The following is a 46,093-nucleotide window of genomic DNA, read 5'->3' as shown; positions in this document are numbered from 1 at the left end:
TACAACCGCTGGCGCCCACACAGCCACAACAAAGGACTCCCACCGACCACCGCAATGACCAATTTCAAGCCAAACCAGCAATCGCTGCCAACCGCTGCCTAACCAACAAGAAACCAGCCGACTGTCTCACATCCTTGACACACCTCACCCCTCCCACCCCAATCGAGTGAGCAGTTCATGCGCGACCCAGCGCTGTATCGCGCACCAACCGCTCAGTCGATGGTGGAGGGGGCCGGCTTTCGATGGTGGAGGGGGGATGGCTTTGGGTGGTGGAGCGGGGGAGCCAGGGACAGCGCCGGTTTACTCAGAAAAGGGCCATGGCTTGTGCGTACCATAGATGGGGTAGCCGTGCCCGTTAATGTTGAGCGAAAGACCCGGCAGTGGCAGGCGGCGGAACGGCCGAAGAGTGCAGCATTGAGCAGCCGCAGCAGAGGATCAGATGGACTACTACGCAATTAATGCGCTGCGTGAAAACCACGCCGGATGGTCCCTGCTTCGCGCCCAAAACGCTCCACTGGCGGTGTGCCTGTTCATGACGGCCTTCACCGGACCGAACCAGCGCAATATCGGACGCCAGCAGCTGATCGACATCCTCGATGACCTGCTGTTCGGCCTCCGGGATTCCTTCGGCGAGGACAGATTTCCCCGTCCGGCATCGGAGTACCTGGACGAGTGGGCAGCGCCGGAACGTGCCTGGCTGCGAAAGTACTATCTGCCCGGCCAGGATGAGCCCCGCTACGACCTCACCGCAGCATCGGAGGACGTGGTCCGGTGGGTGGAAAGCCTCCGCGGCCGCGACTTCGTGGCCACTCAATCCCGCCTCACCAGCATTTTCGCGGTGCTCAAGACCCTTGTCCAACAGTCGGAAACGGACCCCGAAGTGCGTCTTGCGGAACTGGCGCGCCAGCGCGACGGCATAGATGCCGAGATGGAACGGATCCGCACCGGCAACGTCCGGGTGATGAGCGCTCCTGAGGCGCTGGACCACTTCCAGCAGCTCACCACGCTGGCCAAGGACCTGCTCTCCGACTTCCGCGAGGTAGAGCAGAACTTCCGTCGGCTGGACCGCCAGGTCCGGGAACAGATTGCCACCTGGGACGGCAGCCAGGGCGAACTGCTGGCCTCCATTTTCGCCAATCAGCAGGACATCACCAGTTCGCTGCAGGGTCGGACGTTCCAGGGATTTTGGGACTACCTCATGTCGCCACAGCTGCGCACCGAACTGCGTGACCTGCTGGAGCGCGCCACGAAAATCGAGGCCCTGGCCAACGTGGAAAGCCTGCAGTCGGTCACCACGCTGCATCAGGATTGGCTGCCGGCCGTTGAACAAACCCAAGGAACCGTCCGGCAGTTGTCACAGCAGATGCGGCGCCTTTTGGACGACAAGGTGTTCTTGGAAAACAAGCGGATCATGCAGCTGGTCCGCAGTGTCGAATCCGGCGCCTTGGGCCTGCGCGGGCAGGTACCACCGGGCATCTTCGCCGAAATCGCGGCGCCCACAGTGGACGTGTCGTTGCCCTTCGAGCGCCCACTGTATGAACCGAGCCGGCGCACCGTGGTGGACGACGACGTCGTCACGGCGGACGACGGCGACGTGGACGCGGGCGCGCTGTTCAACCAATTCCATGTGGATCCGGACCGGCTCAAAGCCAATATCGACGCTGTCCTCGCCGATGCCGGACAGGCCACCCTCGCGGAGATCACGGCCGCACATCCGCTGTCCCAGGGACTTGCCGAAATCGTGGCCTACTACCAACTGGCAACGGAATCGGACTGGGCCAGCATCGACCCGTCCGTCCTGCAGCAATTGTCCTGGACCCTGCCGGACGGAAGCCTGCGGGAAGCCACTGTTGATCAGATTCTGTTTGGAAGGCCCGCATGACGGACGTTGACGCTTCGGTTACCCGGACGCCGGAGGAACTTCCCGCCGTCGTCACCCGCCTGTTTAAGGGTGTGGTCTACGCCGAAGGGGACGAAAAGCTCTGGCAGTCACTGCTGGGACTGGTCTCCCAAGTCCGGGACTACGTTGCGGTGCTGGGTTTAGACCTGATCCTGGATGAGTCGGAGGGGTACGCCTTCCTCAAGTCGCGCGAAGATGCGGACGGCACCCTTCCCCGGCTGATCCCGCGACGCCAGCTGACCTTCAACGTCAGCCTGCTGCTGGCGCTGCTGCGTGGGCGGATGCTCGAATTCGACACGAACAGCAGCGAACTCCGGCTCATCATGACCGAGCAGGACATTGCGGACATGGTCTCGGTCTTCCTCCCGGAGTCGAGCAACGAGGCCCGAGTCCTGGATCAATTGGGTGCCAATATCAAGAAGGTCCTCGAGCTGGGGTTCCTGCGGAAATTGCGCGGACAGCCCGGCACGTACGAGGTGGCTCGCATCCTCAAGGCCTACGTTGACGCACAATGGCTGGAAGAATTTGATGCCCGGTTGGCCGACTACCGAACATCACTCGGCGGTGCCGGCACGAACGACGACGACGCAAGGCCGGCAGTTGCCCACAACAGCACCGGGCCGGCAGTTACCCCGCACACAGCTGGCGCCACAGAGGCGGAGGACCGATGAGTATCGAATTGCAGGACAGTCTTTTCAGCCTTGAGGAGCCCGAAGACAAGGCTCTGGAGGACGACGGCGGCCAGCCGGGATTCCGGCTGCACCGGTTGGAGCTGCTGAACTGGGGCACCTTCCATGAAGGTGTCCGGGTTTTCCGGCTGGACGGCGCCAACAGTCTGCTGACCGGCGATATTGGCTCAGGTAAATCGACGGTGGTGGACGCCATCACCACGTTGCTGCTGCCAGCAAACCGGATTGAGTACAACAAGGCCGCGGGCGCGCAGAAGAAGGAACGCAGTTTGATGTCCTACGTCCGGGGCTTCCACAAAAGCACCCGAAGCCTTGGCGGGGAACATTCCAAGCCGGTGGCCCTGCGTGGCACCGATGCGCTGTCGGTTGTGTTGGGCGTGTTCCACAACGCTGTCCTGGACAAATCGGTCACCCTGGCAATCACCCTGTGGGCAACGCAGGAGGCAGGCCAGCCGAACCGCTTCTACTCCCTCGCCGAAGCGGACCAGTCAATCGCGGCGGACTTTTCCCATTTCGGCAAGGATCCGGCCAAGCTGAAGAAGAAGCTGCGGGCCCAGGGCGTAGCCGTCCATGACTCCTTCGACCCCTACGCCGCGGCATTCAAGCGGCAGTTCGGCATCGGCGGGAACCAGGCCATGGACCTGTTCCACCGCACCGTGTCCATGAAGCAGGTGGAGAACATCACCTCCTTCGTGCGCACCAACATGTTGGAGGACGACGACGTCGCCACCAGGATCGGTAACCTCATCCACCACTTCGACGACCTCAAAAAAGCCCACGATGCGGTGTTGCGGGCTAAAGACCAGATCACGCTCCTGACGCCCATTCGGGACGGCGCGGCGCAGTACGCCCGGCTCAGCGCGGACGACGAGCGGGCCCGCGCGCAGCGGGACCAGCTGCATCCCTGGTTCACGGACAGGCGGCTGGAGCTTAGCCTTGAACACCAGGCGGAGCTGGAACGGACCGGCCAACGACTGGAAGAGGACAGCGAAGCACTCGCCGCCGAAGTCACCACGCAGCGGCACGAACTTTCCGAAATCCAGGAGGATATCCGCAGCAACGGCGGTGGCCGGCTGGCGGCCATCGATGCCGAGTCAGACCGGCTGACGGCAGAATCCCGAACCCAGCGCCAGCGCTTCGAAACCTACTCCACGGCCGCGGTGGAACTTGGCCTGCCGACCGCCGAAAACCGCGTTGCTTTCGACGCGAACCGCGCCCGGCTCGATGAAGTGGAAGCGGGCCTGGCTGGCCAGTCGGCAAGCCTGCACGGCCGCCGCACCGACCTGACCGTTACGTGGGCGGAGCTGACCGGGCACGCCGCGGACTTGCGGGCTGATCTGACCAGCCTGCAATCCCGTCCAAACCTGCTGCCGCGCCCTCAACTGGAGCTACGCCGTCGGCTGTGTGACGGCACCGGCATAACCGAAAGCGCCCTCCCTTACGCCGGCGAACTTCTGCGCGTCCGTGACGGCGAAGCACCGTGGGAAGGCGCGGCCGAACGCACCTTGCACGGCTTTGCCCTGTCTCTGCTCGTCCCGGACGAGCACTACGCAGCAGTCAGCAACTGGGTGGACGGCAACAACCTCCGCGGCCGTCTGGTCTACCTGCGGATCGGCGGTGCGTACGCGCCGAAAACTGCCGCCGCGGGTACCCTGGCTGCCAAGATCGCCATCAAGGCCGGCACTCCATTCCGCGACTTTCTGCTGGACGAACTGGCCGGCCGCTTCGACTACTTCTGCGCGGACAGCATGGAGGACTTCCGCCGGCATCCCAAGGCACTCACGGCCAACGGCCAGCTCAAGGGCGGCCGCGGCCGACATGAGAAGGATGACCGCCGGGACCTTACGGACCGCAAAAGCTACGTACTCGGCTGGGACAACCACGATAAGATCAGCCGCTTCCATGCCGAGCTGGAGAACGTCAACGGCCAACTGGCCAGCACCGAGGCACAGCTCGCCAAAGTGGACGCGTCGTTGGGCAAGCTGGGGCGGTCCAACCAGCAACTCGGGAGCCTGCGCTCCGTGGCGGATTTCGCCGAGATCGGCTGGCAGCTCACCGCCCGCCACATCGAGGAGCTGAAGAAGGAAAAACTTGAGCTCGAATCCGCCAGCGACATTCTGGCGCAGCTGACCGCCCGCGAATCGGAGCTGAAAACCCGGCTGACACGGCTGGATGAACGCGTCGGAAAGATCCAACAACGCCTCGGTGCCAACGACAAGGACGGCAAGGACATCGCCGAGGCGATTGAGGAATGCCGCACCATGCTGACCGGAACGCCAGTGACGGACGACGGCGGCGTGCTGGCTGCCGTCGCAAAGCTCGCCTCGGCGGAACTCGCCGGTAAACCACTGACGTATAAAAACACCGGTACCGTGGAAAGTGCCGTGCGCTCCCGGCTGACCGAAACCATCGACGCCCTGGCCAAGCGCATTGCCCGGGCCGCTGAAAGCACGGTGCGGCAGATGGCCGATTTCCGTAACAAGTACCCGAACGAAACCACCGAAATCGATGCATCGCTGGAATCTGCCAGCGAATTCAACAGGCTCCTGGACCAGCTGGTCAGCAACGACTTGCCTCGCTTCGAGGCGCACTTCAAGGAGTCACTGAACCAGAACACCATCCACGAAGTCGTAGCTTTCAACGCGTTCCTGGACAGCCGCCGGCAGGACATTGTGAACCGGATTGGGGAGATCAACCTCTCCCTGGCTGGCATCGACTATAACCCCGGCCGTCATATCCAACTGGAGCACCAAAACACCACCGATTTGGACGTCCGCCAGTTCGGCATGGACCTGAGAGCCTGTTCCGAAGGCACCATTGGCGATGAGGACCAATACTCCGAAAAGAAATACCTCCAGGTGGAGCGGTTGATCGAACGCTTCCGCGGTCGTGACGGCTTCACCACCTTGGACGAACGGTGGACGACTAAAGTCACCGACGTACGCAACTGGTTCACCTTCTCCGCCTCGGAAAAATGGACCGAAACCGGCGAGGAATACGAGCACTTCACCGATTCCGGCGGAAAGTCAGGCGGCCAGAAGGAGAAACTGGCCTACACCATCCTCGCCGCCGCCTTGGCCTTCCAATTTGGATTGGGCGCGGGCAAAGACGCAGCACGCGGGGTTGGACGCCCCGGAGCGAAGGGCCGCAGCTTCCGATTCGTCGTCATTGATGAAGCCTTCGGCCGCGGATCGGACGAATCCGCCCGGTACGGCCTTGAGCTCTTCCAGCGGATGAAACTGCAGCTGCTCATCGTCACCCCGCTGCAGAAGATCCACGTCATTGAGCCCTTTGTCTCCCACGTCGGATTCGTCGCCAATCCCAACGGCAACGACTCCCAGCTGCGCAACATGACCATCCAGGAATACCGTGCCGAACGGGACAAGCGTGCCGGCTGACCCACATTCCTGGACCACTCTGGCCCAACTGCGCAGACTCTCCAAAGCATCCTGGGACAAGGGTCAACTGCTGCGCGAACTCGTGACGCCCACCGAGACCTATCCCCGTCGTCGCCCGCTGAAACGGCCAACGGCGGCGGAACTACGCAACGACTACGCCGCCGCCCACAGCTGGGCCGCCGAGCTTTTCGCCGCCGCCGGCAAGTACACCCTGGAAACCGCCGACGTTGGACGCACCACCATCGGCTCCAACCGGCTCCCCTCCGCCGCGGTCTTCGCCACCGTGGAAGATGAGATCGCCTTCGCCGGCAAAAGTGCAGAAGCCGCGCGGTTCCAGAACCTGGCCGCGCGACTCGGGGAGCTCGATGCCGCGCTGGGAAGCTGGATCGCGAGACGGCCATTGCAGCTGCTGGACCTCGGCGACGCCGCACCCATCGCCGCACAAGCCGCTATGTGGCTGCGCGACAACCCGGCACCCGGCATCTACGTCCGCCAGTTGAGCCTGCCCGGCGTGCATACTAAGTTCGTCGAAACGCACCGCCGGACCATCGACGAAATGGCTGACGCACTGCAGCTGACCGCCCCGATCGACGCCGCCCCAGGGATTGACGAACGCGAAGCAGCGAAAGGCCGGCACGCAAGGGCGCACGACATGACGCCCCCGGACGCAGCAGACCATAACGCAACGGCGCACGGCATCACACCCCGGGACGCGGCCCGCAAGGACACGACGGCGCAAGGCGTACCAAACCGGGATGCAGCTGGCCGGAATTCGACGGCGAGTCAGGATGTAGGTGTGCCCGGTCAGGAGCTGACGAGTCCGAACGAAACGGACCAAGAGCTGACTGCCCAGGACCTGACCAGCGAGCCTACCGGAGCCGCACTGCTTGGCGATGCCGACGAACGGACACCTGCCGCACGCTTCGCCGCCCGCCATGGATTCCTGCACCCACCCGAACAAATCCGCTTCCGCATCCTGGACCCGGACATTGTCGCCCTCGGCAACGCCCGGGACATTTCCGTTACGGCAGAAGCCTTCGGCTCCCTCTCGCTGCCAATAAAGACCGTGATTACCACCGAAAACTTGATCAACTTCCTTACACTGCCCGAACGCCCCCGAACACTGGCCCTCTTCGGCCGCGGCTACGGCTTCTCGGCACTGCGGGAAGCCGCGTGGCTTCGGAACTGCAACATTATCTACTGGGGTGACCTGGATACCCACGGATTTCGGATCCTGGACCAGTTGCGGGCCGTGCATCCCCACGTGACCAGCATCCTGATGGACCAGCAAACCCTGCTCTCGCACCGCGATGCCTGGGTCCGTGAACCCTCGCCTTCACGGGCGCCCCTGACCAGACTGACCGCGGCCGAATCCGCCCTCTACAACGCCTTAGGCAATGACGAGTTCGGCCCAGCCGTGCGGCTGGAACAAGAGCTCATTCGCTGGGATTGGGCGCTCCACGCACTGCCGCCACAGCCCTGATGCCGCTGGAGCTCAAGGCTCCAGCAGCGAAGCGAGAACCTATATCTGTGTTGCAAGCCTGTCCAAGGTACCGGTTCATTGGAGCGCCCCAGAGCTCGAAGGTGGCCAGCGAAGATCGCCGGAACGGCCGGAATGAGCCCGCAAAGCGCCCCAGCGAAGATCGCCGGAACGGCCGGAATGAGCCCGCAAAGCGCCCCAGCGAAGATCGCCGGAACGGCCAAAATGAGCCCGAAGGCTGTCATTGCTGATCGCAACGACAATCACACCTGAACTCTTAGAAGGCTTCGCTGTACCCGGCCCAGTCAGGGCGCGAGTTCGAGGCGTGTTTGTGGCCGAAAGTAGGTGTTGCGGAGCGGTTTTTGCTGCGGATCCACATCCGGCGGAGGGATGAACCAGGGCGCGCCGGTGGTGATGTCAATCCGCCAATTTTCTTGGTGGATCAGGTGGTGGTGGTGCGAGCAAAGCATGCAGCCGTTGTTGGTGCTGCTGCGGCCGTTGTTTTGCCAGTAGTCCACGTGGTGCGCCTCGGTCCACCCCACGGGCATGGAGCAGCTGGGGAAGGAGCATCCGCCGTCACGGGCAGCAAGGGCCAGTCGTTGTTCCTTACTGAAGAGCCGGGCACTGCGTCCCAAATCCAGAATCCGGCCCTCGCCATTAAGCACGACGGGGATTAGCTCGGCGTCGCAGGCGAGTTGACGGAGGGTGGAGACGGCAGCGGGACCGGTGAATGCGAAAGATCCCTGTGCCCAGCCCCGTTCAAGGCGGCCGAGCAGTTGGTTGTAGTCAATGGTGACCAGGATTTGGGGCCGGATACCTCCGGAGCGGGGCAGGTTCCCGGTGGCCAGTGCACCCTTACAGGCGCCGATCAGGGCGTCGAGCATCCGCTGCGGGCGGGTCCTGTCGTCGGCCGCTCGTTCTTCGTCGGTCTGGGTGCGGGGATTCGTGCCGGTGTTCATCACGGTGGTCAGGACCTCGAACTGGGCCTGGGTGGCGAAGATTTCCAGATGTTCGAGCCCGCGTTTGGTCCCGTGCTGGTGGACACCCTGGCGGGCTTTAAGTTCTTCCTCACTGGGCGGGTTCCCGTCCTGATCAATGAGGTATTCGAGGTGTTTAGCGGCCATGGTCACCCGGCCCGGATCCTGCAGGGGCGCTGCCGCGGCCAATACGGATTCCATGCCGGCGAGCTGGGACGGAGTGGCTTTGATGCGGACCCGGTCCAGTGCGCTGGCGGCAGCCGCGAGAGTTTCGGTCGACGCCAGCCCAGCCGCTGCCACCACGGCCAGGGAAGGGTAGCGCGGTTCCACTCTTTGCCCCGTGAGCGAGCAGCAGGCCAGGAGGTCCCGGCCCAGGACGAGACGGCGGTTGGCCTCAAAGCGGGAGATCCTCAGCCGGTCCACCAGATACTCCTGCGTGTTGCGGTACCCGGATTTTTGTCCCTCCGACACATCCCAGCAGAACACGGTATCCGTGTCACCGGTGCGGGCCAAGTTTTGGCTGTCAATGGCGTGCACAGCAATAACCTGTCCAAACTGAAGGGCCCGCGAGGCCCGCTCAAGCAGGTCCGCCCGTTCCAGCAGTTCAGCCTTGTCCAACCCAGCAGCGGAATCTGTGAAACCGAGGTTGAAGACCTCCAAGGCGGCAACGGCATCGGCCAGCAGAGCCGCACCATCCTTGCCCTGCAGCTCCGCAAATCCCGTACCACCGATTCCCACAACAACGCTACGCCGGGCCCGCAGCCAACATCAGACCCCATGCCCGCTATGTGCGGTCCCACCGACCCCTACCCACCTGTGCAGGACAAGTCAGCGCTCGGGCAAGCTTGCGTAAGGCGGTGGCGCCCACACTCGCCAGGGCTTCGCAGCTTATCGCGACTTGCGCTGGCGTTCCTTAGCCGTTTTGACCTCGCCCGGTTCTCTGAGCTCTCCCAGTTCCTTGGACAGTTTTTCGTTGATTGCTTCGAGGCGAAGGACCATACGAATACCCGCGAGGTTCAGCCCTTCACCTAGGAGCCGATCGACTCTTCGCAACGTCACCAAGTCCTCATCGCTGTACTTACGGGTTCCACCGGACGTACGGCTTGGCTCCACTAAACCTTTGCGTTCGTAGAGACGAAGATTCTGCTGACCCGTCCCTACGAGCTCGGCTGCTACAGAAATGGCATACACGCCTCGCCGCGGATCTGGTACCTGGATCATCAATTCAGGCCCTCCAAATATTTTTGTGGCTTCACTTGCACTTAGTCTGGCACGGGTGGTATCAAAAATCTATATCCGCTACCACAGGTAGCTGGATATCCAGAAATGAATACACCATCAGGTTGAGGGAGTGAGGAAAACTATGTTGATGCTTACGGACCCGTTCCGCGAACTCGACAGGATTGCTCAGCAGGTGCTGGGCACACCTGCACGGCCAGCCGCGATGCCGATGGACGCCTGGCGGGAAAGAAACACCTTCGTCGTGGCGTTTGATCTGCCCGGAGTGGACGTCGATTCGGTGGACCTGGATGTGGAGCGCAACGTCTTGACCGTCCGTGCGGAACGGAAGGATCCGACGGGTGAAGGCACTGAATTGATCGCATCTGAGCGTCCGCGCGGAGTCTTCAGCCGGCAGCTGATTCTGGGTGACACCCTGGACGCCGAGAATATCAAGGCGGGCTATGACACTGGGGTCTTGACTCTGCGGATCCCCGTGGCTGAACGTGCCAAGCCGCGGAAGATCGAGATTGAACGGTCCGAGGAGCAGCAAGAGATCAACGCCTGAGACGTGGGTGGTTCCCGGTCTCAAGAAGGCCGGGAACCACCCACACCACTGCCGGGCTTCGACGACGGATGGTCCACTGAAAGAAGGTGACGGTGGCGGACGATTCCAGGGGAGATCTGTATGAGGTGCTGAATGTCCAGCCCGACGCTTCTACCCGCGAGATCACGCACGTCTACCAGGCACTCGTTCGCGCGCATCATCCCGATGTCCAGCCGGCGACGCTTGGGGTGGAGCGCGCCGAAGGTGAAGCGGCGCTGGCTGTCATCATGGAGGCCTAAGAGGTTCTGCGTGACCCGTTCCGCCGCGGGGAATATGACAGGCAGCGGGAATGCGCGATTGCTCGGGCGCTGCGTATCCGGACGCGCCCCGTGCCTTCTTCCGAGCCTCTGATAAGAATCGGCCCGGTCTTTTGGGAACCAGACGGCCGAGCCGGGTAACCGGCGGGAACCAGACGGTCCAGCCGGGTAGCGAACCGGGTAACCGACACCCGGAAACGCAAGGCACTGACCTAAGGCTGGGTGGCGGTTACGCGAACAACTGACTACTTTTGAAAAGGAGTCCCCTGATGTCTGCATGGCGCAGTTACGAGGCCCATCTGATTCCGGCATTTCACGAGCGTTTTGAGGAACGGTGGGGGAAAGGGTCCGCTCCGTTCCTCGATCCAGCCGCGCAGAACCAACCCATGCCGCGGGCGCAGTGGATCAATGCCGATACCGGAGCCGCTCTCGCTGTCGTTCCCATCTGGTCAGACGACGAGGAGCACCGGTCGTTCGGCGTTTTCTACCTCCCACCCGCCGGCGACATCTGGGTCCTTCGCCCCGGCTACCCCGGGTACTTGGAAGGCAAGGGCGCAGGGAAGGAGCGGGAGGTCGCCCTGCGCAATGATGGCTTCAAGAAGGCCGTGGCCCATGCCGAAGAGTTCATCTACGGGGTCCAGGAGTAGGCCGCAGCACAGACAGGCTCCCAACACTTAGGCCAAAGGCAATCCGTGTCTGTCCGCTTCACCGCGCCGCGACCGACGTCGTCGTCGTCCTTCCGTCGTCGCCAACGCGGGCGACCGCCGTCGTCGTGCTTCCGTCGTCGGTAACGCGTAAACGCAGAAAGGGTCCGGCCGAGGCCGAACCCTCCCTGCCGTGATGGCAGCGTTGCCGCCCGCTTTGTCCCTACGCGTCGACGACGATGGCCGTGATGACGGGCTTGCGGCGGTAGGTCCGCTGCATCCAGCGCTCAACTGTCGCTTCGATCAGGCTCTCCACCTGCGCCACCGTGTGCTTGCGGGGCAGCGTACTCAGGGCCTTCTCCACCGCCTGAATGGCCGCGGAGAAGTTATCCGGCTCGTGGACAAAACCACGGACGAAGAACTCAGGGTCTTCGGCGAGCTTTCCGGTGTCCGGGTCGACGATGGCCAGCACCGTGATGAGCCCCTCCTCGCCAAGCCGACGGCGGTCTTCCAGGGACTCCTCGGTGGCCCCGCCGACGGTCTGACCGTCCACGAAGACAAAGCCCGCGGAGACCTTTCCGGTGATGACGGCCTTGCCGTTCTGCAGGTCCACGACCGAACCGTCCTCGCCGATGATCACGCGGTTCGCCTCGACACCGGTCTTGATGGCGATGTCGCCGTTGGCGATGAGGTGGCGGAATTCGCCGTGCACCGGCATCACATTGCGCGGCTTGACCACGTTGTAGCAGTACGCGAGTTCGCCGGCGCTGGCGTGCCCGGAAACGTGGACCTTGGCGTTGCCCTTGTGCACCACGTTGGCGCCGAGCTTGGTGAGCGCGTTGATGAGCCGGTAGATGGCACTCTCATTGCCGGGAATCAGCGAGCTGGCCAGCAGGACGGTGTCGCCGTCGCCCACCTCAATCTCGTGCTCGCGGTTCGCGATCCGGGCCAGCGCGGCCATCGGTTCACCCTGCGAGCCGGTGCAGATCAACACGACCTTGGCATCGGGCATTTTCTGCGCGGCCTTGAAATCAATCAGGATGCCGCGCGGGATGGTGAGGTATCCCAGTTCGCGGGCGATGCCCATGTTCCGGACCATGGACCGGCCCACAAAAGCGACCTTGCGTCCATGCCGGTGCGCCGCGTCCATGACCTGCTGAATGCGGTGCACGTGGCTGGCGAAGCTGGAAACGATGATGCGCTTCTTGGAGGTGCGGAAGACGGTGTCGATGGCCGGGGCCAGATCCTCCTCCGAAATGGTGAAGCCAGGAACCTCGGCGTTGGTGGAGTCCGTCAGGAACAGGTCCACGCCCTCCTTGCCGAGCCGGGCGAAACCGGCCAGGTCGGTGATCCGCCCGTCCAGCGGGAACTGGTCCATCTTGAAGTCGCCGGTGTGCAGGGCCGTACCGGCGCTGGTTTTGATGGCCACGGCCAGCCCGTCCGGGATGGAGTGGTTGACGGCGAAGAATTCAGTGTCGAAGGGGCCGAATTTCTGCTGACTGCCTTCCTGCACCTGGACCACCCGGGGGCTGATGCCGTGTTCCTTGAGTTTCGCTTTGATGAAAGCCAAGGTCAGCTTCGAGCCGACGACGGGAATGTCACGTCGTTCGCGCAGCAGGTACGGGACACCGCCGATGTGGTCCTCATGGCCATGTGTCAGGACCAGGGCGACGACGTCGTTCAGCCGGTCGCGGATGGACGTGAAGTCCGGAAGGATGACGTCGACGCCGGGCTGGTGCTCCTCCGGGAAGAGGACGCCGCAGTCCACAATCAGGAGCTTGCCGCCGAATTCGAAGACCGTCATGTTGCGGCCGATTTCCCCCAGCCCGCCCAGCGCAATCACCCGCATGGCGCCCTTGGCGAGTGTGGGTGGGGCGGACGTGATGTGCTCGGGCTGCTTCAAATGATTCACTTTCGTTCGTGGAAGCCGGCTGGTCCAGCCGGGACATTCTGTGCCGGTCTACCCAAAAAAACTTTGGGGCCGGCGGTCAAGCAAAAATTTGGGACCGGCGGCTCATTCCTTAAGCAAGGTGCGCCGGCGGTTCTTGGGTTTGTTTCCACTGCGTTGTGGAGGGCCCGCAGCTTCAAGTTTCCCATAAGCCGGCCATCCTTTCCAACGGCCGCTTAGAGGGCGGAAGCTATCCGACGTCGCCGCCTGCAAAAACCTGCGGCGGAGGGGGAAGCCGTCCGGGGTTTCGAGCAAGGCATCGTGAACACCCATCGAAGAGTCCAGACCCTAAGCATCGGCGCCGCCGGTGTGGAGCTACTGCGCCTGCTGAAAAAGGGCGTGCAGGGTCCGGTGTCGGCTGGAGCGCACGTGCTGCTCAGCAGCCCGGGCCGCGAGTTCCGTATCCCCGGAAGCGATAGCATCGAGCAGTTGTTCGTGCTCGCTGCAGAGCAGTTCCAGGTCGTCCGTTTGGCGAAACAGCCATTGCAGCCGTCCGTGGAGTGGTTCCAGGATATTGCGGAGCAGTTCGTTGTGTGCCATCCGAGGGATCTCGTCGTGGAACCTGCCGTTGGCTTCACGGGCAGCACCGGCATCCTGACGACCCGTGGCATCCTTCGCCTCCTCCAGGAGCCGCTTCAGGGCCAGCAGATCCGTATCCGTGGCACGCTGAGCGGCCAGCCGGCAGCTCATCGCCTCCAGCGCTTCTCGTACGTCGAAGAGTTCCTCCACATCGGCGCGGGTCAGTTCCCGGACTACCAGGCCGCGGGTAGAGCGTTCGGCTACCAACCCTTCCTCACGAAGCATGCGGAGCGCTTCCCTAACCGGAAGCCGCGAGACATCGAACTCGTCTGCCAGGTCGCGCTCAATCAGTCGGCCACCTGGCGCGTACTGGCCACTATAAATCCGCTGCCGGATCTTGTCCCGGACTATTTCACGCAGGGGCTGATCGCGTAGTGTTCCTTCGCTCAGTGATGGCAAAGCTGTCCCGTCCTGACGTACTAATTTCTTGAAGAGTCCTTTACTCTTCATGTTAGCCATCCCAGGCGTAACCGAGCTCCGGTCGCGCCGGCGCGGAGCGGGCGCGCTCATGCCAGCAAGCGTCCCCACCGCGGCTCCAGCCCGGCTGCCCCTGCCAGGGTGAGGCACTTCCACAGCGTCACGGCCACGGAGTCCAGGACCGGCACACCATATTCACGCTCCACCTCCTCCACCACGGGTGCCCCGTAGAGGTTGGTGCACAGGTAGATCAGTGCCTCCGGGCGCTCGCCCGGACGTTCCAGCAGGTCCTTCGACGGTTCTAGCAGCTCGGACGGATCCACCCGGGCAAACGATTCATTGATGCTCAGACCCAGGTGCCGCTCGCTGGTTACCGAAATGCCTTCGCCCCGGTAGATCCTGACCACTGCATCGTTGACATCCTGCGTATAGGGGGTAACGAGCCCAATCCGGGAGATCCCGAAGGCCTGGAAGGCATCCAAGTAGGCCAAGGTGGACGTCGTCGCGGGTATGCCCGTTGCTTCGGTGATCTGCCGGACCGTTTCCCGATCGTGGTCCACCCCGAGCCAGGAACCAGCCGTGCCGTTCCAGGCCACCACATCCACTTCGGCGGTCTTGAGCAGCTCGGCCGCGTCCAGCATAGTGCGGAAGTCGAACTGTTTGTCCGAACCGGAATCGAGCGCGATGCGGGTGACGGCAATTCGGGTGGAATGGACCGTGACATCGGTCCGGTCGCCCAGGATCCGGTAGGTCTGCGGTTCCAGGCAGGTGTTGGAGGAGGGCACGATCATGCCGATGCGGACGGGGCGAGAGGACATTAGAGTGCCTTTCCGTCCAGGGCGGCCTTATTGTTGGCGTCGCGGCATTGCAGGAAGCGGCCGGTGGGACCCGGATCGCTGAACCGGTCCTCGTGGAGCACCACGCGGCCGCCCATGACCACGGTGGAGGGCCAACCGGCCAGTTCCATGCCGTCAAAGGGAGAAAAGTCGGTGCCCATGTGCAGGGCCCGTCCGTCCACCACGCGCCTTTCGTCGGGATCGAAGATGACCAGGTCGGCGTCGTAGCCGGGTGCGATGATGCCCTTGCCGGTCAGCCTGTTGATCCGCGCGGGTCCGGTGGCGAACAGCTCAACGAACTGCTGGACGGGCATACCCTGCTCTATCACCAAGGTGGTGAAGGCCACCGGCATCCGGGTCTCAATGCCGGGCAGCCCATGCGGCATGAACCGCACGTCATCGCTTCGGGACCGCTTCTGTTCCAGGTTGTAGCAGGAATGGTCGGAAGATATGGTGTGCACTTCTCCGGCCCGGACGCGCTCCAACAAGGCCTCCACGGCCTCGCGGCTGCGGATGGGCGGGCAGCAGGCATACTTTTCCGGGAACTCGGAGGCGTAAACGTCCTCATCCAGGGTGAGGTAGTGCGGGCAGGTCTCGGAATAGGCCTCCAGCCCGCGGGACCGGGCGTTCTGGACCAAAGCGACGGCCTCGGGAATGGTCTGGTGGACAAAGTAGACGGCGGAGCCGGTGTATTCGGCCATGGCGAGGACCTCGGCGACGGAGGTCGCTTCGGCCAGTTCGGGGCGGGTGTGGTGCAGATGTTCCAGCGGGACCGCGCCGCGGGTGCCGTGCTGTTCCACGGCGTCCTGCTTCAGCCCCTGTTGCGCCAGGCAGTCGACAATGATCGAATCGTGTTCGGCGTGGATGTACGTCAGTCCGTCCAACCGCGCCATTTCCCGCATCACCTTCACTATGGTGTCCCCATTGGCCATCGTGGAGCCGCGGTTGGTGGTGTACATCTTCACCGACCGGATGCCATGCTCAGCCAAACGCTCCAGCTGGGCCGGAACCGTGTCGTCCCAGTCGATCACTGCTCCGTGCAGGGCCACATCGCAGCGGGACACACGGGCCAGCCGCATCTTGTTCTCCGCCGCCTCAAGGGGAGTTTCGCTCGAGTCCGCCGGAATGCCAAAGTCCATGATCGTCGTCGTCCCTCCCCACAGCGCGGCGACACTGGCGGTCTCATAGGTATCCAGGGACTTATATGCGCCGGTCATCTGTTCCACGTGGACGTGTGAGTCCACGCCCCCCGGGATCACGGTGCGGCCGCCTGCATCAAGGCTGCGGGCGGCGTCGGGCAGCAGACCCGGGGAGGTCCCGGCGCCGTAGATGGCGGCGATGCGACCGTCCCGGACGGCGATGTGCCCCTCAATGGTGCTGTCCGCGTTAACGATGGTGGCGTTGGTGATAAGCAGATCCACGGTCATGGTTCTAGTTGCCCTTCTGGCTCGTCAGGAAGCCCCGGTCCAGGGTGCGGGTGATGTCGGGCGAGAGACCTGCGTTGCTCTTCTGCGGTGGCCGGGCATAGCTGCCTTTTCGGTGGATTCCGCCGTTGAGGCCGACTAATAGTTCGCACTGTTTAACGCCGGCGGAGATCCCGTCGACGACGGGGACGGGAATCTCGGCACCGATCTCCCGGGCCAGGCCGGCCAGCGGGGCACCGGCCAGGATGACGACGTCGGCCCCGTCATGGTCCACGACGTCGTGGGCCAGCTGCAGGAGCTTGTCCCTGAATTCGTCCTGGACGGAGCCGATGCTGCCCAGGGAATCCTGCAGCGAACGGATCGAGGCAAGACTGGCCCCCATGCCGTTGCGCTCCACGCACTCCCGGTACCAGGCTTTGATCCGCTGCGAAATCGCGACGATGGAGAACCGGCTGCCCTGCAGCGCCGCGGTGTAGATGGCCGCCTCGGTGATGCCGACGACGGGAATGTCCACGAGCTCTTTCAGCGCCGGCATTCCCGGGTCCCCAAAAGCTGCGACGACGACGCCATCGACCTTCCCCTCTTCCTCGGCGATGATCTGCGCCACCGCTGTGCCGGCCAGCAGCGCTTCAACGCGCGTTTCGATGTACTCCACGCCAAACGCGGCGGTGCGGATGATGATCTCGGTACCCGACGAGGCCGCGCGTTCGGCCTCGGCCAGGATGAGCGCGGAGACGCTTTCGCTGATGTTGGGGTTGATGACCAGAATCTTCATGGCAAAGCCTTGTCTGCAAAAGAAGGGGATTTCGGGAGGACGGTTGATCGGACCGGTGAATCAGACCGGCAGCCGGCGGCTGTAGTCCATGGTCAGAACGGAGACGGCCATGATGACGGCCGAGCCCACGAAGTAGAGCAGAGCCCAGGTGTAGCCGCCGGTGGCTCCGACAATCAGGCCCACGGCGATGGGGGTGATGAATCCGTTGACGTTTCCGCTGAGGTTCATCGCTCCGCCCAGGATTCCGGCGTTGGTCCGGCCGCCCAGGAGCGCGGGGATGCTCCAGAACAGGCCCACCCAGCGCAGGAAGAACAGTACGGCGGAGAGCAGGAAGACGGCGGTCAGGGGATCGGATACGAGGGTGACGCCGATCAGGCCAAGGACAACGATCAGGCTGGAGATACCCAGCAGGGTCCGCATCACCAGGTTGGCGGAGGCGCCCTTGGTCTGCCACCAATCGGCGAGGAAGCCGCCGAGGAGTTCGCCGACAAAGCCGGCGCCGAAGATCGCGAAGGTGCCCCAGCCGACCGCTGCCAGATTGAAGTGCTTCGCCTGGGAGAGGTACAGCGGTCCCCAAGTCAGCAGGCCGTAGAAGACGCCGTTGAAGCCAAACCAGCCGAAGCACATGGACCAGAAGGAGCGGAATTTCAGGTAGGGGAGCAGCCCACGGCGTCCGGCACCCTTGGAGGCTTCGGCCTTGGCATCCTCTTCGGCATGGCTGGCCTCAATGTAGGCGAGCTCGGCCTCGTTGGTGCCCTTGTGCAGGCGGGGATTGTCGCGGATGTACCACCAGGCCAGGAAGCCGAAAGCTGCGGTGGCGATGCCGACGGCGATGAACGCACCGCGCCAGCCGCCGGTTGCCGCGATCAGGCCGGCGATGACCAGACCGCCGATGCCGGCACCCAGCGGAGCGCCGGCGTCCAGGATGGTTGCCCCGCGACCGCGCTCCTTCCGCGGCATCCACGTCGCATTGAGCTTGCCGCCGGAGGGCATGATGCCAGCCTCGGTGACGCCGATAGCGGCGCGGGCGGTGAAGAGGCTCGCAAAGTTCCAGGCCAACCCGCAGGCTGCGGTGGCCAGACCCCAGCCGACGCAGGAGACCGTGACCATCTTGCGCGCCCCAAAGCGGTCAATCAGCCAGCCAGCCGGGACCTGCATCAACGCGTAGGCGAAAAAGAAGGCGGAGAGCAGGACGCCGATGACTTCCGGCGAGAGGTGGAATTCCTTCTGGATCAGCGGCATGGCCACGGAAATTGAGCCGCGGTCCACGTAGTTGAGCGTGACAAGAAGCAGGAGCAGGATGAAGAGCTTCCAGCGCACTTTCGTAGGCTTGCGTTTGATCAGCGGGCCGTCAGCGGGCGGCCGTTCGGCCTCGATCTGGACGGTAGGTTCGTTGGTGGTCATTGGAGTAATCCTTTGCATGGACGGGCAGCGCGGAGAACGGGTGCCGTCGGCCTCGACGGTGAGGTAATACTTTGGGATCCCAAAACTCAGAGTAGAACGTGGCTTGCGTCACTGTCAATCAAAATCGAAGGAGAGTTTTTAGAGAACTCGCTTTCGCGACCCTAAATCCGGCGCACAGCAGACCATCTGCGAGCAAAACCGGGCAGCCTACCCATCCCGTGGGCGTCACTATGACGGACGTCAGGCGAACCGAAGAGGATATCTTGGTATCCCATACGGATCCAGCTGCTGGCGTAACTTTCGGTCGGCCCAATTCTCAGGTGGACGTACGTGCCATACTGATGCGACATTAACGTCATCCTCCCCCGGCACTGCCGGACCGCAATCGAAGGACCCGGCCCATGAAATTCGCCCGTATCGGAGCCCTCGGCGCCGAAGTGCCCGTCCTGGTCCAGGAGGATCGACTCTTTTCGCTCCAGCACCTTACGGCAGATATCGACGGCGCCTTCCTCAGCGGCGGGGGCCCGGCCAAGGCCGCGGCGGCCTTGGCCGCCGGCGGCTTACCGGAAATTCCGGGCGAAGGGATCCGGTACGGCGCCCCCATCTCCCGCCCGTCCGCCGTCGTCGGCATTGGCCAGAACTATGCGGCCCATGCTGCCGAATCCGGCTCCCTGCCACCGGAGCAACCCATCATTTTCCTCAAGGCGCCGAACACTGTCTCGGGCCCGGACGATGCCGTCACTATCCCAAGGGGATCAACCAAGACCGACTGGGAAGTGGAGCTCGGAGTGGTCATCGGGAAGAGAGCGTCCTATCTTCAGTCGAAGGAAGCCGCCAGAGACTACATCGCCGGCTTCGTGACCGTGAACGACCTCTCCGAACGCGACTTCCAGCTCAACGTCTCCGGCGGCCAATGGTCCAAGGGCAAGAGTTCGGCCGGTTTTTGTCCCACCGGTCCCTACCTCGTGACCGCAGACGAAGTGGACTACGGCAATCTGCGGCTCCGCAGCTGGGTCAATGGCGAACCCCGCCAGGAATCTTCGACGGCAGGAATGGTTTTCGATGTCGAAACCCTGGTCTGGGACCTCAGCCAGTACCTGGTCCTGGAGCCGGGCGACCTTATCTGCACCGGAACCCCGGCCGGCGTGGCCCTCTCCGGACGCTTCCCGTACCTGAAGGCCGGCGACGTGGTGGAAATAGAGGTCGAAGGACTGGGCCGCCAACGCCAGGAGTTCCGGCCCTGACAGGTCAAAGAACAACCAGGCCTGCCCTAGCTGACCGTCATCTCGAGGTGAAGTGGGGCGCAGAAAGCAAAGCCCAGCCAGGCGCCGCCCGCTCGATGGAAGCGCCGGAGCAGGAGGACCTTGCGTCCACTGACCTTCACCAGATCCGATTTTGGCGTGCTGATTCCCGCTTTTCAGCTCCACGTCTCCTGCCGCATTCAGCAGCATTGCCAGGCTCACGAGGGGCGGGACCTTGCTTGGTGATGGTGACAGCCATCCGCCGTGTCCGCTGTGCCGAAACCGAAGTGCCCCTTGCCGAAGGTCGTCGCGGACGCTGGGTATAGCCAACTTCGCCAAAAGACCGCTTAGCACCCCCGGCTGCCTTGACCCCCGAAGTCGCGCAAGGCACGCCGAACCGCCAACGGTGTGGCGATTGTGGTGGCTATGTTCTTCACCTTCCTGCCAACTCCCACGGTAGCCTGCTTGGTATACGGATCTGTTTACGGATCAAGAAACGAGTTAGCGGTCTATTTCGGGACCGTTAGCAGCAGAATGATCGTGCACGACGACACGACGCCCCGCCCGTCGACACCACGGCGATCAGCTCAGCAAGCCCGGCACGGCAGAATGGACGCATGACCACCACAACGTTCGGGCTCATTCGCCATGGCCAAACGAACTGGAACGCTGAGCGGCGGCTGCAGGGGATTACCGATATTCCACTGAATGACGTCGGCCGCCGCCAGGCCAGGGACGCCGTCGAGGTTCTGCTGGCGTACGAATGGGACGTCGTCGTCTCCTCGCCACTGTCGCGCGCGGCGGAAACAGCTGACGTGATTGCCGCCGGCTTGGGGCTGCCCGTCGTCAGGCGCGTTCCCGAACTCCGCGAGCGCGACTTTGGCCCGGCCGAAGGCATGCGGTCGGGACCCGAGCTCGAGGAACTTCGAATCCGGGGCGGTTTCCGCGGAGCCGAAGCAGAAGGCGAAGCCGCCACCCGTGGTTTGGCCGCCTTGGAAGTGCTCGCCAAAGACTTCGCCGGTGCACGGATCGTCGTCATCACCCACGGAACGTTGATCCGCGTCAGTCTCAGCCAGGCGCTGGAGCGCAAGATCGAAACCATCAGCAACGCTTCCCTGAACGTCGTTCACCACTCCCCCGGCGCCTGGGAGCTCAAGTTCCTGAACGGCTCATTCGTCGAACCCGCAGAGCCGACGCCCGGGCCATGATCAATCCAGCATCCGGTGGCCCCTCACGCAATACCGCCAAGGTGAAGCGGCGCGGTTATTTCCGCTCCAGTGGTGCCGTCGAGGGGGGCAGCTGGTGTAGCGTGCCGATATGGCTATCGCAGGATTTCCAGGTTTCGTGATTGACTGCCCCGACCCGGAAGCGCTCGCGGCCTTCTACGGCGGGCTGCTCGACTGGCAGAGCAAGCCCGACGGCGACTGGGCGGAGATCCGCTCTGCGGACGGCAGTAACTGCATCTCCTTTCAGCAGGTGGCGGACTACCGTGCGCCGGAATGGCCCGGGCAGACGGTACCCCAGCAGATGCATCTGGACCTGATGGTTGAGGATCTCGATGCAGGCGAGGCCACGGCGATCGAGCTGGGCGCCATCAAGGCGGAGATCCAGCCCGGCACGACCTTCCGGGTTTTCCTCGACCCAGCGGGCCATCCCTTCTGCCTCTGCGTGGGTTAACGCGCGCGGACCCTTTGCCTCGCTCGAAGTAAGGCAAAGGGTCCGTAAGCATCCGACGGCGGCTGACCTGCTTCCGCACAATCGTCACCTTAGTCCGCGGCTGACCTACTTCCGCACGAGCGTCACCTTCGTGCGCGGCTGACCTACTTCCGCACGAGCGTCACCCAAGTGAAGCCGCCGGGTGCCACGGTGACGCGCCCCGAATGATCGGCGCCGTTGTTGGAATGCCCGGCTGCAACCGGGCGGCCGGAGGAGTCGAAGGCCTCCTGCTGGAGTTTAAAGCCCTTCGGCAGGTCCACTTTCCGAACGGTGGTGCGGGTGTCGGCGGAGACGTAGAGGGTGGAGTTCCCGCCGGATCCGCTGACGGAGACGGAGGAGATCTCCGGCTGCAGCAGCAGGGCGTCGATCGCGGCCGGTCCATTGCTGCGTCCGACGACGGCGGCAGCAGTTCGCGTGCTCGGGTCGCCGGTGCTAGCCGAGGCAGAATTCCCCTCGGTGGTCCCCGCTACGGCCCGGTGTCCGTGGCGGGAGCCGGGACCGAACGCGGGCAGCGGGCGGTCCAGCGCGAAGGGATAGAGAATCCCCGGGGTGGGAGTGACGCCCTGGTCGCCGGCGCCGCCGTTGGGCGTGCCGCCCAACCGGATCGTGCCGAACGTCCAGGCAGTACGGCCGGCCGGCGCAACACTCTGGTTGACGATCGGGTAGACCTTCCGGGGCTGGTTGGCCGCAGGTACCGGGATGGCGACGGAACCGCCCGCATCGAGGGCCACGTAGGCGCCGCCGGAGAGATTGGCCTCGCCGGTCCAGGCGCCGCCGGCCGGTTTGACCACGCTGCCGCCGGTCACGGTGCCGGATTCGGCTTCCACTACGGACAGCCCGACGGTCGAGACGGTGTGCGTGATGCCCAATGCCTTGGCCTTGAGTGCCGGGTTGGCATCCAGCGCCAACATGGTGAGCAGTGTGTGGATGGTGGATTCGGCCCCGGAGTTGGGGTTGATCCGGCCGTCCGTTTCGATGCCATCGATGGCGGTCCCGGTAGCGGGGTTGTAGGTGGGAACACCGGCACGGTTGGCGCCGAAGAACCAGCCGGCCGCAACCGCCGCGACGTCCAGCAATCCGGGGGCATGAGCAGCCTTGGCGGTGGCCACGAGCGACTCCACCCGTGAGTCCGCACCGTAGGCAATCTGCGCTTCGCCGGGCACCGGGCTCCAGGCGTTGTCCGGTCCACCGGCGGCGAGCAACTGCGGAGTGAACCGCGCGGAGTCCTTGACGGCCGCGGTGAGCAGGTCCGGCCGGTGCAGCACGGTCGCAGCAGTGGCGACGGCGGCCGGAGCCATCCCACCCCACGCGTGCCAGAGGCTGCGGGTCGTCACCGAGGGCATGATCGCACCGAAGGGCCACTGCCGGGTGGAGCCGGCGGACATGTCGGCGATGCCCTCGGTCAATTGGCGCAGCGCGGTGCCCACGGCGCCGTCGTCGGGTGCGGCCTTGGCGTAGGCGGCCAGGCCCAGCACGGCCTCGGCGGAGGCATCTGCGCCGCCAGTGATCAGCCAAGCCGGTACCTTCACGCCGTCGGCCACGTCGAACTGGCCGTACTTGGCCAGCGACTGCCGGTTCAACGCGTCAATGGACAGGTGCATCCGGTCGGCTAGGAACGCGGCGAACTGCGGGTCCGTGGACTGAAAGGCGGCGTAGCCCTCGCCCAGTGCCCAGAGTGTACGCGCCAGCCAGTAGGATTCGGCCGAGTCGGAGGGATCCGGCAGTTCCTTCGGGATGGCGCTGGGGTTCAGCGTGCCGTCGGCCTGCTGCCAGAGCACCACATTGCCGGCGTTGGGCCCGCTGGAGGTCTGCAGATACGTCAGCGCGCGCAGCGTCTGGAACGCGTGCTCGCGGCTGGCGGCGTCCCCGGTCTGGCGCCAGTGCCGCAGGTAGACGACGGCGGTGCGGGCAATGTCGTCCGCGTTGAAGGCACCCTGGCTCCAGGTCCCGGTGGCCGGATCCTGCGTGCCGCCGCCCACCCGGGTGTAGCTGCCGTCCGCATTCTTGTTCGCGTAGGTCCACGGCGCCTGCGCCGTCGGCTGCTGGTCCAGCTGGTAGGTGGTGTGTCCGGCCACGGGCTTCAAAGGCACGGTGTCCAGCAGGAAGTTCAGGTGGGACAGGTTTGTCAGTGGAGCGGACGACGACGGCGCCGGCACCACGGGCGCGCCGGTCGCCTTTGCCGCGGCGGGGGTTGCGGCGGTGGCGGTTCCGACGTGCGCCCCGAGCGCGCCAGTTGCCTTGGCCGCAGCAGGGGCTGCGGCGGTGGCCGTTCCCGCCCCGACCAGCAGCATCGACATGGCGGCAACAACGGCCACCGGTTTGGATATCAGCCTCGAACGAACATCTTCATGCGTCATGTCTGGCTCCTGGTCAGGATGGAAAGGAAGAAAATATGGATAGTGGCCGGGACGGGTTAGATCCCATGGTGGCCGAGCAGGTTAGGTCCTGCCCGGCCGGGCGGGCTGGATTTGCCCGGCCGGGCGGGGTTAGATCCGGTCCAGCCGGGCGACGCCGATTTTGGAGTCCGCCATGCCGTAGAACACGAACAGCTGGGGCCGGCCACCTCTTCTATGGCGGTGGGGAACACGACGTTGGGCACGATGCCGGACATCTCGTCCTCGGTCTCCGGCGCCAGCAGCGGCTTGTCGCTGCGGGCTATCACCTTGGATGGGTCCTCCGCGTCCAGGATCATCGCGGCCGCGGCGTAATTGACCTTCTGCTGCTGCGCGAAGTCAGACTTCGCCATTTCGCCGGAGACGCCGTGGTGGATCAGCAGCCAGCCCTCCTCCACCCGGATCGGCGCCGGGCCTGCACCGATCTTCAGTTCCTCGAAGGCAAACTCGCTCAGGGCCACCAGCCGGTGCTTGGACATGTGCACCAGGTTCCGGAAGTCGCGTTCCACCTCGGCCACCGGAACGTAGGAGATCCAGATGCCTGGGCGGTTGTCGGTGATTCCGGCGGGCAGGTGCTCGCCTTCTCCGTCGCGGACCCAACCCAGGTCCCACATCGGCCGGTGCAGCATCGCGTAGGAGGGCACGCCGTCGGGATCATTGACCGGCTCCGGGAAGAAGACCGCGTCCTTGTTCGGGAACAGGTTCAGGTCCAAGGACAGGTCGGCCTGGTATTCGAAGAAGCACGGGCCCAACCGGTGCCAGGAGCGCAGGTCCTCCGAGTAGGCGAAGGCCAGCCTGGGTCCCAGCGGGCCGTAGGCCACATAGGTCATCAGGTGTTTGTTCAACGCCGGCACCCAGGTGGTGCGGGGATCCTCGGTGCCGGCATTCTGCAGGCCGCGTTCCCAGCCCTCGTCCGGACCCAGAACCATACCCTCGCGCTGCACCGAGGTGGGGACGCCGTCGTCGTCCAGCAGGACTTTGGCCAGCCCGACGCGGGAAATGTTGCCCGTGGCGACCAGCCGGGGCAGCAGGTAGAGCTCGCCGTCAGGCGTGCGTCCGCTGGCCGGATTGAGCACGCCCTCGGCCTCGAAGTCGTTGCCTGCCTCCGGCGTCATGATCACGCCGGCACGCGTGAGCTTGAACGGGACGGTGGGCAGTGCGGATAGTGAGGAAGTCATAGGTGATTAGCCCTTTACGCTTGATCCGATATTGGTGGAAATGAATTGGCGCTGGAAGAAAATGAACAGCGCGACGGCGGGCGCCGCGAGCACGCACGCACCAGCCAAGATGGCCCCGAACGGGTTGGACGCGGTGGCCGCGATATTGGAAATGTAGTTGGCCAGCGAGACGGCCAGCGGCTGCAGCGACTGATCCTTGGTGACCAGGAATGGCCAGAGGAACTCGTTCCAGGGGCCGATGAAGGTCAACAGAATGGCCGTAACAATCGCCGGGCGCACCAGTGGAATGGCGATCTGCCACAGAATCCGGAATTCGCTGGCCCCGTCGATCCGCGCCGCCTCGAACAGGGTGGAGGGCAGTTGCATGAAGTACTGCCGGAACACGAACACTGCGGTGGAATTGATCGCGAACGGCAGGATCATGCCCAGGTAGTTATCCCCCAGGCCGTAGTTGCGCACGATCATGACATAGAGCGGAATCAGCAGCAGCTGGAACGGAATCATCTGCACCAGCAGCATCATCGCGAACACGACGCCGCGGCCGCGGAACTGCATCTGCGCCAGCGCATAACCGACCAGAAGGCCGAAAACCACCGTGGCCAGAATGACCCCGCCGGTGAAGATGCCCGAATTCAGCAGCCCCTTGAACAGGTTGATGGAGCCGTTGATGTTCACGTAGTTCTCGCCCGTGATGTTGGCCGGGCTCGGGAAAGCGCCGCCCACGGAGGTGTCCGGGGTAGTCTGCAGTGAGCCGATCAGCATGTAATAGAACGGGAAGAGGAACACGAAGGCGCCGATGGCGAGCAGCACGAAGCTGCCCACGCTCAGGTTTCGGCGCTTCTCAACGGCACCCTCGCCGTCGGCCGTCTTTGCGCGGGTTCTCCCCGCGCGGGCGTTGGTCGCAGTCATCTCATTCCTCCCCTGCTCGGCCGCCGACGAGGCGGTTCTGGATCAGGGCGATCAGCAGCACGCCAATCACCAGCACCACGCCCAGCGCGGCCGCCACATCGGGATTGCCCTGCAGAATGCCCTTTTGGTACATCAGGAACACCGGTGAAGTGGAAGCCCCATCCGGTCCGCCACCGCCGGTGAGCAGGTACGGCTCGGTGAAAAGGTTGGCCCCGGTGATCGTGGCCAACAGGGTCACCAGCACACTGGCCGGCCGCACGCCCGGAACCGTGATGTTCCAGAACTGCACCCACTTGTTGCCGCCATCCACCGACGCCGACTCGTACAGCTCCTCGGGTATGTTCTGCAGCGCGGCCAGGTACAACAGGATGAAAAAACCGAGCTGCTTCCAGGTTACGTACAGCGCTACGGTGGGCATCGCCAGCCAAGAGTTCACCAGCCAGGACGGGTTGGGAGCCAGCGGCCCCAACAGGGAGTTGACTAGTCCGTTCTGCTGGAACAGAAACAGCCAGACACCGATCACGGCCACGCTGGCGGTCACATACGGCACGTAGTAGCTGACCCGGAAGAACGTCTTGGCCCGGATCACGCGGTTCAGCGCGTTGGCCAGCACCAGCGACAACACCACGGTCAGCGGCACGTTGATCACCATGAACACCAAAATGTTCAAAAAGGACCGCTGCACCGCCGGATCGGAGAGCACCGTAACGTAGTTATCCAGCCCCACGAACGGCCGGTCCACCTGCACGCCGGGGGCGGTGAAGAAGAACTTGTGGAACGAGATCCACACCGCGTAGCCCAGCGGATACGCCAGCACGGCCAGGATGAAGAGGACGTACGGAGCGCTGAAGAGCAGGCCGAGCGGCTGTTTACCGAGCGGCCGGAACTTCTGTTTGATTTCAGGGCTGCCGCGTTTGCGGCGCAGCCTTGGGCCGGCCGACGACGGCGTCCCCGCCTCGGCGGGTGCCGCCGGGACGGCAGCCACCCGGCGGAGCGGGCCGTTGGCGGAATGCAGGGTCATGGCGGAACCGCCTGCTACTTCTGCGAGGCGAGCGAGTCGATCTTGTCCGCCGCGGCCTTGAACGCGTCGTCAATGCTTTGGTTGGCGAAGATTACCGACTTATTCCAGGCATCGCGGAAGGTCTGCCAGATCTGCACCGAATTGGTCACGTTGGGCACCTCGACCGTGCGGCTGGCCTGATCCGCGAACTGCTTGTAGAGCGGGTTTTTGGTGAAGTAGTCCGCGTAGGTGGTGGTCAGATCTTTGCGCATCGGCATCTGCCCGGTCTCGGCGAGCAGTTTGCCGTCCTCATCCTTGCTGGTGGCGAACTTCAGCACCTCCCACGCAGTTCCCTGGTTCTTGCAGGCCGAGTAGATGGCGACGTTCTTGGCGTCGGAGAAGGTGTAGGACTTATCCTGCGGCTGCGCCCCCGGGACCGGGACCACGCCGAAGTCCACCTTGCCCTTGTAGGAAGCGATAGCCCACGGGCCGGCAAGAGACATGGCAGCCTTACCCTCGGCAAAGGAGTCACCCTGGTAAACCTCTTTGGAGGCCAGATTCTCCTTGTACAAGGTGGCGAACATATTGGCTACCTGCTTGCCCTGCTCGGTGTCGAAGGTGGCCTTGCCGTCCTGCACCAACTGCTTGCCCTGCGTGTTGGCGGCGTAGAACGGGTAGAAATCGAACCACGACTGGAAATAGTCACTCGCCGGGGACGGCCAGATGGCCTTGGGCGCTGCGCCCGACTTCACGATGGTGCGGGCTGTATCGACGAGTTCCGATTCCGTCCCGAGCTTGGGCTTCTCCGGGTCCAGGCCGGCCTTCTTGAAAATGGCCTTGTTGTAGAACAGCACCACCGGGTTGGACTTCCACGGCAGCTGGTAGATCTTGCCGTCCGCGGACTTGTACTGGTTAGCCAGGTCCCCGGTGCGGTCCGCAATGTACTGCGCGCCATCCGGGAAGGAATCCAGCGCCACCAATCCACCCTGCTTCTGGAACTGCGGCACCGCCACCGGCGCGGTGTTGAAGACCAGGCACGGTGCGGTGCCGGCCGTGATCGCGGCACCGATGGTCTCCTCGGAGCTCTTGCCTGCGGGGATCTCCTGTGCATCGATCTTCTGGTCCGGGTGGGCCGCATTCCAGGCCGCCACCATCTCCTTACCCCACTTCACCTCGAACTGATTGTTCGAGTACCAGATCTTGATCGGGCCCTTAGCCGTGATGGCGTCGGAGGCCGACTTGCTGCCGCCCCCGCCACCACAGGCCGCCAGAGTCGAGCCCAACACCAGAATGGTGGCCATCGACAGTACCCGGGCCGTGGTTTTCGTGCGCTTCATTGCGTCTCCTGCGTAGGTGGAATTACTTCGGTTATTCGGTTGCTTGCGTACTCAAGGGGCTTACGTGTTCGGGATGCGTGTGCTGCGTCGTCCACTCGTTTGGTGGCTTCTTCGACCCGTCGTTCGTGGGGCTGCGCGGGCGATCACGGCTGGCGCGCCGGTCCGGTGGAGGCCCGCAGCACAAGCTGCGGCGGACTCAAAACCAAATCGCCGCCGTCGTGCGATCCGTCCAGCAGACCCAACAGCACCCGCGCCGCCTGCCTCCCCCACTGCAGCGGATCCGCCGCGATGGTGGTCAGCGGCGGGTTCAGATAGCGGGCAAACTCGGCATTGTCGTAGCCGGTGATGGACAGATCTCCTGGCACGCTGACACCGTGCGTCTGCGCAAAGGACAGTCCCGCGGTGGCCATGAGATCGTTCGCGTAGACGATGGCGGTGGGCCGGTCTTCCCGTGCCAACAGTTTCTCCGTTGCCGTCTGGCCGCCGGCCGCGGTGAAATCTGCCTCGATGAACAGATCCGCCCCCAGCCCCGCAGCCCCGAGCGCCTCCGCCCAGGCCCGGCGGCGGCTGCGGCCATGGATGTAAGCCTGGGCTCCGCCCACATGCGCGATCCGTGTATGGCCCAGCTGAATCAGATGCTCGACGGCGGCCGTGATGCCGTCCGAATCATCCATGCAGACCGCGGGGAACGGCGAGGGCGCATCCGGCCGGTTCAGCGTCACCGCCGGGAGTTTGAGCTCCCTCAGCAGGGCCAGCCGCGAATCATCGTGCCGCACATCGGTCAGGATCACCCCATCCACCCGGCCATCCGCCAGCTTGCGGTAGCTGCGCTCCTCCGCCCCCCGAGCCGTGGCCACGCTGAGCACCAGGGTGTACTCGTGTTCTGCCAGTGTGGTCTCAATACCGGCGATGAACGCCGGGAAAAATGGGTCCGTGCCCAGCAGCTTCGCATCGCGGGCAATGACCAGCCCCAGCGCGTATGCCTTGGACGACTTCAACCCCCTGGCCCGCAGACTCGGTGTCCAGCCCAGCGCTTTCGCCGCCGCGAGGATCCGCTGGCGCGTATCCTCGCCCACGCCCGTTTGGCCGTTGAGCGCAAGAGACACCGCACCCTTGCTCACCCCCGCCGCGCTTGCGACGTCGCTGATCGTGACTGCCATAACTTCCCTGCCCCCGGTGCGGCCGGTGGGTGACGTGTGTCACTAAACCGGTTTAGTTCTTACTACTAAACCGGTTTAGTGAGGAGTTGTCAAGAATTATTTGCAGTTCCGCCGTCCAGGCTCGCAAGCGCGGACTCCAACTTGGGCGCTTCAACGTTGGGCCGCCCGCGCCGGGACCGCGCTAAGACCTACGAAGTCCCGGGACCCTGGTGGAGATCTAAGCCCACCTGTTTCCACACTCCTCGTTTCGGCACGCCCATTTCGCCTCACCCGCCTCCCATTGCCCCGTGACGGGATTTATCCGCGGACCAAGCAGCCTGATGCACCCGACATAGGCGGTCTTGGGCTGCTGCTCCTCCGCGCCGAACGGCATCATTCCATAGACAATGCGCCAGGACTCGTGGCCGCAGACCGGGCACTTGCGCGTCCTGACGCGGGGCGTTTGAGGAGCGGGACCCGCAGTGTTCGTCATGGTCGAAAACTACGGCCAGACTCCGACAAAAGGCAAAGTTACAAAATTGGCAAACATCGCGTGTATTCCATCCATACCGTGAGCGAACCTACAGGTACGCCGCCTCGCGCGCCTTGATGAGCGCCACCACGGTGTCGTTCACCGGGGTGGGAACACCGAGGTCCTTCCCCCGCGCGGAGATGGCGCCATTGATGGCGTCGACTTCGCCGCGTCGGCGCAGTGAAGCGTCGATGAGCATAGAGGGACGGGCATGCGGAATCTTGCCGCCCAGGGTGCGTACGTGCTCGATGGGGTCGCCGACGTCGAGGGTGACGTCCGCGGCCTGGGCCACAGCCACGGCTTCGCGGGAGCATGCCGAGGCCACCTGCCAGGCGTTCTGGTCCGCGATCACGCCGCCAATGGTCAGTTCGGTCAGGACGCAGGTACCGGAAAAGGCCACGTTCATGATGAGCTTTTCCCACACCATCTGTCCGATGTCGTCGAAGAGCCTGACCTGGAATCCAGCCGAGGTCCAGACCTCTGCTGACGCGGCCAGATCCGCGCGGGGCAGGGTCGAGTAGCTGCCGAAGCGGACCATCTCCATGCCGTTATGGTGCGCGGTTCCCGGGGTGGGCACGGAGGCTCCGAAGCCGCCGACCACTCCGACGGCCAACCGGTCGGCGCCGAGCACGGATGCCACCCGGTCCGCGGAGCCAAGTCCGTTCTGGATGGTCTGCACCACGGTGCGCGGGCCGATGAGGGAACGGGCGGACAGTGCTGCGGCTTCGACGTCGAAGGCCTTGGTCGCAATGATGACCAGGTCCGAGCGACCGATGCAGTCCGTCGTCGTCGTCATCGATGCGAGCCGCACCGTGCGGTCGCCGCTGGCGCCATGGACGCGCAGGCCGTTTTCGGTGACGGCCGCGGCATGGTCGGGCCAGAGCGTGACGCCATGGACCTCATGTCCTGCGTCCCGCATTAGCCCGGCGTAAACGGAGCCCATGGCCCCGGCACCGATGATTGTCACCTTTGACATCGAACAGCCTCTTTCGGTTGGTTAACGCACTGGCTCGGGTTTGCTCTGAGCGTCGGGGACCAAAACCGTGGCCGGCTCGGGGGGCCGGTCCGTCACCGGACCGGGGGCAGCAGGATGGGTGGAGCGGGTAATACCCGCTGAGCGCTCCATCCGCTGAATGGTTTCGGCCTGCGCATGCCCGATGTGGTCCCGCAGTGCCTGAGCAGCGCCGACCGGGTCCCGCCGGTGCAGCGCATCGACGATCTGGTGGTGATCCGCGGCGGACCGGTCATGATGACTGATCACGTTCATCGATTGATAGGGAATACTCTGCCAGAGCCTGTCGATGAAGCCGAGCAGCATTCCCGCGCTGGACACGCGGTAGATCCGCTGGTGCAGTGCCGCGTTGAGCTCCGGCAGCTCGCTGTACCGTCCCTCGGCAGAGGCACGGTCAAATTCGGCGAGGGCGGCATCGATCTCGGCAAGATCCTGGTCGGTGACCTCCGCCGCAGCCAATTGGATGGCGTACGGCTCCAGCAGCAGCCGAAGCTGGAAGACCTCCTCGGCGCGGGCCGGCGAGTACTCGGTGATCCACGTTCCGCGATTCGTGTCCTGATGCACCAGTCCCTGCATGGCCAGCAGCCGCAGGGCTTCCCGGACCGGGGTCAGGCTCATGCCGAGCTCCGAGGCGAGGGTTGTCAGCGTCACCCGCTGTCCCGGGGCCAGCCTCTGGTCAAGGATCGCCTCGCGCAGCGCATCGTATGCGGCCTCGCTTTTGGTGCGGACGATCATCGGTTTTAGCGCCATGACAACATCCTAGGTCCCCGAAAGACTCAATTTGGTTTCTCTGATAAAAAATCATTGACATTTTATAAAACATCGACAAGTCTTCCCTGTAGATCATCTTCCAATGACGGCAGGCGATGTGGGGGCATCAGATTCATGACAAGCACCTGGACCACTCGGGCAGTCCGCCCGCCACGATCCGCCGGGACTAAAACGCCGGCGCTGGCTTCGGCAATCTGCCTAAGCAGTCGACGTCGTCGGCCGGAACGCCGCGGGGCCAGCCTCCGCCCGGCAACCCGGCGCCGCCGGCCCTCCGCCGAAAACCGTACAAACCGGACCAGCCCGACCGCACCTCCCGCAGGCACCGTTAAAACAATCACCTCGAAAGGCGAACTGATGATGGACGAATCACGTAAGCGAAGCATCCCGGCCATGAAGGCGGCATTCGACAGGCGCGTCTTTCTGCGCGGAACGCTGTTGGCGGGAACCTCGTTGGCCGGCATGGGCGCCTTAAGCGCCTGCGGGGGCGCCTCCGGATCCTCCGACGCCAAGAAGACGGTCCACGTGGAGGGCCGTCCCTCCTACTACCCCTCAGACTACGACTCGATGGTCGAGGGATCGAAGGCGGAAAAGAAGCTCACCATCTACTCGAACATGGCCGAGTACAACTGGAAGCCGATCTCCGACGCCTTCACCAAGCTGTACCCCTGGCTGACCGTATCGACGAACAACCTCGACAGTGCCGAGGTCTTCCAGAAGTACTACAGCGAGTCCGCCAGCGGCACCTCGCCGGCGGCGCTGATGGTCTCCGGTGATCCCACCAGCTGGATAGATTTCATCAAGAAGGGGTCCGCCTCGGACTACAAGTCCCCGGAAACGGACAAGCTTCCCGATTTCGGCCAACCGAAGCCCGGGCTTTACACCTTCTCCGCCGACCCCATTCTGATGGGCTACAACAAGACACTTCTTAAGAAGGAGCAGTACCCCACCGGCCTGGCCTCGCTGGTCAAGCTGGTAGAGAGCGATCCGGAAAAGTTCAAGAACAAAATCACCACCTATGACGTGGAGAACAGCTTCGGCTACGCCATCGAATACAGCTGGGCCAATGCCCGTCCGGATTCGTGGGACACGCTGGACAAGCTGCTGCCCTTCGTCCGTGCGGAGCAGTCCTCCGGCCCGATGGTGGAGAAGATCAACTCCGGGGAGTACCTGGCCGGCTTCTTCCTCTCCTCCACCGTGGTGATTCCGCAGGCCGAAAAGACCGGCGCCATCCTTGGCTGGGGCTACATCGACGACGGGATGCCGATGTTCCTGCGCGGGATGGCGATCCCGAAGACCTCCCCCACACCTAACTCCGCCAAGCTCATGCTGGACTTCCTGCTCTCGCACAGCGGCCAGATCGCGGTGTACCAGGGCGGATTCACGCCGTACCGCACCGACGTCACGGATGCGGAGGCACCGCGCAACTACAACGCCATCGTCAAGAAGGTGGGCGGCGAGGACAAGATCGTCACAGTGGGCTACGATCCGATCACCAATGCGCAGGCCAAGGACTTCAAGGCCAAGTGGAATTCCGGCATGGGGAAATAGCATGCGGCCTTCCATGCTGCGGGCCGCCGCCCCCGGGAAACGGGGGCGGCGGGCGTGACCACCGAGACAAAAGCACGGCCGAGCCGCGCCGACGAGCTGCCGGCACCGAAATACCGGCGGCTGTTCGGACACGGCAAAGCGACATGGATCCAGTACGCCATCTTCATCGCCGCCATTGCCCTGGTCCTGGCGCCGCTGCTGCCCACCCTGTACCAGTCGCTGATCGACCGCCCGCTCTACGACGACGGCGGTCTGCTGACGCCGGCCAATTACGTCAAGCTGTTCACCACGGCCGGCTTTGGCAAAGTGGTGCTGGACAGTCTGTACTTCGCCGCCCTGACCACCGTCATCGCCGTCGTGCTCTCGCTGCTGCTCGCCGTGCTGGTGGTCCGGGTCCGGATGCCCGGTGGCCGGGCGCTGGGATCGCTGCTGCTGTGGCCGATCTACATCTCCCCGCTGGTGATGGCCTTCGGCTTCATCCTGATGTATGGACCGGCCGGCTTCGTCAGCGTTGCCGTCCAAAACGTGCTGGGCGTGGTGCCGTGGAACCTGTACTCGATCCCGGGGATGGCCTTTGCCGAGGCCGTCACGCTGGTGCCGATCGGGTTCCTGTACTGCTCCGGCGCGCTCAAGCTCGCGGACCCCTCGCTGGAGGCCGCGGCGCGGACCTGTGGCGCCCGGCCGCTGCGCATTCTGTGGTCGGTGGTGCTGCCGATGGTGCGCCCGGCAATCCTGTATTCGGCCCTGCTGATCTTCAGCACCTCTATCGAGGAGCTGAGCATTCCGCTGCTGCTCGGCCGCCCGGCGGGCATCAACCTGTTCTCCAGCTTCATTTACATCAACGGGCTGGCGCAGGCCAACCCCGATTACGGCCTGGTCGGTGCTGCGTCGGTGGTGACGCTGGGCGTGATGGCCATCCTGATTGTCATCCAGGGCATCTCGCTGCGCAACGCGCGCCGCTTCGTCGCCGTCCGCGGCAAGGCTTCCCGTCCCCGGCTGCTTGAGCTCGGCCGCCTGCGCTGGGTGGGCTTCGTGATCGCCGTGCTGTACATCATTTTCGGACCACTTCTGCCCATCCTGGGGCTGCTGCTGCGGGCCTTCACCCAGCTGCTGACCCCGCTGGTGAACCCGCTGACACTGCTGACGCTGGACAACTTCACCCTGATCTTCGATTATCCGGCGTACACGGCGTCCATCCGGAACTCGCTGTTCATTGCCCTGATCGGCGCGGTTGTCACCACCTTGTTCGTCTCGGTGGTGGTACTGGTGGCCCGGCGCTCGACCTTCCGGTTCAACAAGGTGCTCGAGTTTGGGACCCTGACTCCGCAGGTCATTCCCGGGCTGATCATCGGCATCGGCTTCTTCTGGGCCTTTGCTCTGATCGGGCCGCTGAACGCGGTGAACGGCACGCTGCTGGCGCTGATCATAGCGTTCGGTACCCGATCCATGCCGGCGGCCTTTGGCGCCATCGCCCCGCTGGTGATGCAGATCGGGGAGGAGCTCGACGACGCCGCCCGCACCTTGGGTGCCGACTGGTGGCGGACCTTCAGCCGGATCCTGTTCAAGCTGATCGTCCCGGCCATGTTCTCCGCCCTGGTGCTGCTGTTCGTGCAAATGTTCAAGGAGTACACCCCGGCGGTGTTCCTGGCCAACGCCGACTCCCAGGTCATCGGTACCACCACCCTGCAGCTGTGGCTCAACGGCAACAGCGGAGCGGTGGCTGCCCTGTCATGCATCCAGATTGCGATCACCGCGGTCTTCGTCATCATCGCTGGAAAGGTTCTCAAGGTGCGTTCGTATGCCTGATCTGATCGTTGAAGGATTATCCGTCGAATTCAATGGCCAAACCGCCGTCGACGACGTCACGTTCACCGTCAACGACGGGGAGTTCTTTACGCTGCTGGGCCCCAGCGGCTGCGGGAAGACGACGACGTTGTCCACCATCGCGGGGCTGGAGACACCCTCGAAGGGGGTCATCCGGGTTGGTCCGGAGGTCTTTGTCGATGCGGCCAAGCACCGCTTCCTCACCCCGGAGGAACGCAACCTCGGCATGGTGTTCCAGTCCTACGCCCTCTGGCCGCACATGACGGTCGAGGACAATCTGGCGATGCCGCTGAAAATCCGCAAGGTGTCCAAGGCCGAGCAGACCAGGCGGATCGGCAGTGCGCTGGACCAGGTGGGGCTGCTGCCCTACCGCAAGCGTTACCCGCACGAACTCTCCGGCGGGCAGCAGCAGCGCGTCGCGCTGGCCCGGGCATTGGTGTATTCGCCGAGCGTCCTGCTGCTGGATGAGCCGTTGTCCAACCTGGACGCGAAGCTTCGGGACCGTGCCCGCGCCTGGCTGAAGGACCTGCAGCAGAGCGTCGGCATCACCACGATCTACGTCACCCACGACCAGTTGGAGGCCCTCTCCCTCTCGGACCGGCTGGCCGTGATGGGTGAAGGGAAGATGCTGCAGGTGGACACCCCGAATGAGATTTATGACCACCCGAACTGTCTGGCCGTAGCGGATTTCATTGGCAGATGCAGTTTCTTCCGCGCGAAAGTGCTGGAGACCGGCACGGGAACCTTGGTGGTGGACCTGGTCGACGGCGAGGGCACGCTGCGGATCAAATCGCCGACGGCGTTCGCGGCCGGAACGCACGTTACCGTCGGCGTCCGGTCCGAGCTGGTGAAAGTGACCCAACCGCGCGACGACGTTCCCGCGATCTCCGTCAACGCCATTCCCGCGGAGCTGAAGAAGGCGTCTTACGTCGGGGCGCGCTACGAGTTCGAGCTGATGGCAGCCGGCCAGCTCATCTTCGCCGAGGGTGAGCACAAGCTCGACGAACAGCAGGTGTGGCTGATCGTTCCGGAGGAGGGGTTGTTCGTCTTTGCCGAGGAGATCCCGGCCTCACGGTTGGCCAGCGACGCCGAGGCCGTGCTGTGACCGGCCCGCTGGCCGGCATCCGCGTGCTGGACCTGTCCAGGCTGGTCGCCGGAAACCAACTGACCATGCTGCTGGGAGATTTCGGCGCCGACGTGATCAAGGTGGAGCAACCCGGCCACGGCGACACACTGCGCAACTGGGTGGTGCACGGCAGCGAGGTGTATTGGAAGGTTTACGGTCGCAACAAGCGCAGCATCGCCCTGGATTTGAAGAACGAACAGGCCAGGGAGCTGCTGCTGCGCCTGGCCGCGGAATCCGACGTGCTGGTGGAAAGTTTCCGGCCGGGCAACCTGGAGCGGCTGGGCCTGTCCCCGCAGATTCTGCACGAACGTAACCCCAAACTCGTGCTGGTGCGCATCTCCGGCTGGGGACAGACCGGCTCGATGTCGCAGGAACCGGGTTTCGGCACCCTGATCGAAGCGATGTCCGGGCTGGCCGCGATGAACGGCTTTCCGGACCGGGAACCAGTGCTGCCGCCAGGCGCGCTGGCGGACATGGTGGCCGGAACCTACGGCGCCTTCTCCGTGCTGGCGGCCGTGCGGCACGCCGAGGCGGGCGGACCCGGCCAGGTCATCGACCTGTCGCTGTTCGAACCGCTGTTTTCGGTGCTCGGTCCACAGGCCGGAACCTACCGGCTTACCGGCGATGCGCCGCAGCGCAGCGGAAGCCGGTCGTCGTCGTCCGCCCCCCGCAATGTCTACTCCACCGCCGACGGACACTGGCTGGCCCTCTCCGGCTCCACCCAAATGATGACCGAACGCATCTTCCGCACCATCGGCCGGCCCGAACTGGTGGACGACCCCCGCTTCCTGAACAACACCACCCGGCTGGCCCACGTACAGGAGCTGGACACCATCCTCGGGGACTACTTCGGCGCCCGCAGCCTGGATGACAACCTCTCTGCGATGCGCGCCGCGGGTGTGACGGTTGCCCCGGTGATGGACATTGGGGACCTGATGGAGAGCGAGTATTTCAAGACCCGGGGCGTGGTGGTGGACGGCCCGGACCCGGACGGCAAGCGCTCCGTCCCCATGCACGCCGTGGTGCCGCGCCTCGGGGAAACCCCGGGCGGCATCAATTCCGCCGCTCCCGGACTGGGACAGCACAGCAAGGAAATCCTGCAGGAACTGCTGCCGAACGAGCAGTGGGAAGAGCTGCAAACACAAGGAGTATTCGGATGAATGCCACGTCAACTGCGGACACTATCAACTGGCGGTCCCTGCTCTATGTGCCCGTCACCTCGCAGCGGTTCGTGGACAAAGCCCACACCCGCGGCGCCGACGCCATCCAGCTGGACATCGAGGACAGCATTCCGCCCGGCGAAAAGGACGAGGCCCGGCGGATGCTGCCCGCGGCCATCGACTTGGTGGCGGGCCGCGGGATAGACGTGGTGGTGCGGATCAACCGGCCGTGGCGGATCGCTGTGCGCGACCTTGAAGTTGCCGTTCGACCCGGTGTGCGCGCCCTTGCCCTGCCGAAAATAGCCAGTGCGGACCACGTGCGGATGATCGACGAAGTGGTGACCGAAGTCGAGGCCGCCGCCGGGATGGCCGCCGGCTCGGTGCGGTTCATCGCAATGGTGGAGACAGCGGCAGGATTTTGGCGGCTGCAGGAGATCGCAGCTGCCTCACCCCGAATCGTGGCCCTGACGCTGGGCTCGGAGGACTTCGCCGCCTCCAGCGGGATCCCGCCGGAACCACAGCTGCAACTGGTGGCCAACCAGATGACCGTGCTGGCCGCCCGCGCCGCCGGGGTGCTGCCGCTGGGACTGGTGGGCTCGATTGCCAACTATCGGGACCAGAGCGCCTTTCGGAACGTGGTCACAGCGTCACGGCAGCAGGGATTCGTCGGCGCCAGCTGCATCCATCCCAGCCAGGTGCCTATCGTCAATGAGGGCTTCTCGCCAAGTGCCGAAGAGGTAGACCGGGCGCAGCGGATGCTGTCGGACTTCGACGCGGCTGTTGCGGCCGGGATCGGAGCCGTCGAATTCGACGGCCAGATGGTGGACGAACCCATCGTCGAACGCTCCCGGGCCATCCTGCGCTCCCACGCCGCAGCCCAGCGGGCATCATGACCTTGCTGCCGGAGATCCTGGAAGACGAGGCCGACGGCGAAACGCTGGACTGTTACAACCGGTTGAAGGCGGCGCTGCCCGCGCGAACGGTCAACCTGATTTACCGTCACCTCGCGACCATACCGGGTGCTCTGCCGTGGGCCACCTCGATCGTCGAAGAGCTGGCGCCAACGGATTTCCTGGATCGGGCGGCCCAATCCCTCGCGCTCACCCCTGGTCCGCAGCTCCCACCGCTTGCGCCGCAGTATTGGCACGACCATGGCGTGGGTGAGGAGGACCGGAACCGGGCGCTGGACATTCTGCGCGTCTACAACTCGTCAAACCCGAGGAACCTGGCGGTACTGATGGTGATGCAGCATCACCTCGATCACCCCGGTGACACCGCACCGGCTTCCGCACCGGCCGGCGAAGCCCAATCCCCGTCTGGACGGACGACGCCAGCTGACGTGGTGTCCCGCAGCGACGCGCCCCTGGCCCCGCCGCCTCCCCCGGGCGGGGTAGCGCCGGAAATCCTGGAACTCATCCAGCAGACGTGTCGGCAGCTGAACATCAGCCCCCAGCTCCTCCCCACCCTGCACCGGCACCTCGGCACCATGCCCAACCTGTACCGGGCGTTATCCGCCACCACCGCGAACGTGGTCGCCGACGGACAGGTCAGTGCACGCGCCCAGGACTGGGAGGCCAACGCCGCCCTGCTTGCGGAATCGAACAACCTGACCCTGCCACCGCCGCCAGCGGACAGCACGGACCGGATTAGGGAAGCGATTGGAGTGTTCGCACATCTCATTCCCCTTCACTGCGTCCTCGGAACACTCTGGGAAGATCGCCTCAGCGGTCCCTGACCCGCGGCGGGCACACGATCAGCAACCCGCCAGAGAAGCGACGGACAGGCCGGATCTCCGGCCGTGACGGATGCGGACCGTGCTGCGGGACGGGAGCGAGGCCGAGGGGCCGCCGGGAATAGCAACCGCCGCCACCATGTTGGCTTTGGGTGTGAAGAACATCGGATTCCTGTCCTTCGGCCATTGGACCGACCACCCAGAGTCCGGCACGCGCAACGCGTCGGACGCGCTGTTGCAGGCGATCGACCTCTCGATCGCGGCCGAGGAGCTCGGGGCGGACGGTGCCTACTTCCGCGTTCATCACTTCGCCCAGCAATACGCCTCCCCGTTCCCGCTGCTCGCTGCGATCGGGGCGCGGACCAGCCGCATCGAGATCGGTACCGGCGTGATCGACATGCGCTACGAGAACCCGCTCTACATGGCGGAGGACGCAGGCGCGGCCGACCTGATCTCGGGCGGCCGACTGCAGTTGGGCATCAGCAGGGGTTCACCCGAGCAGGTCATCGAAGGGTGGCGCCACTTCGGCTTCGCCCCCGCAGAGGGTGAGTCGGACGCCGACATGGGCCGCAGGCACACCGAGCGTCTGCTCGAGGTGCTCACTGGCGAGGGCTTCGCGGCGCCGAGCCCGCGCCCGATGTTCCCAAATCCTCCGGGCCTGCTGCGCGTGGAGCCGTATTCGGAGGGCCTGCGCGAGCGCATTTGGTGGGGTTCGGGCTCGAACGCCACGGCCATCTGGGCGGCGAAGCTCGGCATGAACCTGCAAAGCTCAACGCTCAAGGACGACGAGAGCGGCAAGCCCTTCCACGTCCAGCAGGCCGAGCAGATCGAGCTCTACCGGCAGGCCTGGAAGGAGGCGGGGCACGAGCGGGAGCCACGCGTCTCGGTCAGCCGCAGCATCTTTGCATTGACGGATGAGCGCGACTGGCAATACTTCGGCCGCGACCGAAGCAGCTCCGACCAGGTGGGCAACATCGACGAGAAAACGCGCGCTGTCTTTGGCCGGTCCTACGCGGGTGCCCCGGACGAGCTGGCCGCCAAGCTGGCGGAGGACGAGGCGATCGCCGCGGCAGACACCCTGCTGCTCACGGTCCCGAATCAGCTCGGCGTCGACTACAACACCCACGTCATCGAGTCGATCCTGAAGCACGTGGCGCCGCAGCTCGGCTGGCGCTGACTGCTCACCGCACCCGGCAACGGTCGGGTGTGGGCACCGGACCTCGCTACAGCAGTTTTGGTTCGTAGTCGAAGAAGGCTGCTCTCGGCAGCACCTGCTTTTCTTGAAGCTTCTGCTTATCTGCCGCGCTCAGACGCGCGACCTCGGCAGCGGCGTCCCAGTTGTCGTGGATGCTCGACACAAGATGGTCAATGATGTCCCGGCCGAGTCGCGTCGTTCGCGTTCTCGCGCAGAACATCGAGAATCTGTGGGTAGGACACATACCGCGCATACATCTCGTCAGTCTGAGCCATCGTCAGGCCAGATACTACGTGGCGCCGTCCTCCGGCTCCATCTCGGTCGAATCGCTCGACAAGGAGGACCTCCTTTCCGAGAGATGAGATGACCTTGCTCTCGGGCACGTCCATGCCCGCCCTGCGCGCGAGTTCAAGCATCACGCCTTCGGCGTTCACCGCTGAGAAGACGCGGTCGTCTGACGAAGAGAACTTTGCGAGCCACTCGCTCCCATCTCCATCAGTGAGTGTCGCCTTCGTGCGTGCGCCTCCAAGACTCGTGCCATGCATCATAGCCGCGTCCAGACCTGCACCGGTCGGGACTCCCGTCCCTGAGGACGCCAGCGATGTTTAGCCCGACTGCAGGCTCCTGGTACCGGGTAGCAGCGGAAGCTTTGGGGTAAACAGACTGATGGCGTCCGGCCGGGCTCGATACCTCAGTCCGTAGACGAAGGTGACGAGTGGGCCGGCTTGCTCAGCCCTCCGGGCCACCACAGGCTCGGTCTGGCCGGGTAACCACGTCCAGACGTAGAGCTCATCAGAAGTCGTCATCGATACTTCCGCTCCTTGGTCGGCGCACTCGGCTTGGGAGAAGAGCGAGCATCTCCTCGCCACGCTGACGACGAATGGCGATTTCGGAGCGGTCCTCCAGCCCGAAGATAGGGACGCCGACGAGGTCTGCGAGGTCCATCATCGTGCCGACGGCCGCGCCACGGCTACCGGCCTCAGCTGAGAGCACCGTCTGCTCCGAGACGTTCGCGCGCGCAGCGAGTTCTTTGGCTGTCCATTTTCGGTCAATTCGACCCCGCCGGATGAGTTGCCCCCATATGGTGAGCGCGTCCTGGACATGCGGGCGCAATGGCACAGTTCGCTTCGCCATTACCAACCTTCTTAAAACACGTTTAAACGCCCTTTAGTCATGTTTTATCATAGCAAATGGTGTTGTGTTCTTGCCTCAGTCGCTTGAATCTACCCTCGTTCACTGCTCTGGTGGGGGCCCCCTCATTCCGATTCACTGCGTATAGGAACGCTCTGGGAGGATCAACTCAGCGGTTCCTGACCCGTGGCCAACAGCCGGACGGCTCGGGGGCTCCAGACGGCGAGGGTGCCATAGGGAGTCCACAACTCGCCGAACTCTGGAACCGGAAGCTACAGCTGCAAGTGCAGGCGAAGCGCCTCATCTAAGTCACGCATGGTCTCCGCTGAGAGTTGGCCGAGGACCGGTCCGAGCTGCTCCAGTGCCACCGACCGGACTTGTTCCGCCTGCGCCTTGGAATCGACCCGCAACCCGGTCGCGTCTAAAGAAAGCAGCACCTGGAATGGAAACACCCTGCTGACGTTGCTGGTCAACGGGACAACCGTCACCGCCCCGCGGCCCAGTCGCTCCGCCGTTGAATTGGCGCGATCGTTGCTAACGATAATCGCTGGACGCCGCTTGTCCGCTTCGCTGCCCCGGACAGGGTTGAGGTCGACCAGCCGGACCTCACCTCGCCGCATCCGTCAACCCGTCTCTTGTGGCTTCGTCCCAGACAACCTGCTCGCCAGCTGTCTCCCATTCCTCCCAGGCTGCGGCGTACGCGGCATCCAACCCGACGTGCCGCAGGAGACGGACGGCCTGTTGCACTGCCGCGGAGCGGGACGGTAATCCTTGCGTCCGCGCGTATTCATCAAGTAACGAAACATCGTCATCCGACAGGCTGATACTGAGTTTCATCTGTTAATGCTACTTGAGTAGGAAACCTTTTACTACCGCTCATCGAGACGATATGCGACCGGGCACAGTCGCCAGATTTTCATCCCGTCGGTGGTTTCAGCGCTTCGGGGCCGCCCTTCTGTGTTCTCTTGGTGTCGTTCAACCGGGCGTTGGGTCGTCTTGCACGGCATGGGATTCGAGACACATCGGTTAGGAGACACTGCACCCGGCCTAGCACCCGGCTCATGTGTCATTTCTCGGCTGCACGGAATGTTCGCAGTCGTCAGCACGGCGGTTGCTTGTCCTTAGGGGGAACGATGAACGGCACCCCGGCAGGGGCAGGGGCAGGGGTGCCGTTCATCGTTTTTTTGGGGCGTTGGCTAAGAACTTAGCTGCCGTGTGCCTCGATGGAAACTGGTTGCCATTCGTTCCATGTTGCCAGGCGTGATTCGTAGTCCTTCGTCGCAATGTCAAGGGGCGCTGCGCCGAAAAAGACGCGCAGTGGCGGTGTCTCTGCGTCAACGACCTTGAGGATCGCACCGCGGGTGGCCGTAGGGTCGCCGGGGTTGTTCGCAGAGGGCCGACTTGCCGCCCCCTTGCGGACCTCGGCATATTCGCTCATCTGCGCGCTGTGTGAGGCGGACGGGCCGGACCAATCGGTCGAGAAGCCGCCGGGTTCCACCAGTGTCACGTTGATATTGAAGCCTGCGACCTCCTGTGAGAGTGACTGTGAAAAGCCCTCGAGTGCCCACTTCGACGCATGGTAGGCGCCGACGGTTGGGAAGGCGCTGATACCACCGATGCTCGACACCTGGATGATGTGACCCGAGCCCTGTTTACGCATTATGGGAAGTGCCGCCTGCGTGATCCACAGCGCGCCGAACAGGTTCGTCTCCAGTTGCGCGCGGACCTCGTCTTCTGCGAGCTCCTCAATCATGCCGAAATGACCGTACCCGGCGTTGTTGACGACGATATCGAGCCGGCCGAAGTGCTCGGCCGCCTTCTGGACGGCCGCGACGTCGGCATCCCGGTCCGTGACATCGAGCCGGATCGGCAGGAAGGTATCAGCGTACTTGTCGGCGAGGTCATCGAGAGTCTCCAGCTTTCGTGCGGTGCCTGCGACGTTGTCCCCGCGCTCCAAGGCAGCTTCGGTCCACTCGCGTCCAAAGCCCTTGGACGCGCCAGTGATGAACCAGGTCTTGCTCATGAGTATGTTCCTTTCGATGGTGTACACAGGCAAATAACGTTCGGGGCGGACAAAGACTTCCCAAATGCATAATGCACCGCGTTACCCAGTCTCATTCCCGCACCTTGACCGGCTCTCTGAGTTTGGAAGGCCGGGCAGGGCCAACAGCGAACGTGACTCGCCTTGGCGATGGCTGATCGCGCGTGCGGATTCCTAAAGCTTTTCATGAACGGTAAAAGTTGTCTTCTGCAGAGTGGATGCTGGAACGGGCCTGCCCCGTATACCCCGCCCGCTAGAGCATGCGGGTATCCACTACCCTTCCGCGCCGCGGCCAAGCACACGTATCGGTGAGCCGGACGCCCAGGCCCGGACGTCGTCGTACGCCTCGCCGTAGAAGATGCGGTAGGCCTCCTGGGTCACGTAGCCGATGTGCGGGGTGAGCACCGTGTGCGGCGCCCGGAGCAGGGCCGACTCGGGCGGCAACGGCTCCCGGTCGTAGACATCCAGGCCGGCGCCGGCGATCAGCCCCTGCTCCAGGGCCGCGACCAGCGCCGCTTCATCCACCAGCGGGCCGCGGGCGGTGTTGATCAAATAGCCGTGGAGACCCAACCGGCGCAGCTCATCGACGCCGACGACACCGCGGTATTCGTCGGTGAGCCGTAGGTGGACGCTGACAATGTCCGCGCGGTCAAAAAGTTCCTGCCGGTCCACCGCCTCCACCCCGGCCTCTACCGCCCGCTCCGCCGTCATGTGCGGGCTCCAGGCCAGCACCTCCATCCCGAAGGCGCGCGCGTAGCCGGCCATCGCGGCGCCAATCCGGCCCAGCCCCAGAATGCCGAGCGTGCGCCCGCCCAGCTCTATCCCCGGCGCCAGTTGCCAGCCGCCGGCGCGGAGCGAGGCGTCCTGCGCCGGGATGCCACAAACCGTGGCCATCAGCAGCGCCCAGCTCAGTTCGGCCGCGGCGCCGGCAGAACCAGCTGTCCCACTGACGACGACGCCCAGGTCGTCGGCCGCCGCCAGGTCAATGGCGGCATTCCGCATGCCAGTGGTGACCAACAGGCGCAGGTTCGGCAGGCGCTCCAGCACGGAGCGCGGAAACGGCGTGCGTTCGCGCATCGCGACGATGATCTCGAAACCGCGGAGACGCTCGACGACGGCATCCTCGCCGCCGAGGTACTCGGGGAAGAAGGTGGCCTCGATGCCCAGGTCCGCGAGTTCCTGCCAGGGCGCGAACCCGGCGGCGACAGACTGGTAATCGTCCAGGACGGCAAGCATGCGGGCCATGAACGGTCCTCTCCATGATTGTGGTCCCGTTCACCACCGCACCGGGCACCGACGAATCTGAGCTGCGGCTGTCGCCGCCGGTCAAAATTGCCTTTCATGAACAACCTACCGCCGCGCGGAGACAATCGCGGACTGGCAAAACGTCCCTGACCCCGAGCCGCCCACCCGTTATCGGACGCCCGGGAAATCCTCTACCCCGCCGCGCCGGGGCGGAGGGATGCTCGCGGAACGGGTCTCTTTAGTTAAGAAAATGCCCGCTCGAGCAAATGTCAGTCCCAACGCCCCCTGCCCGATTACCAAACTGTCTTCAATGCCGATGGTTAGAAGGTAGGCAACAGCCGGGCAGCCACCGCAGCCTGTCCTGGAAGGAATGTTCAGTGGAACTGAAAGCCCGGGGTTGTAATTCGAAGCAACATAGGCCGCACGGACACGGGGGAAATGTGACCGTAGCTGCCGGTTGTCTACCTCATCATCACTCGTCGTTAGGAATTCGTCATGACCACACCAAGCGCACCCGTTTATGAACAGGCTGCAACTCCCGCCAAACCCTCCAAGGGCAACGGTTTCGGCACTGCCGCACTGGTCCTGGGCATCATCGCCCTGGTCTTCTCGTTCATCCCGGTGGCAGTGTCGTAGCCTTCGTGCTCGGCCCGGTAGCTATCATCCTTGCAGTCATTGGTCTGACCAGGAAGTTTGCCAAAAAGGGCACCTCCGTTGCGGGCTTGGTGTTGGGCGCCATCGCCATCATTGTTGCAATCATCGTGACGGCCATAGTCGCCGCAGCAGTCACGAGCATCGACAAGTCCGTCAACGCCGAACATAAGATCGATTATGTAGTCACCACCACTGGGCCGGCGCACGTTTCCTACTGGACCGGCGGCGGCACCTCGACCGAAGACGTCAAGGCGGACTGGAAGAAAACGGTCACGGCCAAGGGCTTCGACATAAGTTCGCTCACTGTGACCGGCGACTACTCCAAGGCCAGTAAGGTTAGCTGCGAAATCTTGGTCGACGGTAAATCTGTTTCCAAAAACAGCGGCTCCGGAACCGCAGCCAACGCCCTTTGCTCTGGATCGACGTCAAAGTAGCCATTGGCCTTGACGGCCAGTTGCGAAGGACCTCAGGGTGGTGTCCGATTCTCTGGGCGCCACCCTGAGGTGCTCCGCTAGGAGCCCGCTGATTAAGGCGGATCTATTATGCCCGGGTTTTTCCGGTGGGCCATTTTTCGCGCCGGAGCCGGACGCCGGATTGGGCTCTTCTGGGCTGAAGTCCTGATCCGGAGCCGGTCTTGGGCGCTCCATGGGGCTTCT

At 64.0% G+C, this 46,093-nt stretch carries 43 protein-coding genes; 20 read left to right on the top strand and 23 right to left on the bottom strand.

From position 1 onward, the window contains the following. The first annotated feature begins 439 nt into the window (after positions 1 to 439). From IV498_RS11150 to IV498_RS11130, 5 genes are all read left to right on the top strand, one after another. Positions 440 to 1,882: a DUF3375 domain-containing protein gene (locus tag IV498_RS11150; RefSeq protein ID WP_269046631.1), complete on the top strand. Its 1,443-nt coding sequence runs from the start codon at positions 440 to 442 to the stop codon at positions 1,880 to 1,882. Beyond that, complete coding sequence (locus IV498_RS11145) at positions 1,879 to 2,571, top strand: DUF4194 domain-containing protein (protein WP_269046630.1); 693 nt, start codon at positions 1,879 to 1,881, stop codon at positions 2,569 to 2,571. The genes IV498_RS11150 and IV498_RS11145 overlap by 4 nt, the downstream gene beginning before the upstream one ends. Then, positions 2,568 to 5,987, top strand: coding sequence for an ATP-binding protein (locus tag IV498_RS11140; protein WP_269046629.1), 3,420 nt, complete (start codon positions 2,568 to 2,570; stop codon positions 5,985 to 5,987). The genes IV498_RS11145 and IV498_RS11140 overlap by 4 nt, the downstream gene beginning before the upstream one ends. Further along, entirely contained in the window at positions 5,959 to 7,470 is a 1,512-nt protein-coding gene (locus tag IV498_RS11135; RefSeq protein WP_269046628.1) for a Wadjet anti-phage system protein JetD domain-containing protein, read from the top strand. Before IV498_RS11140 ends, IV498_RS11135 begins: the two co-directional genes overlap by 29 nt. 132 nt (positions 7,471 to 7,602) lie before the next feature. Next, a complete protein-coding gene (locus IV498_RS11130) occupies positions 7,603 to 7,740 on the top strand; it encodes a hypothetical protein (RefSeq protein ID WP_269046627.1) in 138 nt (45 codons plus the stop codon). A 32-nt stretch (positions 7,741 to 7,772) separates the two neighbouring features. Here IV498_RS11130 and IV498_RS11125 read toward each other — a convergent pair whose 3' ends face one another. Both IV498_RS11125 and IV498_RS11120 read right to left on the bottom strand, forming a co-directional pair. Continuing rightward, on the bottom strand, positions 7,773 to 9,182 hold the full coding sequence (locus tag IV498_RS11125; protein ID WP_269046626.1) for an HNH endonuclease signature motif containing protein: 1,410 nt from the start codon (positions 9,180 to 9,182) through the stop codon (positions 7,773 to 7,775). A 150-nt stretch (positions 9,183 to 9,332) separates the two neighbouring features. Continuing rightward, on the bottom strand, positions 9,333 to 9,665 hold the full coding sequence (locus IV498_RS11120; protein ID WP_269046634.1) for a MerR family transcriptional regulator: 333 nt from the start codon (positions 9,663 to 9,665) through the stop codon (positions 9,333 to 9,335). A gap of 142 nt (positions 9,666 to 9,807) precedes the next feature. Here IV498_RS11120 and IV498_RS11115 point away from each other — a divergent pair, with 142 nt between their 5' ends. The 3 genes from IV498_RS11115 to IV498_RS11105 all read left to right on the top strand — a co-directional run bounded on the left by IV498_RS11115 (position 9,808) and on the right by IV498_RS11105 (position 11,173). After that, the gene (locus IV498_RS11115; protein WP_269046625.1) at positions 9,808 to 10,230 is read left to right on the top strand and encodes an Hsp20/alpha crystallin family protein; all 423 of its coding nucleotides are present in this window, start codon (positions 9,808 to 9,810) and stop codon (positions 10,228 to 10,230) included. Positions 10,231 to 10,322: 92 nt separating this feature from the next. Next, complete coding sequence (locus tag IV498_RS11110; protein WP_269046624.1) at positions 10,323 to 10,508, top strand: J domain-containing protein; 186 nt, start codon at positions 10,323 to 10,325, stop codon at positions 10,506 to 10,508. A 287-nt stretch (positions 10,509 to 10,795) separates the two neighbouring features. Further along, positions 10,796 to 11,173, top strand: a complete 378-nt coding sequence (locus IV498_RS11105; RefSeq protein ID WP_269046623.1) for a hypothetical protein — start codon at positions 10,796 to 10,798, stop codon at positions 11,171 to 11,173. Positions 11,174 to 11,393: 220 nt separating this feature from the next. Here the strand turns inward: IV498_RS11105 and IV498_RS11100 are convergent, their stop codons facing one another. From IV498_RS11100 to IV498_RS11075, 6 genes are all read right to left on the bottom strand, one after another. Beyond that, positions 11,394 to 13,019: a ribonuclease J gene (locus IV498_RS11100; protein ID WP_269046633.1), complete on the bottom strand. Its 1,626-nt coding sequence runs from the start codon at positions 13,017 to 13,019 to the stop codon at positions 11,394 to 11,396. A 414-nt stretch (positions 13,020 to 13,433) separates the two neighbouring features. Next, positions 13,434 to 14,147 (bottom strand): GntR family transcriptional regulator, encoded by a 714-nt coding sequence (locus IV498_RS19085; RefSeq protein WP_442951340.1) that lies wholly within the window; start codon positions 14,145 to 14,147, stop codon positions 13,434 to 13,436. Between the two features lie 56 nt (positions 14,148 to 14,203). Beyond that, the gene (locus IV498_RS11090; protein ID WP_269046621.1) at positions 14,204 to 14,932 is read right to left on the bottom strand and encodes a maleate cis-trans isomerase family protein; all 729 of its coding nucleotides are present in this window, start codon (positions 14,930 to 14,932) and stop codon (positions 14,204 to 14,206) included. Next, the gene (locus IV498_RS11085; protein ID WP_269046620.1) at positions 14,932 to 16,377 is read right to left on the bottom strand and encodes a dihydroorotase; all 1,446 of its coding nucleotides are present in this window, start codon (positions 16,375 to 16,377) and stop codon (positions 14,932 to 14,934) included. Before IV498_RS11085 ends, IV498_RS11090 begins: the two co-directional genes overlap by 1 nt. Positions 16,378 to 16,381: 4 nt before the next feature. Beyond that, positions 16,382 to 17,149, bottom strand: coding sequence for an aspartate/glutamate racemase family protein (locus IV498_RS11080; RefSeq protein WP_269046619.1), 768 nt, complete (start codon positions 17,147 to 17,149; stop codon positions 16,382 to 16,384). Positions 17,150 to 17,209: 60 nt separating this feature from the next. Then, the gene (locus tag IV498_RS11075) at positions 17,210 to 18,553 is read right to left on the bottom strand and encodes an MFS transporter (protein ID WP_269046618.1); all 1,344 of its coding nucleotides are present in this window, start codon (positions 18,551 to 18,553) and stop codon (positions 17,210 to 17,212) included. A 401-nt stretch (positions 18,554 to 18,954) separates the two neighbouring features. Between IV498_RS11075 and IV498_RS11070 the strand changes: the two genes are divergently transcribed. The 3 genes from IV498_RS11070 to IV498_RS11060 all read left to right on the top strand — a co-directional run bounded on the left by IV498_RS11070 (position 18,955) and on the right by IV498_RS11060 (position 21,471). Further along, entirely contained in the window at positions 18,955 to 19,797 is an 843-nt protein-coding gene (locus tag IV498_RS11070) for a fumarylacetoacetate hydrolase family protein (RefSeq protein ID WP_269046617.1), read from the top strand. A 614-nt stretch (positions 19,798 to 20,411) separates the two neighbouring features. Further along, entirely contained in the window at positions 20,412 to 21,002 is a 591-nt protein-coding gene (locus IV498_RS11065; protein WP_269046616.1) for a histidine phosphatase family protein, read from the top strand. A gap of 109 nt (positions 21,003 to 21,111) precedes the next feature. Beyond that, positions 21,112 to 21,471, top strand: coding sequence for a VOC family protein (locus IV498_RS11060; protein WP_269046615.1), 360 nt, complete (start codon positions 21,112 to 21,114; stop codon positions 21,469 to 21,471). A gap of 143 nt (positions 21,472 to 21,614) precedes the next feature. On the opposite strand, the gene IV498_RS11055 is transcribed toward IV498_RS11060, so the two are convergent. The 8 genes from IV498_RS11055 to IV498_RS11020 form a co-directional block, all read right to left on the bottom strand. Beyond that, complete coding sequence (locus tag IV498_RS11055; RefSeq protein ID WP_269046614.1) at positions 21,615 to 23,867, bottom strand: hypothetical protein; 2,253 nt, start codon at positions 23,865 to 23,867, stop codon at positions 21,615 to 21,617. A gap of 56 nt (positions 23,868 to 23,923) precedes the next feature. Next, positions 23,924 to 25,081, bottom strand: coding sequence for a glycoside hydrolase family 130 protein (locus tag IV498_RS11050; protein WP_269046613.1), 1,158 nt, complete (start codon positions 25,079 to 25,081; stop codon positions 23,924 to 23,926). 6 nt (positions 25,082 to 25,087) lie between these two features. Continuing rightward, positions 25,088 to 25,990 carry a carbohydrate ABC transporter permease gene (locus IV498_RS11045; RefSeq protein ID WP_442951339.1) on the bottom strand — a complete coding sequence of 301 codons (903 nt, stop codon included), beginning with the start codon at positions 25,988 to 25,990 and terminating at the stop codon, positions 25,088 to 25,090. Between the two features lies 1 nt (position 25,991). After that, complete coding sequence (locus IV498_RS11040) at positions 25,992 to 27,011, bottom strand: carbohydrate ABC transporter permease (RefSeq protein WP_269046612.1); 1,020 nt, start codon at positions 27,009 to 27,011, stop codon at positions 25,992 to 25,994. Between the two features lie 14 nt (positions 27,012 to 27,025). Continuing rightward, positions 27,026 to 28,327, bottom strand: coding sequence for an extracellular solute-binding protein (locus tag IV498_RS11035; protein ID WP_269046611.1), 1,302 nt, complete (start codon positions 28,325 to 28,327; stop codon positions 27,026 to 27,028). A 143-nt stretch (positions 28,328 to 28,470) separates the two neighbouring features. After that, a complete protein-coding gene (locus IV498_RS11030; protein ID WP_269046610.1) occupies positions 28,471 to 29,487 on the bottom strand; it encodes a LacI family DNA-binding transcriptional regulator in 1,017 nt (338 codons plus the stop codon). A gap of 560 nt (positions 29,488 to 30,047) precedes the next feature. After that, a complete protein-coding gene (locus IV498_RS11025; protein WP_269046609.1) occupies positions 30,048 to 30,974 on the bottom strand; it encodes a ketopantoate reductase family protein in 927 nt (308 codons plus the stop codon). Positions 30,975 to 30,995: 21 nt separating this feature from the next. Continuing rightward, positions 30,996 to 31,760, bottom strand: coding sequence for a GntR family transcriptional regulator (locus IV498_RS11020; RefSeq protein ID WP_269046608.1), 765 nt, complete (start codon positions 31,758 to 31,760; stop codon positions 30,996 to 30,998). A 375-nt stretch (positions 31,761 to 32,135) separates the two neighbouring features. On the opposite strand from IV498_RS11020, the gene IV498_RS11015 reads away from it, so the two are divergent. The 7 genes from IV498_RS11015 to IV498_RS10985 all read left to right on the top strand — a co-directional run bounded on the left by IV498_RS11015 (position 32,136) and on the right by IV498_RS10985 (position 40,348). After that, positions 32,136 to 33,329 carry an ABC transporter substrate-binding protein gene (locus IV498_RS11015; protein ID WP_269046607.1) on the top strand — a complete coding sequence of 398 codons (1,194 nt, stop codon included), beginning with the start codon at positions 32,136 to 32,138 and terminating at the stop codon, positions 33,327 to 33,329. Between the two features lie 54 nt (positions 33,330 to 33,383). Then, positions 33,384 to 35,135 (top strand): ABC transporter permease, encoded by a 1,752-nt coding sequence (locus IV498_RS11010; RefSeq protein ID WP_269046606.1) that lies wholly within the window; start codon positions 33,384 to 33,386, stop codon positions 35,133 to 35,135. Then, the gene (locus tag IV498_RS11005; protein WP_269046605.1) at positions 35,128 to 36,258 is read left to right on the top strand and encodes an ABC transporter ATP-binding protein; all 1,131 of its coding nucleotides are present in this window, start codon (positions 35,128 to 35,130) and stop codon (positions 36,256 to 36,258) included. Before IV498_RS11010 ends, IV498_RS11005 begins: the two co-directional genes overlap by 8 nt. Further along, positions 36,255 to 37,439, top strand: a complete 1,185-nt coding sequence (locus IV498_RS11000; protein ID WP_269046604.1) for a CaiB/BaiF CoA transferase family protein — start codon at positions 36,255 to 36,257, stop codon at positions 37,437 to 37,439. The genes IV498_RS11005 and IV498_RS11000 overlap by 4 nt, the downstream gene beginning before the upstream one ends. Further along, on the top strand, positions 37,436 to 38,332 hold the full coding sequence (locus IV498_RS10995) for an HpcH/HpaI aldolase/citrate lyase family protein (RefSeq protein WP_269046603.1): 897 nt from the start codon (positions 37,436 to 37,438) through the stop codon (positions 38,330 to 38,332). Before IV498_RS11000 ends, IV498_RS10995 begins: the two co-directional genes overlap by 4 nt. Then, entirely contained in the window at positions 38,329 to 39,174 is an 846-nt protein-coding gene (locus IV498_RS10990; protein ID WP_269046602.1) for a hypothetical protein, read from the top strand. Before IV498_RS10995 ends, IV498_RS10990 begins: the two co-directional genes overlap by 4 nt. A 151-nt stretch (positions 39,175 to 39,325) precedes the next feature. Next, a complete protein-coding gene (locus IV498_RS10985) occupies positions 39,326 to 40,348 on the top strand; it encodes an LLM class flavin-dependent oxidoreductase (RefSeq protein WP_269046601.1) in 1,023 nt (340 codons plus the stop codon). Positions 40,349 to 40,394: 46 nt separating this feature from the next. Here IV498_RS10985 and IV498_RS10980 read toward each other — a convergent pair whose 3' ends face one another. From IV498_RS10980 to IV498_RS10950, 7 genes are all read right to left on the bottom strand, one after another. After that, on the bottom strand, positions 40,395 to 40,529 hold the full coding sequence (locus IV498_RS10980; RefSeq protein WP_269046600.1) for a hypothetical protein: 135 nt from the start codon (positions 40,527 to 40,529) through the stop codon (positions 40,395 to 40,397). A 7-nt stretch (positions 40,530 to 40,536) separates the two neighbouring features. After that, positions 40,537 to 40,914 (bottom strand): HipA domain-containing protein, encoded by a 378-nt coding sequence (locus IV498_RS10975; protein ID WP_269046599.1) that lies wholly within the window; start codon positions 40,912 to 40,914, stop codon positions 40,537 to 40,539. 244 nt (positions 40,915 to 41,158) lie between these two features. Then, on the bottom strand, positions 41,159 to 41,500 hold the full coding sequence (locus tag IV498_RS10970; RefSeq protein WP_269046598.1) for a helix-turn-helix transcriptional regulator: 342 nt from the start codon (positions 41,498 to 41,500) through the stop codon (positions 41,159 to 41,161). Positions 41,501 to 41,769: 269 nt separating this feature from the next. Beyond that, positions 41,770 to 42,117: a type II toxin-antitoxin system PemK/MazF family toxin gene (locus tag IV498_RS10965; RefSeq protein WP_269046597.1), complete on the bottom strand. Its 348-nt coding sequence runs from the start codon at positions 42,115 to 42,117 to the stop codon at positions 41,770 to 41,772. After that, positions 42,104 to 42,334 (bottom strand): ribbon-helix-helix domain-containing protein, encoded by a 231-nt coding sequence (locus tag IV498_RS10960; protein ID WP_269046596.1) that lies wholly within the window; start codon positions 42,332 to 42,334, stop codon positions 42,104 to 42,106. The genes IV498_RS10965 and IV498_RS10960 overlap by 14 nt, the downstream gene beginning before the upstream one ends. A gap of 367 nt (positions 42,335 to 42,701) precedes the next feature. After that, positions 42,702 to 43,520 carry an SDR family oxidoreductase gene (locus IV498_RS10955; RefSeq protein ID WP_269046595.1) on the bottom strand — a complete coding sequence of 273 codons (819 nt, stop codon included), beginning with the start codon at positions 43,518 to 43,520 and terminating at the stop codon, positions 42,702 to 42,704. Between the two features lie 291 nt (positions 43,521 to 43,811). Beyond that, on the bottom strand, positions 43,812 to 44,783 hold the full coding sequence (locus IV498_RS10950; protein WP_269046594.1) for a D-2-hydroxyacid dehydrogenase family protein: 972 nt from the start codon (positions 44,781 to 44,783) through the stop codon (positions 43,812 to 43,814). A 495-nt stretch (positions 44,784 to 45,278) separates the two neighbouring features. On the opposite strand from IV498_RS10950, the gene IV498_RS10945 reads away from it, so the two are divergent. Continuing rightward, a complete protein-coding gene (locus IV498_RS10945) occupies positions 45,279 to 45,419 on the top strand; it encodes a hypothetical protein (protein WP_269046593.1) in 141 nt (46 codons plus the stop codon). Positions 45,420 to 45,424: 5 nt separating this feature from the next. After that, positions 45,425 to 45,871, top strand: coding sequence for a hypothetical protein (locus IV498_RS10940; protein ID WP_269046592.1), 447 nt, complete (start codon positions 45,425 to 45,427; stop codon positions 45,869 to 45,871). Positions 45,872 to 46,093: the final 222 nt, after the last annotated feature.

Source organism: Paenarthrobacter sp. Z7-10 (genome assembly GCF_026932795.1).
Lineage (GTDB): Bacteria > Actinomycetota > Actinomycetes > Actinomycetales > Micrococcaceae > Arthrobacter_M.
Note: the sequence above shows the minus strand (reverse complement) of the source record. Positions and strands in the feature narration are given on the sequence as shown.

Coding starts and splice junctions, on each gene's coding strand:
- IV498_RS11025 (WP_269046609.1), bottom strand. CDS start 30,974: ATGTCAAAGGTGACAATCATCGGTGCCGGGGCCATGGGCTCCGTTTAC.
- IV498_RS10945 (WP_269046593.1), top strand. CDS start 45,279: ATGACCACACCAAGCGCACCCGTTTATGAACAGGCTGCAACTCCCGCC.
- IV498_RS11085 (WP_269046620.1), bottom strand. CDS start 16,377: ATGACCGTGGATCTGCTTATCACCAACGCCACCATCGTTAACGCGGAC.
- IV498_RS10960 (WP_269046596.1), bottom strand. CDS start 42,334: ATGAAACTCAGTATCAGCCTGTCGGATGACGATGTTTCGTTACTTGAT.
- IV498_RS11105 (WP_269046623.1), top strand. CDS start 10,796: ATGTCTGCATGGCGCAGTTACGAGGCCCATCTGATTCCGGCATTTCAC.
- IV498_RS11045 (WP_442951339.1), bottom strand. CDS start 25,990: ATGACTGCGACCAACGCCCGCGCGGGGAGAACCCGCGCAAAGACGGCC.
- IV498_RS11150 (WP_269046631.1), top strand. CDS start 440: ATGGACTACTACGCAATTAATGCGCTGCGTGAAAACCACGCCGGATGG.
- IV498_RS11080 (WP_269046619.1), bottom strand. CDS start 17,149: ATGAAGATTCTGGTCATCAACCCCAACATCAGCGAAAGCGTCTCCGCG.
- IV498_RS11075 (WP_269046618.1), bottom strand. CDS start 18,553: ATGACCACCAACGAACCTACCGTCCAGATCGAGGCCGAACGGCCGCCC.
- IV498_RS11005 (WP_269046605.1), top strand. CDS start 35,128: ATGCCTGATCTGATCGTTGAAGGATTATCCGTCGAATTCAATGGCCAA.
- IV498_RS19085 (WP_442951340.1), bottom strand. CDS start 14,147: ATGAAGAGTAAAGGACTCTTCAAGAAATTAGTACGTCAGGACGGGACA.
- IV498_RS11030 (WP_269046610.1), bottom strand. CDS start 29,487: ATGGCAGTCACGATCAGCGACGTCGCAAGCGCGGCGGGGGTGAGCAAG.
- IV498_RS10955 (WP_269046595.1), bottom strand. CDS start 43,520: ATGAGCAAGACCTGGTTCATCACTGGCGCGTCCAAGGGCTTTGGACGC.
- IV498_RS10950 (WP_269046594.1), bottom strand. CDS start 44,783: ATGGCCCGCATGCTTGCCGTCCTGGACGATTACCAGTCTGTCGCCGCC.
- IV498_RS11100 (WP_269046633.1), bottom strand. CDS start 13,019: ATGCGGGTGATTGCGCTGGGCGGGCTGGGGGAAATCGGCCGCAACATG.
- IV498_RS11090 (WP_269046621.1), bottom strand. CDS start 14,932: ATGTCCTCTCGCCCCGTCCGCATCGGCATGATCGTGCCCTCCTCCAAC.
- IV498_RS10995 (WP_269046603.1), top strand. CDS start 37,436: ATGAATGCCACGTCAACTGCGGACACTATCAACTGGCGGTCCCTGCTC.
- IV498_RS11120 (WP_269046634.1), bottom strand. CDS start 9,665: ATGATCCAGGTACCAGATCCGCGGCGAGGCGTGTATGCCATTTCTGTA.
- IV498_RS11050 (WP_269046613.1), bottom strand. CDS start 25,081: ATGACTTCCTCACTATCCGCACTGCCCACCGTCCCGTTCAAGCTCACG.
- IV498_RS11145 (WP_269046630.1), top strand. CDS start 1,879: ATGACGGACGTTGACGCTTCGGTTACCCGGACGCCGGAGGAACTTCCC.
- IV498_RS10970 (WP_269046598.1), bottom strand. CDS start 41,500: ATGGCGAAGCGAACTGTGCCATTGCGCCCGCATGTCCAGGACGCGCTC.
- IV498_RS11015 (WP_269046607.1), top strand. CDS start 32,136: ATGATGGACGAATCACGTAAGCGAAGCATCCCGGCCATGAAGGCGGCA.
- IV498_RS11040 (WP_269046612.1), bottom strand. CDS start 27,011: ATGACCCTGCATTCCGCCAACGGCCCGCTCCGCCGGGTGGCTGCCGTC.
- IV498_RS11130 (WP_269046627.1), top strand. CDS start 7,603: ATGAGCCCGCAAAGCGCCCCAGCGAAGATCGCCGGAACGGCCGGAATG.
- IV498_RS11060 (WP_269046615.1), top strand. CDS start 21,112: ATGGCTATCGCAGGATTTCCAGGTTTCGTGATTGACTGCCCCGACCCG.
- IV498_RS10965 (WP_269046597.1), bottom strand. CDS start 42,117: ATGCGGCGAGGTGAGGTCCGGCTGGTCGACCTCAACCCTGTCCGGGGC.
- IV498_RS11035 (WP_269046611.1), bottom strand. CDS start 28,327: ATGAAGCGCACGAAAACCACGGCCCGGGTACTGTCGATGGCCACCATT.
- IV498_RS10975 (WP_269046599.1), bottom strand. CDS start 40,914: ATGATGCATGGCACGAGTCTTGGAGGCGCACGCACGAAGGCGACACTC.
- IV498_RS11070 (WP_269046617.1), top strand. CDS start 18,955: ATGAAATTCGCCCGTATCGGAGCCCTCGGCGCCGAAGTGCCCGTCCTG.
- IV498_RS11115 (WP_269046625.1), top strand. CDS start 9,808: ATGTTGATGCTTACGGACCCGTTCCGCGAACTCGACAGGATTGCTCAG.
- IV498_RS11055 (WP_269046614.1), bottom strand. CDS start 23,867: ATGACGCATGAAGATGTTCGTTCGAGGCTGATATCCAAACCGGTGGCC.
- IV498_RS11020 (WP_269046608.1), bottom strand. CDS start 31,760: ATGGCGCTAAAACCGATGATCGTCCGCACCAAAAGCGAGGCCGCATAC.
- IV498_RS10990 (WP_269046602.1), top strand. CDS start 38,329: ATGACCTTGCTGCCGGAGATCCTGGAAGACGAGGCCGACGGCGAAACG.
- IV498_RS11140 (WP_269046629.1), top strand. CDS start 2,568: ATGAGTATCGAATTGCAGGACAGTCTTTTCAGCCTTGAGGAGCCCGAA.
- IV498_RS11065 (WP_269046616.1), top strand. CDS start 20,412: ATGACCACCACAACGTTCGGGCTCATTCGCCATGGCCAAACGAACTGG.